61 protein-coding genes (1 of these 61 running past the window's edge) are annotated in these 57671 nt (G+C 41.0%); 37 read left to right on the top strand and 24 right to left on the bottom strand.

Translation table 11 applies throughout. From position 1 onward, the window contains the following. Both ACFFGV_RS00305 and ACFFGV_RS00300 read right to left on the bottom strand, forming a co-directional pair. On the bottom strand, positions 1–191 hold the start of the coding sequence (locus tag ACFFGV_RS00305) for a sodium:solute symporter family protein (RefSeq protein WP_377344509.1). The gene continues 1216 nt to the left of window position 1, outside the view; only the first 191 of its 1407 coding nucleotides appear in the window; the start codon lies at positions 189–191; its stop codon lies beyond the left edge, outside the window. A gap of 784 nt (positions 192–975) precedes the next feature. Then, positions 976–1326 carry a hypothetical protein gene (locus tag ACFFGV_RS00300; protein WP_377344508.1) on the bottom strand — a complete coding sequence of 117 codons (351 nt, stop codon included), beginning with the start codon at positions 1324–1326 and terminating at the stop codon, positions 976–978. Positions 1327–1440: 114 nt separating this feature from the next. On the opposite strand from ACFFGV_RS00300, the gene ACFFGV_RS00295 reads away from it, so the two are divergent. From ACFFGV_RS00295 to ACFFGV_RS00235, 13 genes are all read left to right on the top strand, one after another. Continuing rightward, entirely contained in the window at positions 1441–2721 is a 1281-nt protein-coding gene (locus ACFFGV_RS00295) for a YheC/YheD family protein (RefSeq protein WP_377344507.1), read from the top strand. Between the two features lie 54 nt (positions 2722–2775). Further along, positions 2776–2931, top strand: coding sequence for a hypothetical protein (locus tag ACFFGV_RS00290; protein ID WP_377344506.1), 156 nt, complete (start codon positions 2776–2778; stop codon positions 2929–2931). Between the two features lie 158 nt (positions 2932–3089). Next, positions 3090–3458, top strand: coding sequence for a CidA/LrgA family protein (locus tag ACFFGV_RS00285; RefSeq protein ID WP_377344505.1), 369 nt, complete (start codon positions 3090–3092; stop codon positions 3456–3458). Next, positions 3451–4140, top strand: a complete 690-nt coding sequence (locus ACFFGV_RS00280) for an LrgB family protein (protein ID WP_377344504.1) — start codon at positions 3451–3453, stop codon at positions 4138–4140. The genes ACFFGV_RS00285 and ACFFGV_RS00280 overlap by 8 nt, the downstream gene beginning before the upstream one ends. 459 nt (positions 4141–4599) lie before the next feature. Continuing rightward, complete coding sequence (locus tag ACFFGV_RS00275) at positions 4600–5235, top strand: response regulator (RefSeq protein ID WP_377344503.1); 636 nt, start codon at positions 4600–4602, stop codon at positions 5233–5235. A gap of 238 nt (positions 5236–5473) precedes the next feature. Continuing rightward, positions 5474–6259 carry a hypothetical protein gene (locus ACFFGV_RS00270; RefSeq protein WP_377344502.1) on the top strand — a complete coding sequence of 262 codons (786 nt, stop codon included), beginning with the start codon at positions 5474–5476 and terminating at the stop codon, positions 6257–6259. Further along, positions 6252–6815: a signal peptidase I SipW gene (gene sipW, locus ACFFGV_RS00265; RefSeq protein WP_377344501.1), complete on the top strand. Its 564-nt coding sequence runs from the start codon at positions 6252–6254 to the stop codon at positions 6813–6815. The genes ACFFGV_RS00270 and sipW overlap by 8 nt, the downstream gene beginning before the upstream one ends. Before the next feature lie 60 nt (positions 6816–6875). Continuing rightward, positions 6876–7469: a TasA family protein gene (locus ACFFGV_RS00260; protein WP_377344500.1), complete on the top strand. Its 594-nt coding sequence runs from the start codon at positions 6876–6878 to the stop codon at positions 7467–7469. Positions 7470–7500: 31 nt separating this feature from the next. After that, positions 7501–9165: a M4 family metallopeptidase gene (locus ACFFGV_RS00255; protein ID WP_377344499.1), complete on the top strand. Its 1665-nt coding sequence runs from the start codon at positions 7501–7503 to the stop codon at positions 9163–9165. 208 nt (positions 9166–9373) lie between these two features. Continuing rightward, a complete protein-coding gene (gene hpaB, locus ACFFGV_RS00250; RefSeq protein WP_377344498.1) occupies positions 9374–10801 on the top strand; it encodes a 4-hydroxyphenylacetate 3-monooxygenase, oxygenase component in 1428 nt (475 codons plus the stop codon). A 120-nt stretch (positions 10802–10921) separates the two neighbouring features. Continuing rightward, positions 10922–11284, top strand: a complete 363-nt coding sequence (locus ACFFGV_RS00245; protein WP_377344497.1) for a GntR family transcriptional regulator — start codon at positions 10922–10924, stop codon at positions 11282–11284. Beyond that, the gene (locus ACFFGV_RS00240; RefSeq protein WP_377344496.1) at positions 11285–12160 is read left to right on the top strand and encodes an ABC transporter ATP-binding protein; all 876 of its coding nucleotides are present in this window, start codon (positions 11285–11287) and stop codon (positions 12158–12160) included. It abuts the gene before it with no gap. Then, positions 12153–12857, top strand: a complete 705-nt coding sequence (locus ACFFGV_RS00235) for a hypothetical protein (protein ID WP_377344495.1) — start codon at positions 12153–12155, stop codon at positions 12855–12857. Before ACFFGV_RS00240 ends, ACFFGV_RS00235 begins: the two co-directional genes overlap by 8 nt. Positions 12858–13045: 188 nt before the next feature. On the opposite strand, the gene ACFFGV_RS00230 is transcribed toward ACFFGV_RS00235, so the two are convergent. After that, positions 13046–14248: a cytochrome P450 family protein gene (locus tag ACFFGV_RS00230; RefSeq protein WP_377344494.1), complete on the bottom strand. Its 1203-nt coding sequence runs from the start codon at positions 14246–14248 to the stop codon at positions 13046–13048. Positions 14249–14489: 241 nt separating this feature from the next. Here ACFFGV_RS00230 and ACFFGV_RS00225 point away from each other — a divergent pair, with 241 nt between their 5' ends. The 4 genes from ACFFGV_RS00225 to msrA are packed head-to-tail and all read left to right on the top strand — an operon-like array spanning position 14490 to position 17901. Continuing rightward, entirely contained in the window at positions 14490–15029 is a 540-nt protein-coding gene (locus tag ACFFGV_RS00225) for a DM13 domain-containing protein (protein ID WP_377344493.1), read from the top strand. A 16-nt stretch (positions 15030–15045) separates the two neighbouring features. Further along, a complete protein-coding gene (locus ACFFGV_RS00220; protein ID WP_377344492.1) occupies positions 15046–15747 on the top strand; it encodes a response regulator transcription factor in 702 nt (233 codons plus the stop codon). Continuing rightward, entirely contained in the window at positions 15737–16786 is a 1050-nt protein-coding gene (locus ACFFGV_RS00215) for a sensor histidine kinase (RefSeq protein WP_377344491.1), read from the top strand. The genes ACFFGV_RS00220 and ACFFGV_RS00215 overlap by 11 nt, the downstream gene beginning before the upstream one ends. Next, positions 16783–17901, top strand: coding sequence for a peptide-methionine (S)-S-oxide reductase MsrA (gene msrA / locus ACFFGV_RS00210; protein WP_377344490.1), 1119 nt, complete (start codon positions 16783–16785; stop codon positions 17899–17901). The genes ACFFGV_RS00215 and msrA overlap by 4 nt, the downstream gene beginning before the upstream one ends. Positions 17902–17983: 82 nt before the next feature. Here the strand turns inward: msrA and ACFFGV_RS00205 are convergent, their stop codons facing one another. Next, a complete protein-coding gene (locus tag ACFFGV_RS00205) occupies positions 17984–18970 on the bottom strand; it encodes a coiled-coil domain-containing protein (protein ID WP_377344489.1) in 987 nt (328 codons plus the stop codon). An 84-nt stretch (positions 18971–19054) separates the two neighbouring features. After that, positions 19055–20248 carry a hypothetical protein gene (locus ACFFGV_RS00200; protein ID WP_377344488.1) on the bottom strand — a complete coding sequence of 398 codons (1194 nt, stop codon included), beginning with the start codon at positions 20246–20248 and terminating at the stop codon, positions 19055–19057. Positions 20249–20433: 185 nt separating this feature from the next. Between ACFFGV_RS00200 and ACFFGV_RS00195 the strand changes: the two genes are divergently transcribed. The 3 genes from ACFFGV_RS00195 to ACFFGV_RS00185 all read left to right on the top strand — a co-directional run bounded on the left by ACFFGV_RS00195 (position 20434) and on the right by ACFFGV_RS00185 (position 24605). Next, the gene (locus ACFFGV_RS00195; protein ID WP_377344487.1) at positions 20434–21603 is read left to right on the top strand and encodes a BMQ_0737 family morphogenetic spore coat protein; all 1170 of its coding nucleotides are present in this window, start codon (positions 20434–20436) and stop codon (positions 21601–21603) included. A 932-nt stretch (positions 21604–22535) separates the two neighbouring features. Continuing rightward, positions 22536–24089: a coiled-coil domain-containing protein gene (locus tag ACFFGV_RS00190; protein WP_377344486.1), complete on the top strand. Its 1554-nt coding sequence runs from the start codon at positions 22536–22538 to the stop codon at positions 24087–24089. A 120-nt stretch (positions 24090–24209) separates the two neighbouring features. Next, positions 24210–24605 (top strand): M67 family metallopeptidase, encoded by a 396-nt coding sequence (locus ACFFGV_RS00185; RefSeq protein WP_377344485.1) that lies wholly within the window; start codon positions 24210–24212, stop codon positions 24603–24605. A 129-nt stretch (positions 24606–24734) separates the two neighbouring features. Here the strand turns inward: ACFFGV_RS00185 and ACFFGV_RS00180 are convergent, their stop codons facing one another. From ACFFGV_RS00180 to ACFFGV_RS00140, 9 genes are all read right to left on the bottom strand, one after another. After that, positions 24735–25607: a glycosyltransferase family 2 protein gene (locus tag ACFFGV_RS00180; RefSeq protein ID WP_377344484.1), complete on the bottom strand. Its 873-nt coding sequence runs from the start codon at positions 25605–25607 to the stop codon at positions 24735–24737. A gap of 97 nt (positions 25608–25704) precedes the next feature. Further along, positions 25705–25848 carry a YwzD family small protein gene (locus ACFFGV_RS00175; protein WP_377344483.1) on the bottom strand — a complete coding sequence of 48 codons (144 nt, stop codon included), beginning with the start codon at positions 25846–25848 and terminating at the stop codon, positions 25705–25707. Positions 25849–27258: 1410 nt separating this feature from the next. Beyond that, positions 27259–27381 (bottom strand): YfhE family protein, encoded by a 123-nt coding sequence (locus ACFFGV_RS00170; RefSeq protein WP_377344482.1) that lies wholly within the window; start codon positions 27379–27381, stop codon positions 27259–27261. Between the two features lie 129 nt (positions 27382–27510). Beyond that, positions 27511–28059 carry a GNAT family N-acetyltransferase gene (locus ACFFGV_RS00165; RefSeq protein ID WP_377344481.1) on the bottom strand — a complete coding sequence of 183 codons (549 nt, stop codon included), beginning with the start codon at positions 28057–28059 and terminating at the stop codon, positions 27511–27513. A gap of 329 nt (positions 28060–28388) precedes the next feature. Further along, entirely contained in the window at positions 28389–29036 is a 648-nt protein-coding gene (locus ACFFGV_RS00160; RefSeq protein WP_377344480.1) for a class F sortase, read from the bottom strand. Between the two features lie 22 nt (positions 29037–29058). Continuing rightward, a complete protein-coding gene (locus ACFFGV_RS00155; protein ID WP_377344479.1) occupies positions 29059–29862 on the bottom strand; it encodes a DUF4397 domain-containing protein in 804 nt (267 codons plus the stop codon). Between the two features lie 250 nt (positions 29863–30112). Further along, positions 30113–31531 carry an MBL fold metallo-hydrolase gene (locus tag ACFFGV_RS00150; RefSeq protein WP_377344478.1) on the bottom strand — a complete coding sequence of 473 codons (1419 nt, stop codon included), beginning with the start codon at positions 31529–31531 and terminating at the stop codon, positions 30113–30115. Between the two features lie 143 nt (positions 31532–31674). Further along, positions 31675–32802, bottom strand: coding sequence for an amidohydrolase (locus tag ACFFGV_RS00145; RefSeq protein ID WP_377344477.1), 1128 nt, complete (start codon positions 32800–32802; stop codon positions 31675–31677). Between the two features lie 79 nt (positions 32803–32881). Next, positions 32882–33787, bottom strand: a complete 906-nt coding sequence (locus ACFFGV_RS00140; RefSeq protein ID WP_377344476.1) for a TIGR01777 family oxidoreductase — start codon at positions 33785–33787, stop codon at positions 32882–32884. A 121-nt stretch (positions 33788–33908) separates the two neighbouring features. Here ACFFGV_RS00140 and recX point away from each other — a divergent pair, with 121 nt between their 5' ends. Continuing rightward, positions 33909–34721 (top strand): recombination regulator RecX, encoded by an 813-nt coding sequence (recX, locus tag ACFFGV_RS00135; protein ID WP_377344475.1) that lies wholly within the window; start codon positions 33909–33911, stop codon positions 34719–34721. 124 nt (positions 34722–34845) lie between these two features. On the opposite strand, the gene ACFFGV_RS00130 is transcribed toward recX, so the two are convergent. Continuing rightward, positions 34846–35511, bottom strand: a complete 666-nt coding sequence (locus tag ACFFGV_RS00130; RefSeq protein WP_377344474.1) for an SDR family NAD(P)-dependent oxidoreductase — start codon at positions 35509–35511, stop codon at positions 34846–34848. 88 nt (positions 35512–35599) lie between these two features. On the opposite strand from ACFFGV_RS00130, the gene ACFFGV_RS00125 reads away from it, so the two are divergent. Further along, positions 35600–35947, top strand: a complete 348-nt coding sequence (locus ACFFGV_RS00125; protein ID WP_377344473.1) for a YfhH family protein — start codon at positions 35600–35602, stop codon at positions 35945–35947. Positions 35948–36044: 97 nt separating this feature from the next. On the opposite strand, the gene ACFFGV_RS00120 is transcribed toward ACFFGV_RS00125, so the two are convergent. After that, the gene (locus ACFFGV_RS00120; protein ID WP_377344472.1) at positions 36045–36842 is read right to left on the bottom strand and encodes an HAD family hydrolase; all 798 of its coding nucleotides are present in this window, start codon (positions 36840–36842) and stop codon (positions 36045–36047) included. Positions 36843–36982: 140 nt separating this feature from the next. Between ACFFGV_RS00120 and glcT the strand changes: the two genes are divergently transcribed. The 4 genes from glcT (at position 36983) to ACFFGV_RS00100 (ending at position 41072) form a co-directional block, all read left to right on the top strand. After that, a complete protein-coding gene (gene glcT, locus ACFFGV_RS00115; RefSeq protein ID WP_377344471.1) occupies positions 36983–37819 on the top strand; it encodes a glucose PTS transporter transcription antiterminator GlcT in 837 nt (278 codons plus the stop codon). Positions 37820–38031: 212 nt separating this feature from the next. Continuing rightward, positions 38032–40059, top strand: coding sequence for a glucose-specific PTS transporter subunit IIBC (gene ptsG, locus ACFFGV_RS00110; protein WP_377344470.1), 2028 nt, complete (start codon positions 38032–38034; stop codon positions 40057–40059). 18 nt (positions 40060–40077) lie between these two features. After that, on the top strand, positions 40078–40344 hold the full coding sequence (locus ACFFGV_RS00105; protein ID WP_377344469.1) for a phosphocarrier protein HPr: 267 nt from the start codon (positions 40078–40080) through the stop codon (positions 40342–40344). 134 nt (positions 40345–40478) lie between these two features. Beyond that, complete coding sequence (locus ACFFGV_RS00100) at positions 40479–41072, top strand: TetR/AcrR family transcriptional regulator (RefSeq protein ID WP_377344468.1); 594 nt, start codon at positions 40479–40481, stop codon at positions 41070–41072. Between the two features lie 73 nt (positions 41073–41145). Here the strand turns inward: ACFFGV_RS00100 and ACFFGV_RS00095 are convergent, their stop codons facing one another. Together ACFFGV_RS00095 and sspK are read right to left on the bottom strand one after the other, a co-directional pair. Then, on the bottom strand, positions 41146–41319 hold the full coding sequence (locus ACFFGV_RS00095; protein WP_377344467.1) for a YpzG family protein: 174 nt from the start codon (positions 41317–41319) through the stop codon (positions 41146–41148). 14 nt (positions 41320–41333) lie between these two features. Further along, positions 41334–41486 (bottom strand): small, acid-soluble spore protein K, encoded by a 153-nt coding sequence (gene sspK / locus ACFFGV_RS00090; RefSeq protein WP_377344466.1) that lies wholly within the window; start codon positions 41484–41486, stop codon positions 41334–41336. 128 nt (positions 41487–41614) lie between these two features. Here sspK and ACFFGV_RS00085 point away from each other — a divergent pair, with 128 nt between their 5' ends. Beyond that, positions 41615–41884, top strand: a complete 270-nt coding sequence (locus tag ACFFGV_RS00085) for a YfhJ family protein (protein WP_377344465.1) — start codon at positions 41615–41617, stop codon at positions 41882–41884. A 58-nt stretch (positions 41885–41942) separates the two neighbouring features. Here the strand turns inward: ACFFGV_RS00085 and ACFFGV_RS00080 are convergent, their stop codons facing one another. Then, on the bottom strand, positions 41943–42923 hold the full coding sequence (locus ACFFGV_RS00080) for a metal-dependent hydrolase (protein ID WP_377344464.1): 981 nt from the start codon (positions 42921–42923) through the stop codon (positions 41943–41945). 73 nt (positions 42924–42996) lie between these two features. Between ACFFGV_RS00080 and mutY the strand changes: the two genes are divergently transcribed. Continuing rightward, entirely contained in the window at positions 42997–44076 is a 1080-nt protein-coding gene (gene mutY / locus ACFFGV_RS00075; RefSeq protein WP_377344463.1) for an A/G-specific adenine glycosylase, read from the top strand. A 34-nt stretch (positions 44077–44110) separates the two neighbouring features. Here the strand turns inward: mutY and yfhS are convergent, their stop codons facing one another. Next, positions 44111–44335 (bottom strand): mother cell protein YfhS, encoded by a 225-nt coding sequence (gene yfhS, locus ACFFGV_RS00070; protein ID WP_377344462.1) that lies wholly within the window; start codon positions 44333–44335, stop codon positions 44111–44113. 185 nt (positions 44336–44520) lie between these two features. On the opposite strand from yfhS, the gene ACFFGV_RS00065 reads away from it, so the two are divergent. The 3 genes from ACFFGV_RS00065 to ACFFGV_RS00055 all read left to right on the top strand — a co-directional run bounded on the left by ACFFGV_RS00065 (position 44521) and on the right by ACFFGV_RS00055 (position 47418). Then, the gene (locus ACFFGV_RS00065) at positions 44521–44733 is read left to right on the top strand and encodes a gamma-type small acid-soluble spore protein (RefSeq protein ID WP_377344461.1); all 213 of its coding nucleotides are present in this window, start codon (positions 44521–44523) and stop codon (positions 44731–44733) included. Positions 44734–44955: 222 nt separating this feature from the next. Then, the gene (ntdP, locus tag ACFFGV_RS00060; RefSeq protein WP_377344460.1) at positions 44956–45486 is read left to right on the top strand and encodes a nucleoside tri-diphosphate phosphatase; all 531 of its coding nucleotides are present in this window, start codon (positions 44956–44958) and stop codon (positions 45484–45486) included. A gap of 165 nt (positions 45487–45651) precedes the next feature. After that, positions 45652–47418, top strand: coding sequence for an ABC transporter ATP-binding protein (locus ACFFGV_RS00055; RefSeq protein ID WP_377344458.1), 1767 nt, complete (start codon positions 45652–45654; stop codon positions 47416–47418). Positions 47419–47576: 158 nt separating this feature from the next. Here the strand turns inward: ACFFGV_RS00055 and ACFFGV_RS00050 are convergent, their stop codons facing one another. After that, positions 47577–48662: an FUSC family protein gene (locus ACFFGV_RS00050; RefSeq protein WP_377344456.1), complete on the bottom strand. Its 1086-nt coding sequence runs from the start codon at positions 48660–48662 to the stop codon at positions 47577–47579. A gap of 370 nt (positions 48663–49032) precedes the next feature. Beyond that, complete coding sequence (locus ACFFGV_RS00045; RefSeq protein WP_377344454.1) at positions 49033–50331, bottom strand: glutamate-1-semialdehyde 2,1-aminomutase; 1299 nt, start codon at positions 50329–50331, stop codon at positions 49033–49035. A 172-nt stretch (positions 50332–50503) separates the two neighbouring features. On the opposite strand from ACFFGV_RS00045, the gene ACFFGV_RS00040 reads away from it, so the two are divergent. Both ACFFGV_RS00040 and bcp read left to right on the top strand, forming a co-directional pair. Further along, the gene (locus tag ACFFGV_RS00040) at positions 50504–50902 is read left to right on the top strand and encodes a potassium channel family protein (RefSeq protein WP_377344452.1); all 399 of its coding nucleotides are present in this window, start codon (positions 50504–50506) and stop codon (positions 50900–50902) included. A gap of 62 nt (positions 50903–50964) precedes the next feature. After that, positions 50965–51435: a thioredoxin-dependent thiol peroxidase gene (bcp, locus tag ACFFGV_RS00035; RefSeq protein WP_377344451.1), complete on the top strand. Its 471-nt coding sequence runs from the start codon at positions 50965–50967 to the stop codon at positions 51433–51435. Positions 51436–51479: 44 nt separating this feature from the next. Here bcp and abc-f read toward each other — a convergent pair whose 3' ends face one another. Then, on the bottom strand, positions 51480–53060 hold the full coding sequence (gene abc-f / locus ACFFGV_RS00030) for a ribosomal protection-like ABC-F family protein (protein WP_377344450.1): 1581 nt from the start codon (positions 53058–53060) through the stop codon (positions 51480–51482). A 508-nt stretch (positions 53061–53568) separates the two neighbouring features. Between abc-f and ACFFGV_RS00025 the strand changes: the two genes are divergently transcribed. From ACFFGV_RS00025 to perR, 3 genes are all read left to right on the top strand, one after another. Further along, on the top strand, positions 53569–54519 hold the full coding sequence (locus tag ACFFGV_RS00025; protein ID WP_377344449.1) for a D-2-hydroxyacid dehydrogenase: 951 nt from the start codon (positions 53569–53571) through the stop codon (positions 54517–54519). 1 nt (position 54520) lies between these two features. Continuing rightward, a complete protein-coding gene (locus ACFFGV_RS00020; protein ID WP_377344448.1) occupies positions 54521–55078 on the top strand; it encodes a cob(I)yrinic acid a,c-diamide adenosyltransferase in 558 nt (185 codons plus the stop codon). A gap of 125 nt (positions 55079–55203) precedes the next feature. Continuing rightward, positions 55204–55650, top strand: coding sequence for a peroxide-responsive transcriptional repressor PerR (gene perR / locus ACFFGV_RS00015; protein WP_377344447.1), 447 nt, complete (start codon positions 55204–55206; stop codon positions 55648–55650). A gap of 158 nt (positions 55651–55808) precedes the next feature. Here the strand turns inward: perR and ACFFGV_RS00010 are convergent, their stop codons facing one another. Next, positions 55809–56165: a YgzB family protein gene (locus ACFFGV_RS00010; protein WP_377344446.1), complete on the bottom strand. Its 357-nt coding sequence runs from the start codon at positions 56163–56165 to the stop codon at positions 55809–55811. Positions 56166–56301: 136 nt separating this feature from the next. Between ACFFGV_RS00010 and ACFFGV_RS00005 the strand changes: the two genes are divergently transcribed. Next, positions 56302–57177 carry a nucleotidyltransferase-like protein gene (locus ACFFGV_RS00005; protein ID WP_377344445.1) on the top strand — a complete coding sequence of 292 codons (876 nt, stop codon included), beginning with the start codon at positions 56302–56304 and terminating at the stop codon, positions 57175–57177. The last annotated feature ends 494 nt before the right edge of the window (positions 57178–57671 follow it).

Here is a 57671-nt window from a genome sequence, read left to right as displayed (position 1 = left end):
GATATACTTCCACTACCTGTCCATGTAGCTAATAGGGTACCCATGAGAACAAAGGGTCCTAAGCTTTTTCCCGCCAGTACGAAATCTTCACTTCCTGATACTTTCTTGGACATAAAGATACCGATTCCTACCATAATGACGGCGTAAATTCCGATAAACCATAGTAATGTTGGATCTTGTTGCAGTTCCATAAGTGTATATCCTCTCCTGATTTCTTTGTTTGTAGATAAAGTATCTACGCGCGCTACTTATGTGAACTAAATGAATTGAATTTGTTGCTGTCTCATGATCCGGATTCATGAGAGCAAACGAAGCGTTAAATAGAGGAAACTGAATGGGAAACCATTCAGAGTGGTAACCTTGCTTATGTCTCCGCTTCACATAAGAACAATTGTATATAAAATTATCATAATTCACGTGAAATGAAAAACACGATGAAAACGTTGCAGTGAGGGCTTTTTCTAAGGGGAGAAACGGGTGTGGTTTTTATTTCCAGCTTTAGTGATGAGGATTAAATAAGGGGATAGCTATATTGTCGAATTACTACCAATATTCTAAAATCAGTAAGTTCTTTACTAAGCTAAACCAAAATAAATGAGTCGATAGCATTACTTATAAATAATAGGTGTTATGACATTTAACCTAATATAATGGTTTTTAATTCCTTCTTTTGAACTCTATGCTATGATAACAGGACGTAGATGTTATTTAATCCATATACAATCATTTATATGGATATCGGATGCTATGCTTACCTATAGCAAAAAAAGTCGTTACCTCTTGTTTTAATCCAAAAAAAAACAGGTACATCATCCCTTAAAACAATAAAGGGAACCCCTGTTAATAACATATCAACTAGTTATGCCCAACCTCTATCTCTAGAAAAGCCGTTTTATGATTATACTTAACTACCGATAACATCGTTGAAAGATGAGCACATAAGAGAACATGGAAATATCAATAGCTCTTTCTCTTTTATAAAGGACATCCTAAATTGTTTAACTCATCAAAAAAGAGTGCAGTTTCTTCAAATTCCCCACTATCAAAGGCGTCTTGAAACATGGATATTACCTGATTTTCTGTTAAGGGGTAATTGACATCTGGATGAGCAGCGTTTAATAATGCAGCTACAGAAGCTCTTGCCAATGCGTTAAGCATACCTCCACCAAGATTTAGTGCATCTTCTAAAGTGATATCTGGATTAAATGCATTCCTGTCAAATGTTGTATTAAAGCTATCATTTGGATCAAAACCAGTAGGAATCCATTCATCAAAATTTTGAGGTTGCCTCCAAAAACCTGGCGTGCATCCTTGTCGAAGTCCCATACATATCCCTCCTAATTATTCTATAATCCCTCGTGTTGGAGCAGCTGTTAAATTATTCTCAACCATCCTAGTGCTAATAGCATACTATGCAATACAATAGGGAGGGTTATTGCAATGGCTAAAATAGGTAGATGGAATAGGTACCAATTACTTGTTAATCATGCTGATATCAAACCTTATGTCTTACCAACAGTCCTTTTTAGTAAAGATGTCCTTCAATTGAAAGAACAAAAATGGTTTCGTGTAAGGCCATGCTTCGGGATAGGAGATTGTTGGGTTATTTTTAAAGAAAGTCCAAATGAATATAAAGTAATGGTTGATGAGGAACAAATTTTTGTGGAGAATGAGCTGGATTTTTATCAGAAAGTGAAAGAGAGAATGGAACGTTATCATGTACTTATTATGGAGGAATTGGTTTATAACCAATCGGAGTACACCGAAGTAATAGTAACGACTCATAAAGAGGGCTTACTAAATTGGGATGTTTGTAATATTAATCTAGTTAATGACAATCCTTCTATTAACATTTCCTATGAAGAGATAAAGAACATTGCGCAATGTACTTCTGAAGTGATGGGGGAGCATATACCCCTATGCTATACAACAGTAATAAAGTTCATTGTAACTGAAGAAGACATATGGTTGGATGATGTTATACCTCATTATACCAATAGTAAATGGAATCAATATCACATCTTACGTACTGTTCCACAACTAAACACTCACCTACCGAACACTCAAATAGTTACAAGCCTTCCTGAATGTGATTGGATAAAAGCTTCTCAAAACTTGATAATTAAACCGTGCTATGGACAAAATGGAATCGGCATCACTAAACTCACAATAAATCACAATACGAATACCTATCAATCTCACCATGAACTAGAAGTATTAAGCCATAGTCGTTTGCAAAATTGTGTATCTCATATAACAAATAATTACTTAGAAGATAAAGAATATGTGATACAACAATACATTTCATTAGCTACTGTTGAAGGAAGTATATTTGATACAAGAGTACTTTTAATGAGGAATTCTACCAGTAATAGATGGGAAGTGCTTTGTAAAGTAGCACGAGTAGCTGTTAAGTCTTATATTGTTACCAATGTAGCCAGGAAAGTTGCTTTATTGCAAGAAATACTTCCACAATCATCTGTTTATCATTCTTCTTATGACATTGAAAACCAGATAGACCGATTAAGCATATCCGTTGCTAACCGGTTTGGTGAATATTATAGAGATAGTAGTAGATTAGGAATAGATATAGCCATTGATCAACAGGCCAAAGTATGGATACTAGAAGTGAACGTAGTGCCTGATTTATCAATGTATAAGAAATTGGAAAATACATCAATGTATGATGATGTGATTAGCAAACTCAAAGAGATAAAATGATAGAAGTTATTTACTATCCTTTGTTAAAGATAAGAAAGAAGGTGATGTAGTAATATGGGGTTTGTATTATTTGTTATTTTTACAGTTATGTTTATTAGTATCTTCTTTCGGGTGCGCCGTATAGAGGAGATGCTAGAGCAACAGCAGAACGATATTACTGTTATGAAGGAAACCGTAAAGCGTTTTCATGATGAGAAAAGAGAAGAATAAAGATAGTACACCTCTATTTCTGGGTTGCACTGCCTATCTTATTTTTTATATACTTTTTTTGTTTGTAGAGGAAACAATACTGTCCAATACAAACAAGACAAGGTACAATAAACAAATTAGATGTGGCATTGTACGCGCCGGGAGATAGGGGGCTTTTTATGAGAATCTTTGCTTTAATGGTGAATCTAGTTATATTGACCATATTTTATTATATAGGTGTCTGGATACAGGATTATTTCCAATTATTTATACCAGGCAGCATTATCGGCATGTTATTATTATTTCTTTTTCTTTCTACAAAGCTGTTTAAGGTGTATTGGATTGAAGCAGGGGCGAGCTTACTTATTCGCCATCTCCCCCTCTTATTTATTCCCGTTACAGTAGGGATTATCAATTATTTGCATATCTTTAGCGGTCAAGGGATACTGCTCGTTTTTATCGGCTTAGTAAGCACGTTTATGGCAATGGTTGCCGCAGGTATGACGAGTAAGCTGCAGGTGAAGCGGGGGGATAGAGAGTATGAATAACCTATGGATAGGGAGTATAGGACTTATTAGTACTTTGCTGCTCTATTATGGAACGAAAAAGCTTCATCAGCGCTTTCCGTCTCCATTTCTCTTACCGGTATTGACCTCCACCATTGTAATCGGCGCTTTTTTGCTATTATGGGATATTCCATATGAGGTTTATATGACAGGAGGGAAGGTAGTAGACTGGCTGCTTGGGCCGGCTGTCGTTGCGTTAGCTTATCCATTGTACCGACAGTGGGAAGTGTTGAAGCGATATTGGATGAACATCCTTTCCAGTGTAACCGTTGGTGCGATTATAGGCGTGACAAGTGGGATACTGTTCTCTAATTGGCTGAACGTAGAGGAATATCTTATCTATTCTCTTATTCCGAAGAACTCTACTACTCCTGTGGCAATGTCTGTCGCTGATTCAATTGGTGGTATTCCTTCCATGGCGGCGGTGTTTGTTATGATTGCCGGAATCGGAGGTGCGGTGTTTGGTCCTATTGTATTGAAATGGGCTACCATTGATCATTTTCTTGGAAGAGGAATCGGCTTCGGAAGCGCCTCCCATGCCATTGGTACATCAAAGGCTATGGAAAATAGTGAAGAAGAGGGAACAGTTAGTACAGTTGCCATGATTCTTTCCGCTATTATCATTTCCATTATCAGTCCGCTGTTTGTATATTTGCTGTTATAGCACTTTTGACGGAATTAGTTGTACGTACTAACGAACAGAGACTTTTCTACTGAGCAAAAAGGGATGCTCCGCTTTTAATATAGGTAGTAGGTATTAGCTATTTTCACGAAAGCTGTCCCACGTTGTCAGGGGCCACAGGAAGGCGAGTATTTTTCAAATCATACCTTTCACCAATAAAGATTGCAGGGCAACTATTGATAGCTCTAATCCAATATAGTAAACATGTAAAAAGCCTCACTGACGTATGTGAGGCTTTTTGAGTATGCTTTATCAATCTTAATGACCATTCTTTTCAGCCTATGGTCGTCTTCTGTATATGGTGGTAAAATATGTATAATTCAATATATAGAACACACAACAGAATCATATACTAGCATGTAAAACAATTGCTTCTCTTATTCTAGTAGAGAAGAAGGTCCCCTGTTCCAAAAAAACGTAACTTAATTCAGGAGGTAGCCTATGATAAATGTTATTGTAGTGGATGATCATACTGTGTTGAGAGAAGGAATTTGTAAAGTCATTGAATTGGAAAAGACCATTCGTGTCGTAGAAGAAGCCAATTCAGGCAGAGAACTGAGGCAACAGCTCGCCAAACAGCCACCTGATGTCATTTTACTAGATATTCACCTGCCAGAGGAAAATGGCATAGAGTTGACGTTATACATAAAGGAGCATTACCCACAGTGTAAGGTGTTAGTACTAACCATGGCAGATGAAGAGCATTATATGAAGGCAGCTCTTGATGCCGGGGCGGATGGATATATGCTAAAGGAAACCTCCAGTGAGGAGCTCATCAGAGGGATTCTTAATGTGTGCAAAGGGGACTGCATTATATCGCCATCAATGACGAAAAAGCTATTATTACCATATCGCCAAAAGCAGCCGGAGGCTTCCCGCTCTCTTACAAACAGAGAAAGAGAAGTATTAAAGGAGTTAGCTAAAGGGCTTACCAACAAGGAAATAGCTAATATTTTATATATTAGTGATCAGACGGTGAAGATCCATATCAGCAATATCTATAAAAAGCTAAAGGTGAAAAGCAGGTCACAAGCGATTGTCTATGCTGTAGAGAAGAATTTGGTGTCTATTATTTAGTGCCTCTTCTCATGTACCGAACATAGCTCATAATGAAATGTTTATTTCAGACAACCCGTTATCTATTAAGATAGCGGGTTGTTTTGATGTGGTCTGCACTATAACCCATCTTTACTAGAGGGTACTACTAGATTTGTGGTATAAAAATATACCGATTCGGTAATATAAAGAAAATTGAAAATATTAAATAATATAACTAGAGACATACATACACCTCTACATAGAAACGGGGGATTAGGTGAACAGGTTACTATTCCGACTCTTATGTATCGTAGCTAGTATATGTATATCGTTTGGATTGCTAGCACAATTTGAAACTCCCACAACAGCAAAGTTTCTTTCAAAGGAGAAGGAAAATGCAGCTTTAACTCTAGCACCTGTCTTTCCAGATACAGTGGAGCAGCTGGAGGGTAGAACAACATCATCCTTAGATAGGTTACGTGCTATCGTAAACGAGGCGAATCAGTTAAAGGTAACATCCTCGATTAAGGAGCTGGAGCGTACCATTCAGAAGGGGAAAACGTTACTAAACTCAGCAAAGAAAGAACAGAAGCTCATTAAAGCACATTATGAGGAAATGACCTCTTATCATCATACGAAGCAGGAATTCCCCTATGTGAGCAAAGGGATAAGGACTATCACCTCCCTGTACAACAAGTCCAACAACCTACAAACGGATTCTATTCAACGTAAGATTGAAGAGCTAGAACGTAAAAAAGAGCAGCTTGTCGCCAAAGCGCAGGTTAAGAAAGAGAAGCAGCAGACAAGTGAAAGAGAGACACCCAAACAGAAGAAAGAGAACCTAACGGAAGAGACTGGGAAAGCTTCTACTATAAAAGAGCAAGAACAGGCGGAAGAGGATGCCGGTGTACCAAAAGAGGGTGAAGGCACTAAGCAGCAACCTGAAGAAACAAAAGCTCAGTCACAACAAACCAAGGAACCATCAGTCTCTGAGCAGGACGATACAAACGAGAAGGAAACGCTTAATAATCAGCCATCAAAGGAGAGTGAGAACAATGAATAGTGTGTGGAAATGGGGAAAGCGTATTATATCCTTTATTGGATTAGCTTTCATTCTACTCATGGCCGTGTTTGTCATTACGATGAAAGCCAGCAATGGAGAGCCTTCCATATTCGGGTATCAATTAAAATCAGTGCTGTCAGGGTCGATGGAGCCAGTATTTGAAACGGGGTCAATAATATCTATTAAGCTAAGAGAAGAGGGTGCCTCTTTTGATAAAGGGGATATCATCACTTTTTATGATAGAGATAAAGTTGTCGTAACACACCGTATAACCGAGGTAAAAAAAGCAAGAGATCAATTAGTCTATACCACTCAAGGGGACAGTAATGATGGAGCGGACAAGGATCCTGTTTTAGCTAAGCAGATCATAGGAGAGTACACCGGTTTTACCGTTCCATACGCTGGCTATGCGTTGAACTTTGCCAGCTCGAAGACAGGTTCTGCTGCATTATTGTTCATACCCGGAGCGTTCTTGTTCCTATATGCTGTGGTGACCTTTACCCAAGCAGTTCGTTCGTTTAAAAAAGAACACGCAGCACCTACGACAGGGGAATGACTTCGAACGTGGTTTTCCACCTCGAAGATTAGATAAATAATTATATAGGAGGATGATGAAATGGATTTCTTAAAGAAGATTAGTGTTGGAGTGGTGACAGCTTCCTTAGGATTATCACTAATGGGAGGAGGGACATACGCGTATTTCAGTGATTCGGAAACAACGAATAACACATTTGGCATGGGAGAGCTGGACCTTTCCGTTGATCCGACAGCGATTGTAGAGGTAGATAATCTAAAGCCAGGAGATTCCGTCATGCGTGAGTTTATGCTGACTAACGATGGAACTCTAGATATTAAGTCTATTAACCTACTAACAGATTACACTGTAACGGATAAGGACGGCGACAATGCTAGTGAGGATCTTGGTGAGCATATTCGCGTTAACTTCCTGTGGAATTGGGATAAAGAGAGCGAACCAGTCTTTGAAACAACATTAAGTGAATTGAAATCAATGGACCCAGATGTAGTGAAGAAGGATGTATTTGATCCTCTTTGGGAGAAGCATGGCGGTCTTGATGTAGGGACAGAGAACACGCTGTGGGTAGAGTTTGAGTTTGTTGACAACGATGAGGATCAGAACATATTCCAGGGTGACGATTTAACATTAGAATGGGAATTCCAGGCAGAGCAAACAGATGGGGAAGAAAAGTAAATTAAAAATCTAATTTTTGGAGGGTGATTTTTTGAAGAAGCGTACATTTTCGTCTGCACTTGCTTTAGCGGTTATGGTTGGAAGCTTTGGGCTTGGCACGTCAGCTCAAGCGGAAGAGTCTAATGTGTTAATGAATAAGAAATATGACACGCCATCGTATATGATTGAAAAATGGGAGATGCCAAAGATTCCTTCCATTTCAAAGTCTAAAACCACGAAGGAAGATATAGCCTTTGCTTATTTACAATATAAACAAGACTTGTTAAAGCTGAAAGGAAATATGAAAGACAACTTTAAAGTAATTGATAAGCAGCAGGATAAGGAAAATGGCACGTATCATATTCGTATGGTGGAGCAATACAAAGGCATTCCTGTATATGGTTCTACGCAAACGATAACGATGAACGAAAAGGATGAAGTCAAGGCCTTCTTTGGCCAGGTTGTTCCTCATCTGGAGCAGAAGTCCATCCCAACCAAGGCGGATATTTCTAAGGACGAAGCGAAAGATATAGCAGTGGCTTCGATAGAAGAGAAAATCGGTGAAGTAAAAGCATTTGATGCCAAGCCTTCCAGTGAACTATACATTTATGAGCATAATAATAGTTTTCATTTAAGCTATCTAGTGAAAGCCTCTACCTCCCAGCCAGAACCAGGCTATTGGCATTACTTCGTAGATGCTAAGAGCGGAGATATTATTGATAGCTTTAACGCAATCGATCATGTAAATGGTTTTGGTAAAGGTGTGCTTGGCAACAAAGAAACCTTTGAAATCACGCAGGGAGATGATGGCGGATATTTCTTGTATGATGGCACACGCGGAGAAGGGGTACATACCTTCGATGCGGAAAATATGGATCCATTCCTTTTCAACCTATTCTCCCAATGGCTTGGCTATACGGGAGAAGAGGTAACAAGTGGACATAAATTCTTTAACGACCCGGCTGCTGTAGATGCTCATGTGAATGCAGCTGAGGTGTATGACTATTATAAAGAAACGTTTAATCGAGACTCGTTTGATGGGAATGGAGCAAAGCTCATCTCTTCTGTTCACGTAGGTGAGAATTGGAACAATGCAGCGTGGAACGGTGTGCAAATGATGTATGGGGATGGAGACGGTCAAACGTTCATTCCACTATCCGGTGCTCTAGATGTCATTGGTCATGAGCTGACGCACGCTGTCACTGATCGTACAGCGGATTTAGTGTATCAGGATGAGCCTGGTGCTTTGAATGAATCTCTTTCCGATATTTTAGGTGCGATGGTGGATAGAGATGACTGGTGGATGGGAGAGGATGTCTATACTCCTGGCCAGGAAGGAGACGGACTTCGCTCCCTGAAGGACCCATCTCAAGTACCTCATCCATTTGAAGAAGGTAAAGGCTACCCTGACCATTACAGTGAACTTTACACTGGGACATTAGATAATGGAGGCGTACACATCAACTCAAGCATTAATAATAAGGCGGCCTACCTGTTATCTGAAGGAGGTACTCATTATGAGGTAGAGGTAGAGGGAGTTGGCAGAGAGGCGACGGAACAAATTTATTACCGAGCATTGACGAAATATTTAACCGATACGTCCAACTTCAGCATGATGCGCCAGGCTGCTGTACAATCAGCAGAGGATTTATATGGTGCTTCCTCCCAAGAGGTTCAATCGGTCCATCAAGCATATGACGCTATAGGCGTAGAATAATAGAGGAAATAAAGGGTGCCCTCACTCCCCAGGGCATCCTTTTTCTTTATTCTAGAGAGAAACGAATCTGATAAGAATATTACCAAGCCTAAGGCTCTGGTCAGAAGCCCCTTTATCTGGAAAAAATGTCTCCCTTTTCACACTCCGCCATGAACCTAATAAAATATGATATCGATAGCTTTCGCACAACAACATCAGGAGTGATGGTATGCCAGTGATATCAGGAGATGAGTATAAAAAGAGAATAGACCGTATGCATGCAGAGATTTGGCTGGATGGCAGCCCTATCCAAGGGAGAATATCCGAACACCCTGCTTTTCGAGGAGCAATTAAAAGCCAGGGAGAATTATATGATTTACAGCTAAAGCATAAGGATGTCATGACATACACGTCTGATAAGACAGGTAATGCAGTGGGAGCTTCCTTTTTAATCCCAAGAACGAAGGAAGATCTTGAGAAAAGAAGGCAGATGGTTCAGGTTTGGGCCCGGCACACAGGGGGATTAATGGGAAGAAGTCCAGACTATATGAATACAGCCATTACAGCCTATGCTGCATCGAGTACTGTTATCAAAGGGGAAATGAACAGCTACCCTGAACGTCTAACTGCTTTTTATGAAATGGCAAGAGAGCGAGACTTATCCTTTACCCATGCTTTTGTAAGCCCTCAATACAATCGATCCTCGTTAGCGATATTGGAAGATGATTGTACCAATGCGAGAATCATTGACACAACTGAAGAAGGCATTATTATGCACGGAGCTAAGCTGCTGGCGACTCAAGGTGGCATGACGGATGAATTATTTGTATTATCTGCACCAGGAAAAATCAGCCATGAAGAAGCCTATGCGTTCTCCATCCCATCTAACACAAAGGGGCTAAAATTTATCGCAAGGCAATCACTCGTTGGCGATGACTCCGCTTTTAATTCCCCATTGTCCTCTCGGTTTGAAGAGATGGATTCGGTTGTAGTATTTGATCATGTCCTTGTTCCGTGGGAGAGAGTGTTTATCCACGAAAATATTAAAGCTGTGGACGATCTTTATAATAAGGGCAAATTTGTACCGTTAACCCTGCATCAGATATGCTCCCGCCAAGCTGTCAAAACAGAGCTATTATTAGGAATTGCCCAATCTATGGTCGAATCCATTGAAATCGGCGAATATCAGCACGTTCAGAGTAAAGTATCCGAAATTATTACCGGTCTGGAGACACAGAAGGCCCTGCTACTAAGCGCTGAAGCAACTGGAAAAGTGGATGAGGATGGGGTTTTCCTGCCGAATCGTCAGCTTCTGTACGTCGCTATACATCAATTTCAAAATCTTTATCCACGGTACACGGAAATTGTGCAATTGCTTGGTGCCAGTGGTATGATTACCATCCCTACCGTTAAAGACTTCAACTCCTCCATCGCTCCTGAATTAGACACGTACCTCCAATCAAAAAAGCATACAGGACGGGAGAAAGTAGCATTGTATCGTCTCGCCTGGGATTTGACTATGAGCTCGTTTGGAACGAGACAGACGTTATATGAAAGATTCTTCTTCGGAGATCCAATCCGGGTGTCCCAAATTATGTATCAACAATATGATAAGTCGGATGCTACCGCATTTGTTCAATCATTTTTAGAAAAATAAGGCAGCCTGTACAGTAATGTACTGGCTGTTTTTTGTTATTTTTTCCAAAAAGGGTTTGACTTTCGGGTAGGTTAGTTATATGGTTAGTTACATAAGTAATGAACCAAAGAAGGTGGAAGTATGGAGCAGGATTTGTCCGTTGACAAACCAATTTTTCAACAGATTGCTGAAAAAATCTCAGCTGGTATATTGGATGAATCTATGGCAGAGGGGGATCGTATCCCCTCTACTAATGAAATTGCTAAATTTTATCAAATTAATCCAGCTACAGCAGCAAAGGGTATCAATTTATTAGTGGATGAGGGAGTCGTATATAAGAAGCGGGGGATTGGCATGTTCGTAGCCGATGGGGCAAGACAGATCGTTTTAAACAAGAGAAGAGAGGATTTTTATCAGGACTATATTATTCCATTAAAAGGGGAAGCAGATAAACTAGGCATATCCAACGAAGACATACATCAGCTTCTAGAGGAGGAACGGTAAATGAACATACAAAGTAAAGCACTATCTAAAAAATTCGGTTCTTTTTATGCGCTGCACGATGTAAATCTATCGTTGGAGGAGGATAAAATATACGGTTTGCTTGGGAAGAATGGTGCTGGTAAGACTACACTTATGCACCTCATGGCTGGTCATCTTCTTCCTACTAGCGGCGATATTTTATTAAATGGTAGTTCCCCCTTTAATAATAGGGCGATAACAAAGGACGTTTGCCTTATTAATGAAAGCAGTAATTTTAAACGGCGGTTGAAGGTGAAAGACATATTATACATTGCCTCTCAATTTTACCCGAATTGGTCAGCGGATACAGCCGAACGGTTATTGAAACAATTCAATCTGAAGCCTAAGCTGAATACGAAGGGGCTTTCTAAAGGGATGGAATCAGCCCTTGGTATTATAATTGGGCTGTCCAGCCGAGCAAAGGTAACTATTCTGGATGAACCATATATTGGATTAGACGCGTCTGCACGCTACACATTTTATGACATACTGCTGGAGGAATATGAAGCATATCCCCGAACCATCATTCTCTCCACCCACTTAATTGATGAGGTAAGCAACCTATTTGAAGAGGTAATGATTCTAAAGGAAGGCAGCCTGCTGCTTCATGAGCCAGCTGATGAATTAATAGAAAAGAGTCTGCACATCAGTGGGAAGAAAGAGGTCGTTGATGCTTTCTGTGAAGGGAAGCACATCCTAGGTGTCAAGGAGATGATGGGCAGGAAGACTGCTAATCTATTTGATGAGAATCTTTCTATTGAAGAGGCTGTTTCAATGGGGTTAGAAGCAGAGCGTATGACCATTCAAGATATAACGGTTCATTTATCAGGATCAGAGGAGGAGCTATCCCATGCTTAGAGATATGAAAGCACTCATCCACTATTTTATTGCCGACTATCGTTTTTCCTTTATTGTCTTTTTTTCCATAATGTCTGCTTCGCTAGCAGGCTTTACTATAGTTAGTATATTCATGGAAGGAACGGATATCATCGTATTTACAGGTCCGATTGTACTCATTTTTGCAGCTATTTCTGGATTTTATATGACGAAAGAAACATTCCCCTTTTGTATAAGGCTTGGAATTACCAGGGGCAGATATGTAGCTGGAGCAGGTATATTCATTTTGTTGCTGTCGCTTGCGTTATCAACGGTTCATTTCGTCCTTAATCGTATTTTCTCAGCTATACTAGAAGTGAGTAACTATACGAGTATTACTCATTACACGATGCTAAATCTCTTACATTTAGAAAATACGGTGCTAAATGAAATTGGATTATTAGCTGCATTTAGTTTTCTAGTTCTTTCTGTTAGCTTTCTACTAGGATCAATCTTCTATCGATATGGCATGGTAGGAGGATTCATCACTTTATCAGTTCTGTTCATTATTCTTGCTGCTCCTGCGACAAGACAGCCGCTTATAGATATGTTTCTAATTGTGCAGGAATCCGCAATTGAATTTCGCTATTGGGCGCTGCTGCTATTCCCATTACTAGCCTTCCTTCCAAACTGGACCCTGCTCCGAAAAGCCACCACCATAGCGGCCAGAGCGAGGTAATATGGAACATACAAGGAAAGAAGCCTCTTTTGGGAATTGTCCCGAAGGAGACTTCTTTTTATTTGGCTCTGTTCATGTCTCATTAGGTGTGTACAACCTCTTATGCGGCAGGATTCGGGATATGTAGGAAAAAGGTGTAACCAATCCTCTCTCCTGCGGAACCCACCCAGTTCTCCTTACGAGCTACCCTAGGTTAATTCAACCTCAAGCTTTTCCAGTCCGCGAAGGAGAAAGATTTCCTTCCATTTAGGCTGAGCGGATGGGGCGAGGTGGATATATGGAAAGGCTGTGAATAGAGTTTGTAAGGCGATTTTCCCTTCCAATCTAGCGAGCGGTGCCCCTAGGCAGAAATGGATACCTAAGCCAAAGGCAAGGTGCTGATTGTCCTTTCTAGTGATATCGAACGTATCCGCCGCTTCAAACTTCGCTTCATCTCGATTTGCAGAGCTTAAGGAGGCTACCACAAAATCCCCCCGTTTTATTTCTTTACCGCGAAAGCTCATATCCTCTCCAGCCCAGCGTGCAGTAGAGAAATCAACAGGACTGTAAAAGCGAAGACCTTCTTCTATAGCAGACTCTATGAACGAGTGATCTTCCTTCAATTGCTTCAGCTGATCTGGATGCTGAAATAAAGCATACATCGTATTAGCAATTAAATTTACAGTTGTTTCATGACCTGCAATGATAAGCAGCACGACCATGGAGTACAGCTCCTGGGTATGGAGCTTTTCCCCTTCCTCCTCTGCCTGAAGCAGCTTAGAAATGAGGTCGTCTTGTGGATTATTTCTCCTTTCTTCGAATAATTTAGTTAAGTACGTAGAGAAGGCTTGAACATCTTCTATAAAGCTTTCCTCAAATTCATCAGCTGCAGCGACGATAGTATTCGACCATTGTCTGAAGGAATTCCTGTCCTCTGCCGGTACTCCTAGCAGCTCACTAATGACGATAATTGGTAATGGAAAAGCAAAATCATCAATTAAATCAAGAGGACCATCTTTATGTCTCATTTCTTCTATTAATGTGTCTGCTACGGTTTGTATTCTTGGCTCCATTGCCCGAATGGATTTTGGATTGAAAAAAGGCTGGACTAGCCTACGGAGTCTTGTATGATCAGGTGGGTCTACATCTAACATCATGTGCTGGAAGATATTTATTTCCATATCGTTAGGGTTCTTTTCTCGTTCGGCTGGTGAGAATAACTTGGATTGATCCTTTATAAAGCTTTGGCTTTTTAAAAGCTCCTTTACATCATCGTAGCGTGTGATGAGCCAGGAAGTATGGTTATATTGTTTGGACATCGGAAAGATTGGGTCTTGGTGACGGATCGATTGATAAAAAGAGTAAGCCCCTCTTTTAAAATTGGAATGATACACCGTTTCTATAGGTTCCATCAAATTTCCCCCTGTCAGTTCATTACATCCAGTATAACGAAAGCTCATGTAAGCGCTCAATTGGGAGCTTCCCAAAATTGGTAATATCTATCTAATGACCTATTCAGCGGTGAATCTTATCCGGTTATCTCGTACAATGGAAGTATAAAAGAATTTATAGAAATTTTATCTTTTCCTTACGATTTAATAATTACTTTCTTTTAAGGTGTAGGTATAGTCCTTAGAGGAGGGGAAGCTCTATATGAAGAAAGTGATGTATTTTGGCTCCGGAATAGCATTAATTGGCGTTTTATTAGTAGGCTGGTGGCTTGTGTCTCCACTATTTTTGGATAAAACAGTGGAAGAGGATTTTCCAGCTTCAGCTGACAATTCTTCTGAGAATGAACAAAATGATACGATGAAAGAGGAAACAGATGAAGAGGAACAAACAGCAGAGGAGAAAACAGAACAAGCTAAACCCTCCGCTCACCTAACAGGTTCCTTTCAAGGAGCAGATCAGCAGCATAATGCAGAAGGAAAAGCCGAATTCTATAAAGATGAGCAAATTATTCGATTTACACAATTCCAAGCTACGAATGGACCTGATTTATATGTCTATCATGTAAAAGCTGACCAGGATCCAGCACAAGGTACCTCGCTTGGAAAGCTGAAAGGAAATAAAGGAAGCCAAAACTATGAAATTCCAGAAGGATTGAATGTGAAAGATGGAGACCAAATAGTCATTTGGTGTAAAGCATTCAGCGTAAGTTTTGGTCTAGCGGAATTAACCAAAGGCGAATAAGGAATGTGGTGAGTCATTGCATTATACAATTTTACTAGCCGAAGATGATGAGAATATTGTAGATGTGTGCCGTCGGTATCTCGAGAGGGAAGGGTATGAGGTGCTCATAGCCAGAGATGGCATGGAAGCGATGGACACTTGGAAAAAGAAGAAACCAGATGCTGTTATTTTAGACATAATGATGCCGTATAAAAGCGGATTAGATATTGCTGAAGAAATAAGGTTTGACGATGATATCCCTGTTATGCTCTTAACGGCTCTAGGTCAGGAAAAAGACCGATTGTTTGGTCTATCTATCGGTGTAGATGATTACATTACGAAACCATTCAGTCCAAGGGAGCTTGTTTTACGTTTAAAGAATGTATTACGAAGGTATGACCGTCCTGCTAAGCAGAAAAGTAAACACGTTTCCTTTGCAGACGTTACGATTGATTATAGCAGACGCCTTGTTACGAAGGGTGGGAAGCCGGTTGAGATGACAGCCAAGGAATTTGATTTGCTTTGGTTTTTTATCGAGCATGAAGCCCAGGTTTTCTCTCGTTCTCAATTATTAGAGAAAATTTGGGGCTATGAATATGAAGGCGATACGAATACAGTTAATGTACACATTCGTAAGCTGAGGGAGAAAATTGAAGAGGAACCGGCCCATCCTCAGTTTATCCATACGGTGTGGGGAATTGGCTATAAATTTGAAGGAAGGGATTCGTATGAAGCTTAGGACAATCCTGTTAGCTTCCAACCTATTATCCATATCCATTATTATAGCCTTCCTGTTAATTAGTTATATTCGAATGTATCTTCCCACAGACGTAGTTATCCTGCTATCAAGCATTACAGTGGGAGCGGGAATTATCTCGGTTTTATCTCATATGATGGTAACTCACCCGCTATTAAAAGGCTTCCAACAGCTCACTGAAAAATCTAAACGTATATCGGAAGGGCAGTTTGATACTAAGCTTGAAGAAAAAGGCCCGAAGGAAATTAAGGATGTAGCGGCTCATTTTAATCATATGGGAGATAATCTGGATGAAATGTTTCGAAAGGTGAAGCAATCAGAAGCGTTTAAACAGGAGCTAATCGCTAATATCTCTCATGATTTAAAGACGCCAATTGCTTCCATACAGTCGTATGTGGAAGCGTTACAGGATGGAATTATTAAAGATGAGCAAACAAGAGAGGTATATTTGCAAACCATTCAAAATGAAACAAATAGACTTTCCTTACTCATCCGGGAGTTATTAGATTTATCTCAGCTGGAACAAAACCAGATGAATGTAGCAATGGAGGTTGTTCACATTGATCAATTGATATTGGAGACATTGCAGGAATTTGAGATAATCATCCGCGAAAAGGACATTACGATGGATGTGGATATTCCAGAGCACCCTCTCGTTTTGTATGGTATTCCTAATCAACTAAAGCGAGTACTCAGTAATCTAGTGGATAACGCTATTCGTTATACGGGAGAGAAGGGCCGCATTCAGCTTCAGGCAGAACAAGAGGGAACACAAACAATCTTTCGTGTTTCAGATAATGGACCTGGAATTTCAGAGAAGCATCATCAAGACATTTTTGAACGATTTTACCGTGTTGAAAAATCTAGGAACAAGCAGTATGGCGGCTCCGGATTGGGGCTTGCCATTAGTAAAGAAATAATTGAACACCATGGGGGAGAGATTAATGTAGAGAGTGCCATAGGAAAAGGAACGACGTTTTGGTTTACTATCCCCCATGAGAAAAAGGAGGAGCATGCATGAGAAGAAAAAAGACAATAATTGGTGTACTAGCTGTCCTTCTAATTGCTGCTGTGTTTGGCCCAATGGCATATAACTATTTATTTCATCGATCTACAGGGAGTACGGAAGTGAAGGCTGAGGAATATGAAGGAGTAGCTACGTTTGCAGGAGGCTGTTTCTGGTGCATGGAGCCACCATTCGAAAAATTGGAAGGTGTAAGTGACGTTATATCGGGCTATACGGGAGGAGAGATAGAAAATCCATCCTATAATGATGTTTCCTCTGGAACGACTGGACATATAGAAGCAGTACAGGTTCATTATGACCCAGATCAGGTTAGCTATGAAAGATTGCTGGATATCTTCTGGCGACAAATCGATCCAACTGATGCAGAAGGCCAATTCGTTGACCGAGGAGAGCAATATACGACCGGCATTTTCTATCACAATCAGGAACAAAAGCAAGCAGCGGAGCAGTCCTTACAGGAATTAAAGGAATCTGACCGGTTTGAGGAAGATATTGTGACCCCGATTACAGAGGCGAGCATCTTCTATAAGGCAGAGGAATATCATCAGAACTATTACGAGAAAAACCCAGTCCGCTATAAAATTTATAGAAAAAACTCTGGCCGTGACGCATTTTTAGACGATGTATGGGGGAACGATAGAGAAGTAACTGTGCCGACTACACAAACAAACAATGCCACCACGTATTCAGAGGAAGAGTTACAAGAGAAGCTTACAGATATACAATATGAAGTAACGCAAGAAGATGGAACTGAAGAGCCCTTTAACAACAAATATTGGGACAACAAGGAAGAAGGAATATATGTAGATATCGTATCTGGAGAGCCTCTCTTCAGTTCAAAGGATAAATACAAATCAGGAACTGGCTGGCCTAGTTTTACAAAACCACTGGAGGAAGCAAATATTGTGACCAAACCAGACCGAGGATTATTTGGTACCCGTACAGAGGTACGAAGTAAAAAGGCTGATTCTCATCTCGGACATGTATTTGAAGACGGCCCAGAACCAACCGGACTGCGATATTGCATGAATTCAGCAGCTATGGATTTTATCCCAAAGGATGAGTTGAAAGAGAAAGGGTATGGTGAATACCTCTCCTTGTTTGAATAATAATGACTGATAAAAAGAGGGTGTAACAGGAACAGAAGCTCCTGTCACACCCTTTAGTTTGATTGCTTTCCTTTATAAAAAACTATTCCACTTCCATTAGCTCCTTTAGCTCTTCAATATCCTTAGTAAAACCATCGATTTGTTCCTCTAAAAAGGTAATTACAGCTTCGCTTTGGGCAAGGTTTTCTCCATAGGTGTTAACATTTTCAATTAAATGATAGATTTCTGCCTCTAGCAATTCAACATGATTAGACTCTATTGGCGCTTGTTGGACAGTTGTATCATTACGATAACCAGTTACTTGGCTGGTAAGCTGCTGAATTTTTTCAGATGTGCTCTGTTGGGTGGTATGAATCGCTGTAAGCTCCTGCTCATATTGTTCAGCTTCCGCTTGAAGTCTGTTGTTCTCCCGCTGAAGCGTTTCATACTCTAATGAGAAATCCTCTAACTCCGAAAGCCTTTCTTGCTGTGTTTGGAAGTCGGTCAAGAGTTCTTGGTAGGCTGCTTGTTTTTCCTGGAGCTCTTGGGTAAGTTTTAGTCGCTCTGCGGATTCCTGCTGTTCATTTTTATTATACACTTCAAGCTCCTGAAGCAGGTGACTGTATGCATCCTCAAGCTCTGCGTAGTAAGCATCATTCTCTTCTTTTTCAGCTAAATCCTGTACGTTGTTAAAATCATACCCTTCCAGCTGTATATGCATTTGCTCAACAAACTGAGCTGCTTCTTCCTTTTCCTTCTGTGTGTTCGCTAATTGTTCCTTCAATGTATTAATGGTGCTGTTTAGACTTTCTTGAGTTGCTATATATTGCTGCTCTTTGTTGTGAAAATCAGCCTGTTGTTCCTGCAGTTCCATTAACAATCGTTGCTCTCTGTTAGCAGATTGCTCTAACTGCTGTTGCAGGGCTTCCTTTTCTTCGGTCATTCTCGTAAGCTCTTCGAAATATCCATCCCTATCGTAGTACATCACCATTTCTTTGTATTTCTCCAGCTCTGACTTTAAATGAATTACTTTCTGTTGAATTTTTGCTTTGTCGGGAACATAGATTTCTGAAGCCTGGTTTTGACTCATCTGAATCCCTCCTGAAATACTCGTTGTGGGCGTTTACCTATAGCTATCTATATGTAGCTCTATGCTAATCGTGCTGAGAATTTCTTAAGCGTACGCGATTACGATATCGTTATTACTAGCGAAGGATGCCTCGTTTTGCTTAAAGTAGACGACGCTTTGTACAATCATTTGTTCCTTGGAATTCTCTTTTTCCTTTAATGTAAGCTGGAAGCTTGGAAGGACTGCTTCCTCACCGGGCTTTATGGTAGATTCATCAATCGTTGTAATCCAATACTCTCCTCGTTCCTGGGCTTTCTCAAACCAATTCTCCTCCACGTATCTCCACCCTTTAATACCATCATCTGTCTGTACCCCGTAAATGTCCGCCATAGCAGGAGGAAGTATTTGGCCCCCAAGGCTTATCTGTTCAATCGGATGGGCTTTTAAACAAATGACAGGATTACGAAGCGGAACAGTCCCTGTATTCTTAATTACAAGGTCTCCGGTTATCATATATTGCTTTAATTCTCTTGAAGGATACAGTACATAATCAAAGAACACCTCTGCCATTGTAACGGCCTTTTCTTGCTGGCGTTTGATAGGCTTCTTAGAAGCGGATGGATTAGGTCTTTCTTTACTGGCAGATGACCGAGAAGGTTTTTGATCTAAAAACGGGAGCAGAGGTTCCTTGGTAAAGTAGGCAATGTCTATCCCAAGTGATGTGGCAAAGTAGTGGAGAATCCCTGATGCTAACGTAATAGCGAGCTCTTCTGTATATTGCTTGAGAGTAGTCTGGCTATCCTGATGAGGCATTTCACACTGCACTATGAGTGAAGGTGGTGTAGTCGAACTGGAGGATTGTTTAATAAAGCTATGCGTGAGCTGGAAAAGATTAAACTGTTCTTTTAGATGCTGAATGAATTGCATCATCTGAGTACTACCGTTGTGCATGATAAATAAATTTGGTCGCTTCATATAGGTGGTTTGCTTGATTGGCTCCAATGTAATGTGAAAATTAGCTGGAGTAAGGCTGGAACGATTATGGTCTATGACAAGACCGGCTTCGCGTACATATTGTTTTATAGAAGAGGCAACAGCCTTCCCAAATGCATCTTCAGTCTCGTCAAAATCTAATTGGACCTTATAACTGTCGAGAGGAGGTTCTATGTGAATACGTTTTTCTCCGCTATGCCAATCCAAGCGATACCCTTTTTCCATACAAAATAATCTAAATAAAATAAGGGAAGATTCGTTCAACTTACCGATAAAGGTGTCTTGATAATGAACAGAAATAGTCACGTTAGTGCCTCCTAATTTGCGTAAAGGATCTATGTCTATTCATATGAAAAACACAGGCTGAAAATGAAGTGTAAATGAAATAGGCTTTTTATTTTACAAAAATTGGGCTGTTTTATTGTACCAATTGGGAGCCCTCTCCATAGGATATAGTGTAATTTTAAACACGATAGAAAGGAAGGATATACGTGAAAAAGCGTAAATCAATAAGGGGGTCCCAGACTCCAACACCAACACCACCACCAATCGATCCAAACGATTTAGCACCAGAATGTATTCTTGTTGACAAAGTGTATGATTGGGTATTCTTTGCCAACGACTACGAGAATAAGAACTTTATTCCAGATGAAGCATGTCGTCTGGCGGTAAGTGAAGCACTAGCTGCAGGAGAAACAGTAACGACGGAATGTACACCTTCAGACCCAGAAGACGTCAATGTAACGGCAACTATTATTGAGAACGGAAACCCAGGTCTAGTTCGTTTAGTATGGACCGTGCCAGTGGAGGTTACTATTCTCATTAACGGTAATGTTGCATGTACTTTCACAGTAACAACTCAGTTCACTGACGAAATCATGCTTTGTGTACCAGTAGGTATAACTGCGGATAACATCAATGCAAAAGCGACTCAGGTTATCTGTAGAACAGATGGCGTGTTAATGGGTCCAGACCCATTCGGTCCAATGATTCCTGTAAGAGTCGTACTTTGTAAAGACGTACAAGTGGAATTCCCAGTAAAGCTTGAAGTTCTAGCTAAATTCTGCTTCCCGCGCCCAAACAACATCAAAAAGCCAAGAGACATTATCAAATGTGATCTAAGCGTGTTCGAATTCCCAGAGCAGTGCCCGGATATCTTCCCACCTGCTAACTGTGAATGTCAAGCAACTGCTTTAGCACGTAATGCTGACACAACTGCAATGGTAGGCGGCGGTATAATGCTACCTGGTACATCTGACCTTGAGGCAGAAGTATGTCAAGAGTGCTCTATTGGAGACACATTCTTCACCTACTCATTCATGGAGGATCCAGACCTTCCAGGACCAACTCCGACAGGAACAGTAGGACCGACTCCATCACCATTCGATTTCCGATTTACATTCGAGCCATCTTCTGTTAACACAGTACGTTGTGATGAAGCCACTGAAACACTTACTGCGTTTGGTGAAGGTACTCAAATCTTCAACAATGGCACTGAGCTTGTAGGCTATCAGCTAATCATCGATAATACAAACTCAACATTCCAAATCATTCTTCGAAACACTGCTGGAGAAATTGTATTTGATAGTGGACTTGTAACAGCTCTTACTCGTTTTGAAGAGTGTGACACTTTCCAAGATCTACTAGATGACGATATGTAATGCTAAAAGAGGGAGATTATCTTCCTCTTTTTTTACATAAGGTTTTGGTATTGCTTGTTGTTTAATTTCTGTAAAGCGCCCATATGGAAGACTTGAAGTCGAGATAAGGGTGGTCCCTTGCTGAAAGGCGAGTTGAGTGGTCGGAAATAGCCCCGCTTTCCTGCGGCCCCACACGACTTGGGGTCGTTCACCGTTGCTAAAGGATGTAGCGCTTTTAGGTGAACTTCCTTACTTGCGGCTGAGCCTCCTCGGACAGCAAAAGACGCTGTCTCAGCACATCCGTATTTCCGCGGGAGTCTACGCTATTTTCGACCACTCAACGCCAAAGGAAATGCTCCATCTTTATATAGTGTTAAACAATATGCTGAAAAAACTATTTCTTGAACCAAGCCAAGTGATGAAAGATAACACGTAACCATTGATAGGAAACAATTTCTTTTTGTATAAATACGGTAATATTCCTCTTATACAATAAGTTGATTGCGAAAACGGTGGGTCCGTTCTCCTATTACGGCAAAGGTATGGCCTGGAAAATGGGAGACTCCCGCTGAAAAATGGATGAGCCAAGACCCCACAGAAAAATGGTGGAGTTTACTCCATCATTTTTCGAGGAGGCTTGGCCATTCATCAGCAGGAAAGCGAGCGTTTTCCAGGCCATACCTTTCCCTGATAAACGGATAGGACCCATCCCTGAAAACCATCTCGAAAGCAAGTCTTCCACTATCTCCCCATTAAATGGATTGTCCTATCATAATAGACCCTTACATAAATGCATTATTTCTATCTATATGCGAGCGAAGATTTCGGGAGCAACAGTCTCTTGTGAAGAGTAGATATAAATATAATGACTAAATCCTATGTAATCATCACACTATGGGCTATTCCCGCATATATATAGAAGGAGAAGCTATGTAGAAAGGGGGGAGAGAAGCATGGGGAGGAAGCGGGAAGCGAATGCTCCACAGAGGAAAGAAGAACTCTCTCTCTTTCAACGCGTAGTTCAACAGGAAGAAACTCTGGCAGAATATAAAAGAATGCTGGACCAGGTGAAATCAAAATTTGATGATTATCAAATAGATTGGTACACATACAATCAGCAAGTGAAAATACTCCCAATCAAATGGAAGCAGTATGCCGAGAGACAGCATGTAAATGAACTCGAACAGCGTATATTGAGCGCGATGGGCACTTATAAAGAAAAGGAAGCATCTCTTGAGGGAAAACTAAAGCAGAAAGAGCGTACTATTGTCCAGCTACAGCAAACATTAGAACGGAACCAGCGACAGTACAGCGTACTGCAGCATCAAAAGCAACGGGCCATTCATCGTTTAGAAAAACAGCTGAACCAGAAAGAAAAGCAATTCACATTCTTGCAACAATCCATACGCAAAGCAGAAATAGCTTATGAGCAATTATACAATGCATATAACCAAAAGAGCATCCCTGTTCCAAACGTAAAAGCAAAGATATTATTGGTTCCCCCATTCCATCGTTCCCGCAAAGTATTGAAAGGTCTTGATGCATGGTGGGAGCGCAGTCAATCATTTATAGAGGAGAGCAGACGCTTTCAACAGTGGCTAGTAGAACAAAATATTATGCTTATGAAGCATAGGACGTCACCTTCGCTACTGCCGGACATAGATTGTGTAGAGAAGGACGTTCGCAGCCTAGCGGAATTGAAAGAACAGATAGATGTATTAAAGAACAGTCAAACCGGGAGGGAAACGTACATGTGGAACATCTGGAAGAGTGAACAGCAGGAAGAATACCAAAAGAAGATAGATCGAATCGAGGAAACCATTCAGAGCTTAGAAAAACATCTCATGGAGTATAAAGAAACAATGGAGGAGTGGAATCAATCAAAGACCACTGCTTCATTAGCAGAGCAGGAGAATTTCCAAAAGCATGTCGAAGAGTTATCGGAAATGCTGAATGTATATCAGCAAAAGGAAGAGCAATACCATCAGGAAATGGAAGAAATGACAGAGCAATTAAAAGCACTCCAACAAACAGAAGATACCTTAGAGGATACGGAAAAGCATTATCAGGAGCAACTCCAGCAATATCAATTAGAGCTGAAGAATAGCCAGGAGACCAATGAGCAATTACAAGAGGAATTAGCTGCTAAGGAAGAGCAATCCGAAGCATTCCAGGAAAAAATAACAGAATTAGAGCAAGAGCTTAGGATGCATCAAGCTAAAGAGGGGAGAGCAGAAGGGGAGCTACAGCGTCTGCAAAACCATATCAAGCGGTATGAAGCTACTAAGAAAGAGGATAACCGCAAGATAGATTCATTGAAGCAAAAAATTGGGGAGCTAAAGCAAAAAAAGAACGATAAAGATTTCTATGGTTCTTCTAAGGGGCGAGAATTGAATTTCGAGGAATTAAAAACATTACAATACCCTAAAAGTCCAACTTCCCAGCAGACTACAGTATTTAACCCTTATCGCTACTCTCATGGCGGCAAAGGAGATAATAAAAAGTGACAGGTAAAGAATTGAATAGGATGTATCGTGCGAAGCAAAGAAAGCAAAGATCATTGAGGAAGAAACGAGAGAAAACGCCCAGATCAGCTTAAGCATCATAAAAGGACCATCTCCTCAAAAGTGATACTCATCGAGTCAGAGGTGGTTAGACAAATGACCTCTCATTGTATGAAGGATCGACCGTTTGAAGCATGTGGTCTCTTATCAGGAAAAGGGGGAAGATGTGAAACTATCTGGCCTATGATAAATGTTGAGAAAAGTCCTTATTCCTTTGCTATTTCTGACGAAGCGATTGAAAAGGCTATGGCTCAAATGAAGGAGAGGGGAGAAGCATTAACGGGTATTTACCATTCCCATCCTACCGCGCTGCCGTATCCTTCTAAAGAAGATCAACGTCACAATGGCTACCCTACGGTTGCTTACTTTATTGTCTCCCTTCAGGGAAGAGAACCAGTAGTTCGTTGCTTTCAAGTCACTCCTTCGAAGGTCCAGCCAATTAAAATAATACAAACGTAAGAGGGTAGAAGATTCCTACCCCCTTACGTTTTTTTATTCATGTTCATGCTTGTTGTATTTCTATATGGTGCTCTTAAATGTAAGACTTGGATTATTGGTTTGTTGCTGAATGGTGAGGTGAAGTAGAGCCTAGAATTGCAGGTTGAATTTACGGAAATACCAATTATCGTCAAACACGCGTCTCTCCAAGTATTCCAGACGCTGTCTTCCTAAATTACGTAACACATCTGCCTCTATCGATTTTGCCATATCTGATGGTATCATCTTTCTGCATTTGTTAATTCGAAGGGTGTTGAAGTGGGAGTAAGCCATTCGTAGTAAATTGTAGGAGATATGCTCGGGCTGTACGGTGTATGGATGATGCTGGCGGAATAGGTGTGCAATGGTTACGGTTGGGAGCACGTGGCAGCGATAACCGAATAACCATAGCTTAATAGACAGCTCAACATCCTCATGCCCCCAGCGACGAAACCCTTTCTCGAAACCACCTACTTCATAGAACACCTCCCGATGAAGTAAAAAGCAAGCGCCCGGGACAATGGCAACCTCCTTCAATCCAGAGGTTTTGGAGTACCAGCCTATTTGCATGTTTGGCTGCAGGAATTGCCCATAGCCTACCGAATGTGGATGCTCCATAGAGGAAATAGCTGGGCAGATCACATCTGTTTTCTCCATCAGCACTGGCTGAGCTAATCGATCCAGCCACCAATCCTCAAAGGTAAGATGTGCATCACAAAATACAAAATATTCTCCCGCAGCTGCCTCAGCCCCTACATTCCGTGCAGCAGAAGAGCCGACTCCTTCCGTTCGTATTACTTTTACATTAGAAGCGGAGGGGTAGGCAGCAAGAAAAGCACAGCAATCATCATCTGACTGGTCATCAACAATAATAACCTCAAAGGTTGTATTCGTCTTAACTCGGAATAAGGAGTCGAGCGTTTTTTTAACGTTTTCACCTTCGTTCTTCACAGGAAAGATAATCGAATAGTCAGGGTGAGTCACTCTGTGTCACTCCTTCATGAATAAGTTACAAAACAAAAAGCCACCCCTTTAGCTCTTCATCCAAGCTATAGATGGCCCGAAATCCAGAAAAAAGATACTAGTTTGCTTCTTTATTGTCCTGTACCATCGGCTTTAACCGGTTAATCAATTCATTTATCATCTTCTCACTAGTCATGTTTTCTTCTTCTGTACTTCTGTTATACGCATCACGCATAATTTCAAGCATCTTCTCCTGATCCATCGCTTCCATCCTTTCCATGCCTCATCAATGGAAACAAATCAAAAGGCGGATAGGCGCTTGTGTACTCTATCCTATGAAACAAATGCATGAAAGGTAACTTGTTTCGCTGCTTTCTTTCGTTATGTATAGATGGGTGGGTAAAAGAAAAAGGAGCAAAGGCAGGGATTGGATACCTTTGCTCCAGGTAAAGGAAGGATATAAATTTGGAAAGGACAAGACGGAGAGATTATCAAACGGGGAGAAATCCCTTTCCAGTGTGTGGCGATCGATACGAATACCGATCGTACTATACTATATGTAATTAACTCTATTACGTGTGGACAAGAGTATAGGGCTAAAGAGGATTTTTAATAGAATAGATGAGGACGAATGTCTGTATGAAGCTAATGCATCTGCTTGTCGAAGAGTTGAATCATCTAGTTTATCTCCATCATTCCCTTTGGTTACTCTTGTTCAGAAACTACATGCTTTTACCGTACTGTACGTCGTCGCTCTCCTCGTATAATGAGAGTGTGAATTCCTTTACTTATAGAAAGTCCAAGGTAGGTGGAAGCAAAGGATATAGGGAAAAAGAAATAAAACCCAGCAAAAAGCATAGGGTACAGGAAAGAATATATAATCAAAAATCCTGCATTAATGAAAAATACCATTCGTTTTCGAATTTTGGGATAGTAAAGTCTGACTAGCATTCCCAAGAGAATGGAGAAAGAGAAAAGTACAATTATATGTAATATGGGGCTTATGTCAACCATTATAGTCCTCCTTTGTATTTCCAATCATTCAACGCCAGAGGAAGGGATCAATCTTTATATAGTTACATCAATGGAACAGCCTAACACCAGCATTGGTCTTTAACAGAGCCTTATCATAAAATAATATCGGCAAACTGCATTCCCAATGCAGCCTCCACGATATATGCTCGAAGTAATGTTTACTTTGGAAAATAATAACCTAATCGTATCATACGTTTACCCACTTTAACGAACTTCTTTTCACTTAGTAAATTTTATCAAACCATTTTACTTTCTCGACCTTTACAACTAATATCTCTAAACAACTATCATAGACTAAAAGATTGATAAATGTACAATCTTATGATGCAGTTATGAAATAAAAAAAAGCGACTGCAAAAGCAGTCGCGCGGCTGGATTATTTTCTTTCACAGCACGAAAAGGGGAGGAATCGGTGCCCATCTGAGATGGGAGAAAGAAAATAATCTCTTGTTAACAGTGATATCCACAATAGAAATGGTTTATACATTGGTTTTATTAAGTTTATTCACATTATCCACAATTATTCACAAACTTATCCACAACAAACTGTACACATGGTCACACATTCGTATTAAAGGAAAATAGATGGTTATGCACATTGTGCACAACGTTGTGGATAAATATCTTCAACAGGTGGTTATTTCTTAGAGGAGTGCTCCGCTATTCGATTGGCTCTTTTAAATTCTTGCATGTACATGACTTCTTGGGCCTTTGTGAAGCTTCGTTTGCTTTCCTTTGCTGCTTTCGCTTTTGATTTCATATGTGTAGCCTCCTTCATGACTTGGTATTAAAAGTATAGTCAATTGGGACAGGAGCTATACAAAAAGGGGACTGTTCCTCATGGACTCTGTTTAACGAGTTCCATCAGGGACAATCCCCTTTGGTTATTTCAAGCTTCTTGAGCTTGTTCGTCTTCCTCTGTACGGTAGTAATGAAATAAATACTGATCCTTTGTTACGGCGTATAGATGAAATACATCCTGTTCTTTATTAATCCATTCCAGAACTTCTGGATAAATCTCATCGCTTAGTTGGCAAAAAGGCATCTTCTCAGCAGCTTTTTGAGAACGGATATTTGTTCTTCGAATTTTCATGAAGACAACATGAATATCGTATTGAAAAAAGAGCTCCTCAAAGAAAGCCTCTTTTGCTAATTGATTGTATCCTTTGCCATGATAGTCTTTTCCAAGCCACGTTGCTAAAAAGCCATAATTGTCTTGCACATCAAATAAATTAATGGTTCCGATAGGCTGGTTCCATTCATCAAGAATAGTACGAGATATTAATTCTCCTTGTTCTTCCGCTTCCATCGTTTGCTTAGTTAAGAAGTAATGCTCATCACTGGAATGAGCCTTGTGACGGACATAAGGAAAGACGTCTGGGTGAACCATTAACTCAAATAGCTGCGGCGATTCATGTAAATCACGTTTTTTTAACATAAAAAAATCCCTCCTGATTTGCAAGAGGGCAGAATTTCCCCAGGAAGTTAGCAGGTAACTCCACCCTCGAATTTTTATATGTTGCTCACAAAAATCCGGGGTGGGAATCGAACCCACTAGAACCAGCTTTACTGGTGGCTCACCATTTGCCTTCCCTAGGAAAATAGGTATTATATATATGATTTCGCATCATAACTTCATACTCTTATCATACTCGATGAGATATGAAATGGGAATGGTTTTTTCGTGGATTTCTAAATAATTTATCAATAATTTTTCTGTAGCATAAAAGCAAGCTGAAGCCCTGAGGCTTCAGCTTTGTGAGTGGGTTAGTTGGGTAATAGTGATGTGTACACAACGAGCCGTTCCTCATGGTCTTGAATAGAGTGGTCAAAGGTACCAGTGCATGTTAATAAATTTAAGTTTTGCTCTTCGCTCGGTCCGAAAATCTGGCGTAATGGTGCGTTGTTTTTGTCATAGGCAACTACCTTGTCTACTTCAAATGTTACCTGTTTACCGTTTTCATCGGTAACGTAAATCTTGTCACCAGCCTTGAGCTCTTTTAAATCAAAGAATACTGCTGGACCTTCTTTATCATCTACATGACCTGCTAGTATAGCATTACCTGTATTCCCTGGCTTGGTGCCTGGTTCAAACCAGCCCACCTCATCACCATTTGAAGGAACTTCCATATCGTTTTCTTCGTTTAACCCTTGTGGAGTAATGTTAGCATCAACATTAATTGCGGGAATCTTTACCTTTGCTGGAGTAATCCCCTTAGGTTTTACTGTCTGTTCTGGTGGTTTTTGTGCATTTGCATCCGGCTGCTGCTTGGAAGCAGCGTCAACCTGTTTTTCAGATAGTGTGGTGGGTGTTTCCTTTTGAGATAAAATTTTGCCTCCTGTACCTTCCTCTGCTTGAGTAGATACAAGGGGGGTACTCTGACATGCGGAAAGGATAAGAACGCTGCATGCCACAATACACAGCCGTATTATACCCTTACTGTTCTTGAGCACGGCGGCGATAAAGGATCATTGCTCCTGCACCTAGTAGTGCAACACTAGCTGCAATTGGAAGTACAGAAGAAGAATCTTGTGCAGTACCACCCATACCTGTTTGTGGCATAGAATCAGGCATCAACGTGTAATCCTTTAGAACGAGTACCTCTAAATTATCTGCTGTGTTGACAGCGAATACGCTATAGACTGTATTTTTTTCAAGCGTTGTACCAGAAAGGTCTAACACTTGGGTACCATCTTCTGTACGAATTTCTAAGTCATAGGTGCTCGGTTCTAGTTCTTTGTAATCTGTCACCATCGGGAAAGATGCACCAGAGAAAAGGTCTTTACCGTCCATTAGACCAACATTAACAGTAGGAGCGTCTGGAGAAAGGTGACCAACGCGTACCTTCGTCATGCCTTCTGTTACACTCATAGAATCCTGTACAACTTTTAATTCGAGATTGTCCAGTTTGTTAATAGCTGCAACAGTGTAAGCCATCCCTGCTTCAACTGTAAGAGATTGAGAGATTACCGGATCTTGCTCTCCTTTAGTACCTGCCGCGTAAATCTCTACATTATGTTCACCTGAGCCAAGTTTTAAGTAGTCAGTAGAAGCTTTGAATTCTGCTCCTTCCACTACCGCATTACCATCAACATACACATCAACTGCTGGAGCATCTGGGGAAGCATGCAATACTCGGACCATTGCTTTGTCTTCTGCGTGATGATCTGCGGATACTGTACCTGCTGTTGCGCCTAGAGCTAGAATTACTGTTAGAACCATGGAGAAAAATTTTCTCACAATTGAACACTCCCTTTAATTGTTTTGTACAAAAGTTAAACATAACCTGTACATGTTAGTTATATAACCTTATTATTTTGAATTCAAACATTTATATGCTGAAATATTTACTCTTTTTTTGGGTAGTACTCTAAAGTGTTGATATATCAAGGTTTTGTTAGGGGGAGACTTTGTTGATGGTAGAAAAATCCATTAGCATATAAAAAAACAGTCACCCTTGTGAAAAGGATGACTGTCATAGGTTTCTCTTTTATTTCGTTTGTGGAAGTTCTTGCTTGCTCCAGGAACCAAAGCCGCCTTGCATGTTAATAACATCCTTAATGCCATTAGCCTGTAGAATGCTTGTAGCCATAGCGGAGCGTCCGCCTGATTGACATTGAAGAACGACCGGCTTATCTGTTGGAACTTCATTAATACGTTCCTCTAAATAACCGAGCATAATATGCTTCGCTTGTGGAATGTGTCCGCTATCCCATTCACCTTGGTTACGAACATCTAGAAGATTTACTTCCTTATTTGCAATGTTATCAGCGATCTCGGTCGGTGTAGTCACCTTATAGGATTCCATCTCCATACCTTGAGCGCTAAGTGTTGAAATGACATCAAGAGGCATATAACCCTTAACATAATCAACACCGATAGAACGTAAGGCTTTAGTCAAGCTAGTGATTGCCTCGTCACTTGCGATAAGGTAGACGGGTTTATCATAATCAACTAACCAGCCTGCCCAATTGGCAAAGGATTGGTTACCAGGAATATTATACGTGCCAGGAATGTGTGCTTCTGCAAATTGGGCTGGGAAGCGGGTGTCAATTACTTGCATACCTTCTTCCAGTTTACTCTCAAGCTCTTCTTTAGACGGTTCCATTTTGACTGGTTCCCCAAGCTCAGATAGTAGTGCCGGGCCTTCCTTATTTACTTTCTTCATGACAGCAAAATATTTAGGAGGCTCTGGCTGTTCAGCGATTAAATCCTCTACGAATGCTTCTTCATTAGTGTGACGAAGCGCCCAGTTTGTCGCTTTTTCATAACCAACAGTACTGGAAGGAATGGCACCTAGTGCTTTACCGCAAGCACTGCCTGCTCCATGACCAGGCCATACCTGCATATGCTCTGGCAGTTCTTTGATCGTTTGAAGAGAAGCGAACATTTGTCGTGCACCCACTTCAGAGGTGTTTTCCATGCCGGCAGCTTTTTCTAGCAGGTCTGGACGACCAACATCGCCTACGAAAACAAAATCGCCAGTAAAGATGCCCATTGGGGTGTCTTGGTCTCTATCAAATAGCTTAAAGGAGATGGATTCAGGCGTATGACCAGGCGTGTGCATCACTTCTATTGTCACATTACCAACCTTGAATTGATCTCCATCGTGAACAAGCTTGTGGTTTATCTGATCTAGGAATTGATAGCTCCAGTCTTCGCCGCCTTCTCCGGAAAGAACTGCAGTAGCCCCAGTTTGGCTGGCTAATTCCTTAGCGCCTGAAACGAAATCAGCGTGAATGTGTGTTTCCGCTACATAACGAATGGTCAATCCTTCTTTTTGTGCTGTATCTAAATATGCTTGAATATCTCTAGAAGGGTCAACTACTAATGCTTCACCAGTTGCCTGACAGCCTACCATATAAGAAGCTTGCGCCAGTCTTTCATCATAAAAATATTTTAGTAACATGTGTTATCCCTCACTTATTCATAATAATAATAATGGTTTATCATTCCCCTTTAACTACGAGGGGGATGTGACTACATGCTTACTATAACAAATATACCCCAGTGGGTAAAGTGAGGTGATTGGAAGTAAGATATGGAATTATATTATTTCTTTAATTTGTTCACAATATTGCCATCAATCATTGTCCAAGTAGGCTTGGTGTGAAAGTGGAAGGGATGGTGGCTCCATAACACTAAATCGGCATCTTTTCCTTGTTCAATACTTCCAATCCGATCCGCCACCCCTAAATTTCTAGCAGGTAATATCGTAATACCTTCTAATGCTTTCTCTATAGATAGTCCTTCCCTTGAGGCTAAGGCAGCACATACATTTAAGTATTGTATTGGAGTGTATGGATGGTCTGTCGTAATAGATACGTCGATGCCGTGATCCGTCAGTATATGATACGTTTCCCATGTCTTATTTTTCACTTCAATTTTAGATTTCCGAGTAAGGGTAGGTCCGACAGATACTTGTAAGTCTCTACCGGTAAGCTGATCCGCAACTAGATGACCTTCCGTACAATGCTCAATACGAAGATCTAATTGGAATTCGTCTGCGAACCTAACGGCACTTAGAATATCATCAGAGCGGTGAGCATGAATGCGTACTGGAATTTTCCCTTCCAAAGCCTTCATAATAGGTGCAGTACGAGGGTCTTCCGGATGATCGCACCACTGAGCCCGAATAAAGGTTTCACGAAGCATACCCATGATACCCATACGAGTAATGGAGTCATTTCGAGATTGGGAGTGTATCCGTTTTGGATTTTCCCCTAAGGCAATTTTTAACCCAGCCGTTTCCTTCATTAACATCTCTGTTACGCTTTTACCGGCAGTTTTAATAACGGCCGTCGTACCGCCAATAACGTTTTGGCTACCTGGCATAATGTGAACGGCAGTAATACCGTGTTGTCTAGCATCAAGAAAGCCTACGTCTAGTGGATGGAGGCTGTCAAAAGCCCGGATGTGAGGGGTGAGAGCCTCTATCGTTTCGTTGGCATCATTTCCAGCCCAGCCTGTCCCTTCATCGTATAAACCAAGGTGGGTATGTACATCAATAAAGCCTGGAAAAAGCATTTGCCTTTGCCCATCGATAATAGACGCCTCTGAAGTAATAGAAACTTTCTTGCCAAATTGCTTAATTTTTCCTTCTATAATACTTACCTCACCATTCTCAATAGGTGGGGAGGTAATGGGATGTATTGTGACATTGGTAATAACCGTTTGCATAATGGTAAATAGGTCCTTTCTATAAAAAGCCAGAAAGATACCCTTCCTGGCCTTGTTGTTCTTATTTATGTTGGGATATTTATTTTAGTAAAATATTACGCAAAGCTGGTTCTAGTTCAGGGTAGTGAAAGCGATATCCCAAATCTAGTGGTTTTTGTGGATATACATATTGTCCTTGTAACAGCAGCATACTCATCTCCCCGAGGACAATCTTAAGAGCAGGAGAAGGAGCGGGCAGCCAGTGAGGCTTATCTAACACTTTGGCAATGGTTTTTCCAAGATCCTTATTACGTTTTGGGTTAGGAGCAGTGGCATTGAGTGGGCCGCTGGCTTCTTTGTTTTTGAGGGAGAAGTCAATAAGACCAATAATGTCCTCCACATGAATCCAAGACATCCATTGCTCCCCATTTCCAACAGGGCCTCCAGCCATCATTTTATATGGAATGACCATTTTCGGCAGGGCACCCTCTTCACCGAGGATAACTCCAAAGCGTAAGTACACGGTCCTAACACCATATTCCGTGGCTTTCTCAGCGGTAGATTCCCATTTCCTTACGACCTCGGCAAGAAAATCGTCTCCAGGTGTTGTAGTCTTTTCCGTAAAGGACTCTGTTCTAGACGTTCCGTAATAGCCAACAGCTGATGCATTGACTAAAACATCTGGTGTATGCTCCATCTCTTTAATAAGGTCAAGAACGGATTCGGTCGCCTCGACCCTGCTGTTGAGGATCTGAGCTTTCTTTTCAGAGGTCCACCGACCACTGTTTAAGTTTTCTCCAGCGAGATTGACGATAGCATCAAGTGCTGGCAGCTGCAAAGAGGGCTTAAATTCTTCCTTGAGCCATCCAACATACGTTACTTTGTCTGTATTATAGTGCTTATCTGGATTTCTTGTTAACACATAGACTTCATTTCCCTCGGAAACGAGCTGTCTCGTTAAGCGCGTTCCGACAAAACCTGTGCCACCCGTAATGGCAATCCTCATCGGAAAACCTCCTACATGATATGGTAATTTTAGTTTATATTAGTTCGTCCTAAAAAGCGATATTCTATCGTTAACCGTTTCTATTTTTTCCATGCTACAATAGAAGGTGAGGTGAATGGACGTGGCTAAATTAACCCGTATTACAACCCAAAAACGGAACAAGAATAGATACAATGTTTTCCTTGATCGCGGCGATGGGGAAGCATATGCTTTTAGCGTAGACGAAGAGCTTCTCATTCAATATATGCTCCATAAGGGTATGGAATTAGACGAAGAAACGATTAAGACGCTTGTAGAGAAAGACGACTTTCATAAAGCGTATTCCCTTGCAGTGAACTATTTAAGCTACCGTATGCGTTCAGACAAGGAAATGCGTACCTATTTATCGGACAAGGAAGTAGATGAAGAGAAGATAGAATATGTTGTGGGACGTCTTAAGGAAGAAGGATATTTGAACGATGAGGAGTTTGCTAAAGCCCTTGTGCGAACAAGAGTATTAACCTCTAGTAAAGGACCAATGCTTGTTAAGAAAGAGCTGTATGAAAAAGGAATAACGGAAAATGGGATTCTTGATGCTCTCGAGCATTATACATTCGAGGATCAAATAGAAAAAACGACGAAATTTGTTCAAAAAAGGCTAAAGCAGGATGGCAAGAAGTCCTTTAAAGAACAAATACAAAAAATGAAGCAGACGCTTATGCAGAAAGGGTACACGAATGATGCTATACAAGAGGCCATTTCGAGTATAGCAGATGAAAAAGATGAAGATGCAGAGTGGGAAGCAGTGGTTGTTCAAGGAGAGAAGGCATTACGGAAGTATGCCTCTAAAGCAGAAGGATACGAACTACGGCATAAGGTAAAAGGGGCTCTTTATCGAAAAGGTTTCCCATTTGAATACATTGATCGATTTATAGAGGAGTATGTGGAGCATTAAGTGCAATAGAGTTTAATAGGCTCATAGACAATCGCTTTGTAGCTTCGAACCTATTGAAGAATCCTTCTATATAAACATCACTTGTAGGCAAGGGGAGAAGGACGGCGGATCGCCGTCCTTCTTCTTATTTTTCAATATGAATTTCGGCTCTGCCATCATCCTGTGCTTTAATTTCCTCGGCTACTATCGAAGGGTTCTTCAAACGCGAAGGATCGCTGACGTGATCGCTGTTTTCCCAGAATGGTGTATTCATCCCCCCCATATAGACTGCTGTAAAGGAAACCTTCGAGTCATCATACTCCTTTTGAAGACTTTCGGTAAACCCTCTTTGAGCAAATTTACTCGCACAATAGACAGATTCATTTACCTTACCTCGTAAACCAGCGGTGGAGATAATGTTGAGGATTCTGCCACCTTGCTTTTCAACAAGAGGGATTACAGCCTGCGTCATATAAATGGTGCCCTTGATATTCGTATTGAGGATTTGCGTCACGTCAGGACTGTCCATTTCCGTAACAGGTCCGAATATCCCAATACCTGCATTATTGATAAATACATCTAGCTGCTTCAACTGCTCTATACTTTCATTAACAGAAATCGGTTCTGTAATGTCGCAAATAACTACTTCAGCACTTCCACCTTTTTCTTCAATTTCCCTTTGTACTAACATCAGCCTATCTTCTGTTCTCCCGATTAGATAGACGTAATAACCGTCCTTTGCATATGTTTTGGCTAGCTCTGCACCAAGCCCAGTACCTGCTCCTGTTATTCCTGCATATTTCATGTTCATCGAACCCCTTCCTTATTGTCTGCTGCAGTTTTCGATATTTCTATTGTGTACAAAGCTTGTTAAAATGTAAATCAAAGGAGTGTTGCCAGTGGAAAAAAGATATAGTGACATGACAGTAGAAGAGCTACGAGAAATGATAGCAGAGTTAACTGAAAAGGCTCGGAAGGCAGAACAAATGGGAATCGTTAATGAATACGCTGTATATATGCGTAAAATACAAATGGCTAAATCATATATGTTAAATACGAAGGATTTCAAAGCAGGAGAAGTGTATGAGATAGAAGGGGACCCTGGTATTTTATTCGAAATAACTTACATGAACGGTATTTTTGCCTGGGGAACAAGAATTCAACACGGCGAATACTTAGAGGTACAGGGTGACGAAGCGTACGAAGCCTTACCTATTTCTATGTTAGGTAAGAAGATAAAAGGGTAGAAAAGGCAAGCAGCGTCTAATAATGCTGCTTGCTTTTTCTTTAAGCTTTATATGGAACAATTCAACAGTTGCATTGGTCTTTAAGAGAGACTTTTCCTTATAATAATCCTTTGCTGCGCAAGTCTGTAATGGCTTCTGCTACGTTTGGAACCACATGTTCTGTTCGTGCTTTTACCTGATCAGGTGCTTGGGCCATAGCATAGCTGTGCTTTGTTAGCTCAAACATGGAAACATCATTAAAAGAGTCCCCAAAGCAAGCCATTTCGTCCGGCTCAATTTTAAGAATGGACATAAGCTGCTCCACTGCTGCTCCTTTGCATATATTTTTAGGCATAAGGTCAAGACAGGAAGGATCGGAAATAAAGCTGTCCAAGTGATCTGCAAATCTCTCATCCAGTATCTGTTGTAAGGATTGTAAATCTTCTGTTTTTCCGTGTACAGATATTTTAGATGGGTGTATACTTTTGCCGAGCTGTTCTTTTAATGCTGGTTCGATTAGTAACGTGTGAAAGATGCGCTTCTGCATTTCTCTAGTAGCCCAATTCTCTTCCAGCACATAAGTATCAGTTTCTGTCGATACACTCGTTAATGTCTTTTCACTGATAGTAGCAGCAAAGATATCCTGGATGTGTTCATGAGGGAACGTATTGGCATGAATAAATTTACCATCTTTATCATATACAAACGCACCATTTTGACTTACGCGGTGCCCATTACCAGTTTGGTGAAGAATATCTAATACAGACTGAATCTCATGGTCCATTCGGCCAGTGGCAATGGCAAAGCCAATACCTTGGCGGGTAGCTTGTTGAATAGCGTCGATATCTTCCTGTTGAATGTTGTTTTCGTGATTTAGTAATGTACCGTCCAGATCGGACACGAGCAATTTTATCATAGGTACCACCTTTTATTGGAAATGATGTAATAGTCTTGCGCTTACACATAAATATATTTTATAATTTGCAAGCGTTTTATTACAATAAAGATACACTAAGAAATAAGTAAAGGGAATATTCTGGATAATGGAGTGAGGAGATGGGCAATCACATTATCGTCGAACGCGTTTTAAATAACAACGTGTTAGTAGCGGTTCAAGAAAATCAAGAAGAGGTTATTCTGATTGGTAAGGGAATCGGATTTGGTAAGAAGAAGGGATATGAGGTGGATTTGGATTCCGTAGAGAAATTGTATCGGTTAGAGGATGCATCCGCCCAAGAAAAATATAAGCAGCTGCTTCCCCAAATAAATGAAGAGTTTGTAGGCTTCATGAATGATGTGATGGATCATATAGAGGAACGGATGAACAATAAGCTTAATGAACATATTCATATAGCCCTAACAGACCACATCGCGTTTGCTATTAAACGACTAAATGATGGACTTGATTTCAAGAATCCATTTCTAATAGAGATTCAGTCTCTTTATCCGAAAGAGTATGAAGTAGCTAAAGAAGTTGTTTCAATGATTCACGAAACTTTAGGATTTGCTATGCCAGACGGAGAGGTTGGATTTATTGCAATTCATATTCATAGCGCCATTACAGACAAGAAGGTAGCAGAAATCAATAAGGATTCACAATTAATCCAGCATTTAACCTCATTAGTCGAAAGTCAGCTATCTATTGATTTAGATAAGCAAAGTGTGGATTATCACCGGCTCGTCCAGCACTTGAGGAGAGCGATAGAAAGAGCCCATAAAGGAGAAGCACTTGGGGAAAGAAATAAATTAGACAACCTATTGAAATTGGAATATCCGGTATGCTATAATTTAGCTTGGAAGTTGATTAAAGTGATGCAACGCACACTTCAAAAACCAGTAGATGACGCAGAAGCCGTATATCTAACTATTCATTTACAACGTCTACTATCTTAAATTTAAATAATTAGCACTTATTTCTTTACGTGTTACTGACTAGATCAGGCATGAGTGAAGAAAGATAAGCAAGTACTTGGAATTAGTCTATCTATTTCCACAAGTACCTTGTTATTCTTTTTTCGCTCATGTCTTTTTTTTGGTCAAAATGAAAGCGGTTTTTGGAGACGGTTGCACCAATAACTTCGAATAATGAAAGGGAGGAACATATTATGTTTAAACAAGCTTTTGGTACATTGCAAAAAGTAGGTAAAGCCTTAATGCTTCCCGTAGCATTACTTCCTGCAGCTGGTATCCTGCTTGCTTTTGGTACGACCTTCCAAGAAGAGTCCTTCTTAGAAAGAGTGCCTGCATTTAAAGCAGAATGGATTCAGACGATAGCAGAAGTGATGGCGAGTTCTGGTGACATCGTATTTGCTAACCTGGCGTTATTGTTCGCTGTAGGTGTTGCCATCGGTTTATCAAACGGGGATGGCGTTGCTGGTCTTGCCGCCATCATTGGATATTTCATAATGAATGTAACGATGGGAGTATTGAAATCCGTAACTCCTGAAATGGCTGCAGAAAGTCCGGCGTATGCAGAGGTCCTCGGTGTGCCGACCTTACAAACCGGGGTGTTTGGAGGTATTATCGTCGGGATACTCGCATCCATACTATATAAACGATTCTTTAACATAGAATTACCGCAGTACCTTGGGTTCTTTGCAGGTAAACGGTTCGTTCCAATCGTTACCGCATTTAGTGCTCTTATTCTTGGGGTCTTGATGATCGTTGCATGGCCTCCTGTACAGAACGTTTTAAATGGCTTTTCTCATTTCATGCTAGAGCAGAATAGAACATTAGCGGCATTTATCTTTGGTGTTATTGAACGAGCATTGATTCCGTTTGGATTACACCACATTTTCTATTCTCCATTCTGGTTTGAATTTGGCTCTTATACAACAGAAGCTGGAAACATTGTTCGTGGAGATCAGCAAATATTCTTCGCTCAGCTGAAGGATGGAGTTGAATTTACTGCAGGTACCTTTATGACAGGTAAATTTCCATTCATGATGTTCGGTCTTCCGGCAGCAGCACTAGCTATTTATCACACAGCTCGTCCAGAACGTAAGAAGGTAGTTGCTGGTATTATGGGTTCTGCAGCATTAACATCCTTCCTAACAGGGATTACAGAGCCTTTAGAATTCTCATTCTTATTCGTAGCACCATTATTATTTGCCGTACACACGATTTTTGCAGGATTATCCTTCATGGTAATGCACATCCTAGATGTTAAGATCGGGATGACATTCTCTGGTGGTCTAATTGACTTCTTGCTCTTCGGTGTATTGCAAAATCGTACCCCTTGGTGGCTGGTCATTATTGTAGGACTCTGTTTTTCTGTTATTTACTACTTTGGCTTCCGTTTCGCCATTCAGAAATTCAACCTGGCTACCCCAGGTCGTGAAGATGATGTAACGGATCCTGAGGATGATGCAGAAGTAGGCGATCGCCCTTACGAAATTCTAGAAGCACTAGGCGGTCAAGAAAATATTACGTATCTAGATGCGTGTATTACTCGTCTAAGAGTTTCTGTTGACGACAAAGGAAAAGTGGATAAAGAAAGATTGAAGAAACAAGGCGCTTCTGGCGTAATGGAGGTTGGAAACAACATTCAAGCTATTTATGGTCCTTCCTCTGATTCTATTCGTGGTCAGATTCAAGATATTATTGATGGCAAGGTACCCCGCAAACCAGACGCACCCCAAGAATCAGATTCTGAGGCCCCTGCGAAAACAGCAGCGGATGAACTAGAATTTGTAAGCCCGCTGGAAGGTGAAATATTATCTATTTCAGACGTGCCAGATGAAGTATTCTCTGGTAAAATGATGGGGGATGGCTTTGCAATCCAACCGTCCGATGGAGAAATTGTATCTCCTGTAAACGGAAAAGTACTAAATGTATTTCCTACAAAGCACGCGCTTGGTCTAGTTGCCGAAGACGGCACGGAGATTCTAATTCACTTTGGAATTGATACCGTAAGCCTGAAGGGTGAAGGGTTTGAAGCGTTTGTTGCAGAAGGCGATGAAGTGAAGCAAGGTCAAACACTGATGAAGGTCGATATAGACTCCGTTAAAGAGAAGGTACCTTCTATTGTAACTCCAATCGTATTTACGAATCTGGTGGAGGGACAAGAAGTGCACGTTCAATCAAGCGGTACTGTATCCCGTGGTCAGTCCGATATAATAACCATTAAATAGTGGATAGGAGAGATTTACATGGCACAACAATCAGTTAAAATCACAGCAAACGACGGTGTACACGCTCGTCCAGCTACCGTACTTGTTCAAGAAGCAGGCAAATACAAATCTGATATAACTTTAGAGTATAACGGTAAATCCGTTAACCTAAAATCCATCATGGGCATCATGTCCCTTGGAATTCCTTCAGGAGCTGACGTTACATTCGCAGCAGAGGGAAGCGATGAAGATGAAGCTCTTAAAGCAATCATTGACGTTGTGAAAAACCAAGAGCTAGGTGAGTAATACGTGTGAAGGGCAGTACCTCTTGTAGGTGCTGCCTTTTTTTGACGATAAGAACGTTTCTATATATGATAAGTATTAGATGTGTATGTGCGACGTCGATACATAAGTATGGAAGAGGCGAGGAGTGGAACGTATTGGATGAAGAACAGCGAAAGCAAACAGTATTCAGCGCTGCAGCAGAATTATTTATGACCCAAGGAGTGGAGAATACAACGATAGAACATATTGCTAACAAAGCGGATGTAGCTACAACGTTCATAGCAGAGACGTATCCTTCTAAAGAAGATATGCTAGTAGATGTGCTGGCAGCCTCCTTTAATTTTGATGATTCTGATGTGGTGAATACCATTACTAGTCATTATGCGACTCATACGGTAGCGGAGAAGGTGTACTTCTATGTAGAAAAGCGCTTGGAAGGATTAGAGCAGTTTCCAAAAGGAGTACTGCTTGAAATGTTTAGTATTATGTTTAACCTTGCGCAAGAAAAGCCTTCTTATCTTCAGCAGTTTGTAGAATTGGATTTCTTCTTCGTGGATGACTTTATTTCCTTTCTGAATGTTTTAAAGGAAAAAGGAGAAGTATCAAGTGACTATCCGTCTAATCAAGCTGCAGAAACGTTATATAGTGTCTTAGCTTTCGAATTCGTTCTGTATTTATTTGAGGCAGAGCACAGCCAGCAGGATCTTTTGTCAGGGATAAATAGGAAGATACAGTTTTTATTTCCATAGAGTAAAGGTAACTGTCTCTCAAGACTATCCAAATGCAAAGAGGATACCACAGCACTGTGTGGTATCCTGCCTGTTAAGCGCGTGATTTCACGCGGTTTTGAGTGACAATATCTCGTTGGGTTTGCTGGGTTTCCCCATTCACTTGATGGGCAGCATGCTTCGGGTTAGCCCGAGGAGATTGAAAGACATCGCTATAGGCATTTTTATAAAAGGGCTTGTCTACGCGTTTTTCCGTTTTCTGATCCATAATACGTCTACCTCCTAGATATCATTGCGTTTTGATGAATGACGCATTCTTTCTTGAGGACGGGTGTTTATGGTACCATTAGCACGCTTTGATGCGTACTCAGCTTTTGCCTGTGGCTCGCCATTAGGCTTCTTTTCTGGAAAGTTAACGGTTTTGTTTCTTGCCATGATGTGCCCTCCTGTCACAGGATGCATTGTTAAAACCACCATTTGGTGTAAGCATAGTATGTGCACTAGAGACTTTCCTATGTGATACAATAAGGAACAGATTGTTGGAAGTAATAGAGGTGAATGACATGGAAGATATTTTCGAGCGTTTAGCTCATCAATTATGTGATAAAAACAGCCAGCTTACAATGAGGCAGGCGAGAATTTGGGTAGAATATTTATGGGAAGACTTTGAAGCTACTCGTGCGAAGGCAGGACGAGAATATGAAGGGAAGGATACGACAGAACGAATCGTATCCCAATGGATTAACAGCTATGGACCAAAGCTCCACGAGTTTATTTCCAATAACCCGCGATATCAGAACTTATTTGAAGAGGAACAAGATTATTTACACTAGTTCAATCAGAAAAAAATCCTGGCTCAACAGCCAGGATTTCCTTTTTTGATTATTTCTTTCAGGTCGGTAAAGGGTCCAGCTTTTTTTGCAGCTTTTCCTCTGAGAAGATCCATCCAGTATAAGAGGACAAAATGTTTAAGTCATCATCCAATGTCACTACAGCAACGAAAGGATAGCGACCCTTGGAGCGATAACGTAAGTCAATGAGCCGGACTTCTGTATAATGGTCATATTCATCAATTTCCCATCGATAGACAGGGGAGAAGGATAGAAAAGCGTCCATATTATCATCCTGTATCGCTCTGTTCATTACAGGCATATCCGGTAGTGGCTTACGAGCAAACTCATCGACAATAACAATATGTCCATTGACGGAACGCCCGACATAGTATTTATCTTTCGTCGTTATTGCCAAGCGCCACACATTGTGGCGAATCGTTGGGGACGTTACTACCTCTTCTACGTGACTGTAATAATCATGTATTTTTCTCACCATTTCCCGCTTGTCAAAGTATCGCTTAACATAATACAGTGATATGACGAAGTAGAGAATTAAAAACGTATATCCAGGGTCTGCGCCTATATACCACGCAACAATGCCAATAATGTGTAATAGGAAAATATATGGATCGAACGTATTAATAAATCCATAAGCAACCCAGCGCTTGGAAAATGGGCGATATGCCTGAGTGCCGTACGCATTAAATATATCGACAAACACATGTAAAATAACCGCTAGAAATGTCCAAAGCCATAAATGGAAAAAATTAATGCCAGGAGCAAAGGCGTAAATGACACCTGGAATAGCAATCCCCCATAGCAGCACAGCCGGAAGGGAATGAGTTATTCCACGGTGGTTACGTATATATACTGCGTTGTTTCTTAATTTTAAGACCGTATCTAAGTCTGGAGCTTGCGAACCGATAATCGTTCCTGCTAGAACTGCATTGAACAAAGTAGGATCATTTTGAACTACGGGGTCTAATGTAGCCAAACCACCAAGCGCAATGCCCATAGCGATATGGGTACCTGTATCCATTTATTCGGTTTCCTCCTTTGAGGGACGTTTGTCGAATCTAACTAACTTAATTGTAACAGAAGGGTGAAACGTTGTGAAAAATAAACAAGCTGCTAATATACTTGAAGGATTTCATACTGCTGCCTTCCAAAAAGACTTAATCCATTGGTTTAAAGCAGAGCAAAGAATACTACCTTGGCGAAAAGATCAGGATCCTTATAAGGTATGGGTTTCTGAGATAATGTTGCAACAAACCAAGGTCGATACCGTTATCCCTTACTTTAACCATTTCATGGAGCAATTCCCAACCCCGCAGGCGCTTGCTGATGCTGAGGAACAAAAGGTGTTAAAGGCTTGGGAGGGACTCGGATATTATTCTCGAGCTAGAAACCTTCACTCCGCCGTAAAAGAAGTAGTCGAGCACTATGATGGTATTGTACCGGATAATGAAAAGGAATTAGGTGCCTTGAAAGGGGTTGGACCATATACAAGAGGAGCTATCCTTAGTATAGCCTATGATACGCCCTCACCTGCCGTCGATGGAAATGTCATGCGAGTTCTATCAAGGGTATTAATGATAGAAGAAGATATCGGAAAGCCTGCTGCACGAAAAATATTTGAAGCGGTCATTAGAGAACTTATTTCCAAGGAGGACCCATCTTCCTTTAATCAAGGGCTGATGGAGCTTGGTGCCCTAGTATGTACACCAAAGAGTCCTTCCTGCTTATTATGTCCTGTTCAAGAGCATTGCCGAGCCTTTGAGGAGGGAAAAGAACAGGAACTACCGATAAAAACTTCCAACAAGAAGCAGAAGACGATTCCTTATGTGGCCCTGCTTATCCGAAATGAAGATGGTGAAGTACTCATACAAAAACGCCCTGATAAAGGATTGCTCGCTAATCTATGGGAATTCCCTATGATACCACTTCAAGAAGTAAACAGAGAGCAAGTAACGGAATGGATTAAAGCCCAATATGGGATAGAAATCGAACTGCGCGCTTCCCTTGATCATATTAAGCATACATTTTCTCATATTATTTGGGATATGGAAGTGCAAGAAGCATGTACATCAAGCGACGCTTGTATAAACGATGCAGCCTATTTTGTAACAAAAGAAGCGCTAGATGATTACCCATTCCCTGTTTCTCATCAAAAAATTCTTAAACATATGTAAAAAGCTGGTCCTTTTACAGAGGGACCAGCTCCTTTTAATCATAAGTTGGTTTCGTGCCGGATGTCCATGTTGCTTCTTTATGCTCCAGTCCGCCCCTGCGTTTAATTTCCTCATTGATTTCTCTCAAAATGGTTGTACCTTCACTATTAAGATAAGGAAGAATTTGACTTAAAGCATGCTGAAAATAAGCTAATTCATCCGTTTTCCAATCGTCCTTCTGTGTCATTGTAAGTTCTGTCATATCTCTACCAACATACAAAGAGACCGCCTCCTCTACATGCCAATCATTCGCGTTTACGACGCTCCTTGTAGCTTGTGCTATCTTCCCTTTTTCTATACAAAATAGATGGGTAATTATGGTTAATTATGAATAGTATGCTAATTAATTTTTACGGATAAGCTTTTGGATTTTGCACATTCTAATGGTTGCGGAGGTGATTAATGATGGCTAAAAAACAACAAATGAACCAAAAGCAAGCTAACCAAACAGCTTCTGGAACTAACGTTGACCACGTGAAGCAGCAGAATCAACAATCTTCTCAAGGTCAAGGTCAGTACGGAGCTGAATTTGCACAAGGTCAGCAACCACAAAAAACTGACGTGCAGCACGTGAAACAGCAGAACCAACAATCTGCTCAAAAGAAAAACCAACAGTAACAATTAACGGATAGTCGTAACCCCCGAAAACAATACGACTTCCTGGAAAAGCACTCCTATTCTGGAGTGCTTTTTCTAATGTAATATAGCCATCAATTTATATTAAACGCTTCCTCTTATTTTTATTATTTCCATTTCTCGCCGTTAATCGTTATAATTGTAAGAAGAACCAAACAAGCTATAGTAATATGGTTGTGTGTGAAGGAGAAAAGGAGAATTTCTATGTCAGTCCCGAAGCCAGGTCAACATATTCAAATTCATAGCTATAAACATAATGGCCACTTGCATCGAGTCTGGGATAGTACAACTATTTTGAAAGCAACTCAAAATGTTGTGATAGGGGCAAATGATAAAACGTTAGTAACAGAAAGCGATGGGCGGACTTGGATAACGAGGGAGCCGGCTATTTGTTATTTTCATTCTAAATATTGGTTTAACATAATCGGTATGCTGCGCAATGATGGGGTGTATTACTATTGTAATATCAGCTCCCCTTTTGTATATGATCATGAAGCATTGAAATACATTGATTACGATTTAGACGTAAAGGTGTTTCCAGACATGACATATATATTGCTGGATGAGGACGAGTATGAACAGCACCAGCTAGAAATGAATTATCCCCATGTGTTAGACCAAATATTAAAGAACAATGTACATCATTTGTTAAGGTGGATTCGACAAAGAAAAGGGCCTTTTTCGCCTGAATTTATTGATCAATGGTATGAACGTTACTTAACGTATTTAACGTAAGAGCCTGTTGACTTATCCAACAGGCTTTTTCATGTTCTCAAATAAGAGGTGTGAGCGTATCCCTTTATGAATTATACTTTTAGGGTAATATGTAAAAGGGATAAAACACATTCACGTATGGTATAACTTACACGCACAACTCGAGAAGTCAGAGAGGTGACAGCTATGGGAAGCATCAAAAGGTATATTCAATTCGTCAAGCCATATAAATGGAAAATTGTCATAACGATTGCAATTGGCATTTTGAAATTTGGAATTCCATTATTAATTCCGCTATTATCGAAATATGTAATCGACGATATCATTAATGGGGATATGAGCCAGGATGCGAAGGTAGAAGAGCTATTATGGATCATGGGCGGAGCCCTATTCGTATTTCTCATCATTCGACCGCCGGTAGAATACGCAAGGCAGTACCTGGCACAGTGGACAGGGAATACTATTTTGTATGACGTACGAGGCAAGCTTTTTGACCATATTCAACGACTAAGTCTTCGGTTTTATTCCAAGACCAAGACAGGCGAAATTATTTCAAGAGTCATTCATGACGTCGAGCAAACAAAGAATTTTGTTATCACAGGTTTAATGAACATTTGGCTTGATATGATCACAATCGTAATAGCAATTATTATTATGCTGACATTAAATGTCTCTTTAACAATCGTATCCATTGCTCTATTTCCGCTCTATGGATTTGCTATTAAATATTTCTACAAACGCTTGAGAGATTTAACAAAGGACCGATCCCAAGCGCTGGCTGAAGTACAAGGACACTTACACGAACGAGTACAAGGTATGCCGGTCATTCGAAGCTTTGCGCTGGAAGACTATGAGCAGAATCAATTTAATGATCAGAATGCCAATTTCCTTGATAAAGCTTTGAAGCATACAAGCTGGAACGCAAAAACATTTAGTGTGACTTCAACTATTACAGATCTGGCACCAATACTTGTAATTACCTTCGCGGGGTATCAAGTTATTAACGGAAACGTAGAAGTAGGTACGATGGTTGCGTTTATCGGCTATATGGATAGAGTTTATGCACCGCTGCGTCGACTTGTAAACTCCTCCACCGTCTTAACTCAGTCAATCGCTTCCATGGATCGCGTATTCGAATTTATGGATGAAGAATACGATATAAAGGATAAAGAAAATGCCAAAAAGCTGGAGCGAGTGGACGGAGCCATTTCGTTTGATAACATATCCTTTCGATATGATGAGGATGAAAATCTCGTCCTGAAAAACCTCTCTCTTGAGGTGAAAAAAGGGGAAACCATCGCACTCGTTGGGATGAGTGGCGGCGGTAAATCGACCCTCGTCAGCCTCATACCACGATTTTACGATGTGGAACAAGGCAGTATTCGAATTGATGGAACCGATATTCGCGATGTGCAGGCTCAGTCCCTCCGAGATAAAATCGGCATGGTGCTGCAGGACAATATCCTCTTCAGCGAATCCGTTCGCATGAATATCAAAATGGGTAATCCGTACGCGACAGATGAAGAAGTAGTAGAAGCGGCCAAAGCAGCTAACGCCCATGACTTTATCATGGAGCTGCCGCACGGGTATGATACTCTTGTAGGCGAACGCGGCGTAAAGCTATCCGGTGGACAGAAGCAACGAGTAGCCATCGCCCGCGTATTCCTGAAAAACCCACCACTACTCATTCTAGACGAGGCTACATCTGCCCTTGACTTAGAAAGTGAGCACCTCATCCAAGAAGCACTAGAAAAGCTGGCAAATAACCGCACCACCTTTATCGTGGCACACCGCCTTTCCACCATCACCCACGCCAATCGCATCGTCTTAATTGAAGATGGCGTAATTAAAGAAGCGGGCAGCCACTCCGAGCTCATGAAAAAACAAGGCGGCTACTATAACCTTTACCAAGTCCAGCAGCTAGACGGAGAAAAAGAATATTTGGGAACATGATATGAAAGGAGACGTCCATCGGGGCGTCTTTTTTATTGAAGGAGGAGCAGGGAGGGGTTTGAGGTAAGATGATGGAAAAGCGACTGGTCAGGCCAGCTTTGATTCACTCACTTCTCATAAAAAAAGCCCGCTCATTGTTAAGAGCGGGCGATTTATATTTAGTGTACGGTTGGTTTCTCTGGCTTCTGTACTTTAATTTTTTCAGAGGTGTGATAGTGTTCATAGCTGGATAATAACTTTTCAATTCGCTGCAGGCTTTGATGATAATCCATAAGCTTGGTAGCGAGAGGTAAAAACATGAGCTTTTCCTCTTCGCTGTCCTTTTCCTCATAAATTTCGATTAAATATTCTACAAGCTTAGGAATATTGGGCATGCTGGAATCATCTACTGAGTCTTCTTGGCGCACACGGATTCGGCCCATTACCGAGAGGATTAGTTTTTCGTGTGCATGAATGACTTTATCCAGTTCGTTAACCAGCGTGTTTCGAAATTCTGTGCTGACTTTATCCATTTCATTTTCTAATTCGTAGAAGGTTCGCAGTACTTCGGCTGATTTTTGCGTAGTGGAAATGAGGTGCCGAAATACGACTAGCTTTCTGGCTTTCTGAAAGCGTTTCTTCTTTATATACGTTCGTTCCTCTTTGTAGAGGCTGTATATTCTGTCTATGTTTAACAGTTGATTATCTAATCTGCTTATTTCTTCTCGTAATGCTGGCCTGTCTGACAAGTGTCTCGTTGTAATCCGCAGCCATTGCAAAATATCAGTAGTGGTTCGGTCAATAAGTCCGAATAGCTTCGTTTCATACTTGGGCGGCAGGAAGATGAGATTGACGAGAAAAGATGCGAGTACTCCAAGCATTAGCGAGGTGAAGCGTAATCCTACAAATTCGAGGAACGCCATATCTGTTGTTTCCATAATCGCAATTACCGCAACTAATGCGAGCAATACGGTGTTTTCCTTCATGCCGAATTTTACACAAATACCGATAACAATAATAATCGTAAAGCCCATAATAAAAGGGTCGTTACCAAGTGTCAGTACAAAAATGGCTGCACTGATGGCTCCAATAATATTTGCTTCGATCTGCTCAATAATGGTTTGATAGGATCGATAGATGGATGGTTGAATAGAGAAAAGCGCCGCAATACCAGCAAATATTGTACTAGAACCGATAAGCGATGCGACATATATAGCGATGGCGACGGCTAGTCCTGTTTTCAACATCCTTGCCCCTAGTTTCATTGAAAAACCTTCCTTTACAAAATACCTATATGAACATTATGTATTATACTCCAAGTTCATCCAAGAAAACATGAAAAGTTATGGACGATATCCGACAGAAATCCAAAAAAAATACTGATGCTAAAAGTAGCATCAGCGAACGTGATCCTCGAAAGGATAGCTTTTCTACCCTTACATGACGCAGGAGTAGAAAGGCTTATGAAAAGGGGTAAGAAATGAAAGTAGCACAAAAAATATGCTAATATTCAGATTATTTATAATATTAGCATGAATAATGACGTTTGACAACTACTTTTGGAATATTCTTTTGATATCTATAGAATAAAGGGTAAAAAAAACCGCCCATTCCCAATGGACGGTTTCACTAGCACTAAGCTTCTTTGGCCATAATGCTGAATACCTTTTCAACGGCTTGAAGTGTTGCTGTAATATCTTCCTCCGTGTGGGCGATGGTTAGGAACCATGCCTCAAACTTAGATGGTGCGAGATTGATGCCCTCTTGGAGCATTAGATGGAAGAAACGAGAGAACATTTCTCCATCCGTTGCATCAGCCTGGTCATAGTTCTCTACCTCCCCATCCGTGAAGTACACTGTTAGGGCACCTTTTAGACGATTGATTTGTACAGGTAGTCCATAGGTGCTAGCATGCTTGTTTATTCCATCTTCCAGCATTGCGCCGAGGCTATCGAGATAATCGTAGGTTCCATCCTGCTGTAGAACTTCTAAGCACGCAATACCAGCAGAAATAGAGGCTGGGTTACCTGACATGGTTCCTGCTTGATAGGCTGGTCCGAGTGGGGCGACTTGTTCCATAATATCCACTCTGCCACCATAGGCGCCGATTGGCAGGCCGCCGCCAATAATCTTGCCCATTGCTGTCATGTCTGGCTGAACGCCAACGATTTCCTGGGCACTGCCGTAAGTAAAGCGGAATGCTGTAATGACTTCATCGTAAATAACGAGAGAGCCTGCATCATGGGCAATGTCGTTAACAGCTTGCAGAAAGCCTGGTTTAGGTTCTACAATTCCAAAGTTCCCTACGATGGGCTCTACTAATACAGCAGCTACATCTTCGCCATGGATGCGGATTGCTTGTCGGAATGCTTCCACATCATTAAACGGTACAGTAATGACTTCTTCAGCAATGGAAGTAGGAATACCAGCTGAGTCTGGGGTCCCGAGTGTAGCTGGACCAGAGCCTGCGGCTACAAGAACAAGGTCCGAGTGCCCATGGTAGCAGCCGGAGAATTTAATAACCTTGGTACGATCTGTGTATGCTCTGGCAACACGGATAGTAGTCATAACTGCCTCTGTACCGGAATTGACAAAGCGAACCTTTTCTAATGAAGGAATAGCCTCCTTCAGCATTTTTGCAAATTTATTTTCCAGCTTAGTTGGGGTGCCGTACAGTACTCCATTATAGGCAGCAGCAGAAATAGCCTCTGCAATATGGGGGTGAGCGTGTCCCGTTATGATAGGACCGTATGCGCCTAGATAATCTATGTATCTATTACCGTCCACATCCCAGAAATGGGCGCCCTTTGCGTGTTCCATAAATACAGGAGTACCTCCGCCTACCCCTTTATAGGCACGAGAAGGAGAGTTCACTCCGCCAACAATATGATCTTCAGCTTCTTTATATAATGCAATAGATGTATCAAACTTCATCGATAATCCTCCAATATATGTAGTCGTTCTTTCGTGAAAGGTACAGCGTTATTCTAACATATTAGCCTATTATATTCTGTATGGAGAGCTAGGCAAGATTTGGAATAGCAACCTATTATCATAAAAGAGTTCCTTCCTTTGTACACTGTAATAAGGACAAGGGGGGCTTTTGATGGCAGCGTGGTGGATCGTTCCTCTAGTATTAATTGTTTTAATTGGGAGTGTTGTTCAATTATTGCATTTTCATAAAGAGCGAGAATCCCATTTTTCCATAGATAGATTTTACTCCTTAATGCTCGTCTATATCATTGTCATGATTGGATTTGGGCTTATCTATTTTTCCCTGGCTTCGGAGGGGAGAATTATTTTGGAGGATGCCATGCTTCAGCAGGAGTCTGTTGTGGACCGTCTCGCCCATGCCATTTATTTCAGCGGGGTAACGTTAATGACAGTTGGGTATGGGGATATAACCCCCATCGGGATAGGGCGTGTTTTTGCTTTAATGGAAGCTCTCATTGGCTGTGTGCTCCCGGCAGCCTATTTCGCACCACTTATCTATCGAAAGGAATAACAGTTGTAAGTTGGCGCTTCTTTAGTTACCCTTTACTATATACCAAATAGGAGGGATACATAATGAGTGTTGAACTTGGAAAGCAAGCGCCTGATTTCGAATTAAAGGCTAGTAATGGAGAAACGGTAAAGCTGTCCGATTTTCGTGGAAAGCATGTGGTACTTTATTTTTATCCTAAAGATATGACACCAGGCTGTACAACGGAGGCTTGCGATTTCCGTGACCATCACGAGAGCTTTACAGATGTGGATGCCGTTATTCTAGGAGTAAGTCCAGATCCAGTGGACCGCCACAAAAAATTCATCGACAAGCACGAGCTGCCATTCTTACTGTTGGCAGATGAGGACCATGCGGCTGCAGAAGCGTATGACGTATGGAAACTAAAAAAGAATTTCGGTAAAGAATATATGGGAATTGAGCGGTCCACCTTTCTCATTAATAAAGAGGGCGAGTTAGTAGAGGAGTGGCGCAAGGTGAAAGTGAAGGGCCATGTGGAAGCCGCTTTGGAATATATTAAAGAAAATTTATCCTAATACACAAACACCCTTCCTCCTTGATTGGAGGAAGGGTGTTTTACTTAGGAGAGCGAACGTAACGTAGCAAGAGTTTCGGCATATTGTTTTTCTAAATCTTCTATATTCTCTTTAGGCTCTGGCGCGCTTAGCCGGCCAATTAGTTCCGTTAATTTGTTCTCCAGTCTCATTTTATCCTCCGTGAGAGGGGATACTGCTTTATCTCTATCCATATACTCCTGGTATGAGGAAAGGGAGCCAGCATAGCTTGTTACTTGCTGCTTCTCCAGCATCCACAGGTGATTTGCTGTTTTGGAAACAAATCGACGATCATGGGATACAAAAAGAATAGTGCCTGGATAAGCAACAACAAGGGATTCTAAAGCAGCGATAGCTTCGACATCGAGGTGATTGGTCGGCTCATCGAGTACTAATACGTTATAATCTCCGGTTAGCAATCTAGCGAGAGCTGCTTTTACCCTCTCTCCGCCACTTAATACACCAATGGGCTTATGAACCTCTTCCTCTTTAAAGTGAAGCCTCCCTAAAATGATTCGTATCTCATGCTGAGGCAGCGTGCTATTAGCTTGAGTGAACTGAAGAATGGATTCCTCCGCAGGTAATGCCTCCAATGTTTGCTCAAAATGTCCAATGGTTGCCTGTGCGGACCAATTATCTTGTCGCTCATTCAAAAGCTGGTGTAGTAAAGTAGATTTGCCACTTCCATTCTTACCTAGAAGGGCTGTTTTTGAGCCAGTCTTTAGCTTAAGAGAAGGAATTAGGTACAGGGGACTTCCCTCTAATGTCTTTGATATTTCTTTGGCAAAGAGCACGTGCTTTCGATGGATGGGGGAACTGTTTCGAGCCCCCATTGTTACCTTATCCCACTCAAATGGCTTTTCTACTTTATCTAAACGGTCAATGCGCTCCTGAATTACTTTCGTCACACGCTCCACTTTTTGTTTTTTACCAGAAGCCTTTCCTTTATGAAGCTGCCATTCGGAGCTTCCCATCCGAGCGGGCGGTTTGTTCATACCTTTTGCTTGCTGTTCTTTTTGACGCATTCGCTCTGTTAGTCGTTTCTTCTCTTTAGTATATGCTTCAAACGCTTCATGCTGCTGTCTTACTTGCAGTGCTTTTGCCTCTTGGTAGTAGGAATAATTTCCGTTGTACACATGAACATCCCCTTCATCCAGCTCCCAAATCGTAGAACAGACCGTATCGAGTAACGCTCGATCGTGTGAAACAATGACAAATGCTGCTTTTTGCTGCAGCAATTTTTGTTCCAGTAACTCAATCTGGTGCCAATCAAGGTTGTTAGTCGGTTCGTCTAATAACAGGAGGTCAGCTGGCTCCTGAAATATGTGCTGGAGCTTGCGTAACGTTTTCTCTCCGCCACTCTGTTTATTCCATTCAGCGGATTGAATGTCATCCAGCTGGCTAAAGTAGTGGACACTTCCATTCCACTGTACAGCAGGCGTTTCCTCAGTCTTTCCAAGTAAATAGTGAAGCAGCAACGACTTACCTATTCCGTTTTTTCCGACCAGGCCAATACGATTGCCGGAGTGAATGGATAATTCCTTAATAGATAATACATTCCGTTCTCCAATACTGTAGTCTATATTATGGGCATGCAAGATTCTCATAAAAAAACCTCCCTGTTCGTTCCAGAGAGGGAGGTGCTGTCCATAGACATACGAATTCCTTTTATTTGCCGTACACGAAAGGAACCTTATGCGCTATACACAATGGTCTAAAAAAGAAGACATACCTATCCTATCTGGAACGAGTTGTTCGTAGTTCACGTACATATGAAACTCGCCTCTTTATCATAGGATTAGTACTTCATTGTGTATAAGGTCATTCCCTTCCGTTTAAATTATTTTCTATTATATTCCTTTATTGAAAAGGAAGCAATGGAAATCAGAAAAATATAATTATTTTAGGTAATCATCCAAACAACTTTACGGGGATTGCGTATAGTAATGTAAGGTATCAAACCAAACCTCCCCTTAATTTTATATAGATTGGTTTACACGAGGCATTTGTCTCGTGTCTTTTTTTGTTAGAACATAGCCGATATAAGTGCTCAGGCTTTTGGAAGCGATGGAAAAACGGTATGATGGTAGAAAAGAATGCTGTAGGAGGACGTATATGTATATCGTAACAAGCTGTAAAATAAGAAGAGATCTGCGAGAGCATCTGGTTACGTCTTATCCGGATATCACCTTCCAATTCTGTGAGAGTATGGAGGAGGCAAAGCCATATCTTCCGAAAGCAGAGATTCTATTTACATACGGAGAAGATGTAGAGACCACTCACGTCGAACAAGCGAAGAAGTTACAATGGATTATGGTTCTGTCAGCAGGGGTAGACAAGCTGCCGTTTGAAGCTATAGAACAAGAAGGCATTACCGTAACAAATGTAAAAGGGATTCACAGCATCCCAATGAGTGAATATGCCATTTCCATGCTGCTGCAGGTGAATCGAAACGAAAAAACGCTAATAGAAAATGAAAAGCTGCGCAAATGGGAGAAATTTTTGCCTATAACCGAAATCCACGGTAAAACAATGGTCGTGGTAGGAGCGGGAGCAATTGGCCAGGAGGTAGCTAGACTTGCTAAAGCCTTTCGTATGAAGACGGTTGGGATTTCAAATAGCGGTAGGGATAAAGAGCACTTTGATGAAGTATATCAAAAGGACCAGTTAGATTATATCCTCCCTGAAGCGGACTTCGTGGTAGCTGTTTTACCAAGTACACCAGAGACAAAAGGGTTCTTTACTAGAAGCCACTTTGAACACATGAAGGATTCTGCCATCTTCCTGAATATGGGGAGAGGAGATGCTGTGGGGGATGACCTTATGCTGGATGTGATGGAGGATGAGCTTATAGAACACGCCATTCTAGATGTGTTTGAGCAGGAGCCGTTGCCAGAAGCGCATCCGTTTTGGGGGATGCCGAATGTTACTGTCACCCCACACTTGTCCGGCCTATCTCCTGAGTATCAACCAAGGGCATTAGAAGTGTTTGAGCGAAACCTCCCTGTCTATCGTAATGGTGGAGAAGATTTTGTAAACAGGATAGATCCTGGAAAGGGGTATTAACATGAAAATCTATACAAAAGGCGGCGATAAAGGGACCACCTCTTTAATCTATGGGGACCGTGTACCTAAGCATGATATTCGAGTAGAAGCGTATGGCACTTGTGATGAAGCGAATTCGATGATTGGTATAGCAGTTAGTCATTTACCTTCTGACACTAATAAGGAGTTAGAGCAATTTAAGCAAACGATGCATAACATCCAAACTATTCTATTTCATGTTGGAGCTGAATTAGCTACACCAAAAGGGAAGGAAGTAAAATGGGAGGTAAAGCAGGAGCATATTGAACAGCTGGAGCAGCAAATAGACCGCTGGGAGGAACAGCTTGAACCACTCCGGAACTTCATATTGCCATCAGGTCACCCAGCATCGGCTGCGTTACATGCTGCCAGAACCATTGTAAGAAGAGCAGAAAGGTCTGCTGTGGTCATTAAAGATGAATTGAACAACCCGCTGGTCCTCAGCTACCTAAACCGATTGTCTGACTTCCTGTTTGTGGCAGCAAGGTTCATCAACAAGTGTACAAATGGAGAAGAACTGCCGCTACGTGCTGATATATAAGCGGGAACATACAACAGCGGCAACGTCTCAACGTTGACAAACGCTTATGGGAGAGGTTACACTATTTATAAGAATTTTAATCTAATAATGTTGTTTATTAATAACCTTTTTCGAAAGCGAGGTGCATGGCGGTGTCAGATCATAGACTTAATGAGGCTTTGGACACGTTAAAAGGTTCTGGCGTCCGGATTACACCCCAACGTCATGCGGTGCTTGAACATCTCATCAATGCAATGAATCATCCGACAGCAGATGATATATATAAGGCGCTAGAGGATCGATTCCCGAATATGAGTGTAGCTACAGTGTATAATAATCTACGCTTATTCAAGGATATCGGCCTTGTTCGCGAATTAACGTATGGAGATGCCTCAAGCCGGTTCGATTACAACACGAGCGAACACTATCATGCTATTTGTAATGAATGCGGTAAGATTGTAGATTTCCATTATCCGATACTGGATGAAGTAGAATCATTAGCTGAACAGGTGACAGGCTTTGATGTAAGTCACCACCGTATGGAAGTGTACGGAATTTGTGAAAACTGTAAACAGAAGCAATCTGCTCACTAAGACTGAAAGTTTTCTATAGAAAGCTTTCAGTTTTTCTATGCCGTAGGTCCTTGATGAAAGAGGTCTGATAAGGCAGATTCTCCTTGTTATGGACAAAAAAAGGCCCTGTTTAGGAATCATTACCAATAAACAGGGTCTTTTTGCAGTTGAATTTTTGCTCACTTTTGATATTTTTTAGAGTTGTAGCGTTCATCGAATTCTTTTCCTTCTAGATCTTTATCAATGGTAAGAGGCTCATTACAATGCATACAAGCGTCCACGCGACCTAGCATTTTCGTAGGTTTCCCACAATTTGGACAGACGACTTGTATCGTCTTTGTCGACAGCATACCAATCCAGAAGTAAATGACCGTACTCAAAGCCACTGAAAGCAAGCCTAGAATCATAAAGATGCTCATCAGCCACATTGTGCTCTTAAAGAGTAAGCCTACGTACATGATCGCAAATCCGATAAATATTAAACTTAACGCAAATGTGCGGATTTTATTAATCTTGTTTGAGTATTTTAGTGCCAATCCAGTCCCCCCAATCACATCTTACAATGGTAGTATAGCATATATTATAGGGGACAAATCAGCATGGAAAAAAGGAATTTATGTGAACGCGTCGAAAGTAAACACTATCTTAATCTTTATGTTGGGGGAAATTGCTATGGAAGACGTGTTACGTCCGATCTACCAGGAGCGAGCTAGTCAGAAGAACACGCTAGGAATACTGCTGCTCGAAAAAAAGAAGCCGGTAAGTCCGTTAACCGATAACTTCGACGTGATATTACTTATTATCGTACGAGAAGCAGATCAGCCGTGGTTTGTAAAACACTATGATTTTCATGGAAAGAATGCTGCTATGCATGTAATTGATGAAAGACAGCTAATAGACTGGGTAGATACAAGCTCGTACCGAAGAGCTATTGAGTGGTTAATCGAAGGGAAAATCGTTTTTGACCGAAATGAGTATGTCAGTCACCTTAAGGAGAACTTACGAAACTTCCCTCAAGAAAAACGAGACCTTAAAAAAGCCATAGAATTTGCCAAGCTTATAAGAAGCTACGGAGAATGCAAGGATTTATATGAGAATGAACAATACATGGATGCCTTCAGCCGCATGGTCAATTGTCTTCATTACCTAGCTCGTCTATCCGTTATAGAAAAAGGATTCCATCCAGAAGTAACAGTATGGAATCAAGTGAAGCATATTGAACCAGAAGTGTATAAGCTTCATCAGGAGTTAAGCAGCAGTAATGAGACGCTAGATAAACGAGTCCAGCTTATGCTGCTTGCGGCAGAGTTCGCTGTCAATTCCCGTACACTAAATTGCTCCCAGCATTTAATAGAAATTATGAAAGAGAAGCAAGAAGCCTGGACTTATGGCGAGCTTATGATTCATCCTCACATAAAGCCCTATTCCTTAGACCTTGGAGCCTTACTAGAACATCTTGTCGACAGAGAAGTAATCGATGTCGTAAAGGTAGAGACCAAAGGGAAGGATATTTATCATCGCAAATATCAATTAAAGCACATGGATTAATAAAGAAGGCTCCTTACCGTTTACAAGGCGGGAACAGGAGCCTTTTTTACATTCTCCGTATACGGCTCTCTACAGAAATATAAAAAAGTTAAAGAAAACTATTGCGTAAAGAAGCTGCTGCATGGTAAATTATTAATTGTCGCTTTGAGAGGCGGACAAAACACAGCATCATTACGCTCACATCAATTCAAAAAAGTGTTGACGAAAGAGTGGTACAGTGATAAAGTGGTAAACGTTGCGCTAATAAAGCAGACAACAACACAAACATTTCAAAAGCAAAATCAACAATTAAGAAAAATTTAATAAGTTGTTGACGAAGCCATAACGAAATGGTATGATAATAAAGTCGCTATTTTGAGCGGCCAAGCAAAAAGCTGAAACGCTTTTGATCTTTGAAAACTGAACAAAACAACTTGTAAACAACCTGTTAATTTTTTAACATTAGCCAGTAATCATGTTCACATGATGTTAGGCGAACTCTTATGGAGAGTTTG

The organism is Pontibacillus salicampi (genome assembly GCF_042434395.1).
Taxonomy (GTDB): Bacteria; Bacillota; Bacilli; order Bacillales; family BH030062; genus Pontibacillus; species Pontibacillus salicampi.
This window is presented reverse-complemented; position numbering and strand designations above follow the sequence as displayed.

Bases quoted from the DNA above. Each gene is read 5' to 3' on its own strand.
- ACFFGV_RS00105 (WP_377344469.1), top strand. From the start codon at position 40,078: ATGGCACAACAATCAGTTAAAATCACAGCAAACGACGGTGTACACGCT.
- ACFFGV_RS00245 (WP_377344497.1), top strand. From the start codon at position 10,922: ATGGAGCAGGATTTGTCCGTTGACAAACCAATTTTTCAACAGATTGCT.
- ACFFGV_RS00055 (WP_377344458.1), top strand. From the start codon at position 45,652: ATGGGAAGCATCAAAAGGTATATTCAATTCGTCAAGCCATATAAATGG.
- ACFFGV_RS00150 (WP_377344478.1), bottom strand. From the start codon at position 31,531: ATGTTACTAAAATATTTTTATGATGAAAGACTGGCGCAAGCTTCTTAT.
- ACFFGV_RS00215 (WP_377344491.1), top strand. From the start codon at position 15,737: ATGAAGCTTAGGACAATCCTGTTAGCTTCCAACCTATTATCCATATCC.
- ACFFGV_RS00235 (WP_377344495.1), top strand. From the start codon at position 12,153: ATGCTTAGAGATATGAAAGCACTCATCCACTATTTTATTGCCGACTAT.
- ACFFGV_RS00095 (WP_377344467.1), bottom strand. From the start codon at position 41,319: ATGGATCAGAAAACGGAAAAACGCGTAGACAAGCCCTTTTATAAAAAT.
- ACFFGV_RS00145 (WP_377344477.1), bottom strand. From the start codon at position 32,802: ATGCAAACGGTTATTACCAATGTCACAATACATCCCATTACCTCCCCA.
- ACFFGV_RS00005 (WP_377344445.1), top strand. From the start codon at position 56,302: ATGGAAGACGTGTTACGTCCGATCTACCAGGAGCGAGCTAGTCAGAAG.
- ACFFGV_RS00290 (WP_377344506.1), top strand. From the start codon at position 2,776: ATGGGGTTTGTATTATTTGTTATTTTTACAGTTATGTTTATTAGTATC.
- ACFFGV_RS00295 (WP_377344507.1), top strand. From the start codon at position 1,441: ATGGCTAAAATAGGTAGATGGAATAGGTACCAATTACTTGTTAATCAT.
- glcT (WP_377344471.1), top strand. From the start codon at position 36,983: ATGGGCAATCACATTATCGTCGAACGCGTTTTAAATAACAACGTGTTA.
- ACFFGV_RS00225 (WP_377344493.1), top strand. From the start codon at position 14,490: ATGAAGAAAGTGATGTATTTTGGCTCCGGAATAGCATTAATTGGCGTT.
- sipW (WP_377344501.1), top strand. From the start codon at position 6,252: ATGAATAGTGTGTGGAAATGGGGAAAGCGTATTATATCCTTTATTGGA.
- ACFFGV_RS00240 (WP_377344496.1), top strand. From the start codon at position 11,285: ATGAACATACAAAGTAAAGCACTATCTAAAAAATTCGGTTCTTTTTAT.
- ACFFGV_RS00080 (WP_377344464.1), bottom strand. From the start codon at position 42,923: ATGGATACAGGTACCCATATCGCTATGGGCATTGCGCTTGGTGGTTTG.
- abc-f (WP_377344450.1), bottom strand. From the start codon at position 53,060: ATGAGAATCTTGCATGCCCATAATATAGACTACAGTATTGGAGAACGG.
- ACFFGV_RS00280 (WP_377344504.1), top strand. From the start codon at position 3,451: ATGAATAACCTATGGATAGGGAGTATAGGACTTATTAGTACTTTGCTG.
- bcp (WP_377344451.1), top strand. From the start codon at position 50,965: ATGAGTGTTGAACTTGGAAAGCAAGCGCCTGATTTCGAATTAAAGGCT.
- ACFFGV_RS00065 (WP_377344461.1), top strand. From the start codon at position 44,521: ATGGCTAAAAAACAACAAATGAACCAAAAGCAAGCTAACCAAACAGCT.
- ACFFGV_RS00020 (WP_377344448.1), top strand. From the start codon at position 54,521: ATGAAAATCTATACAAAAGGCGGCGATAAAGGGACCACCTCTTTAATC.
- ACFFGV_RS00300 (WP_377344508.1), bottom strand. From the start codon at position 1,326: ATGGGACTTCGACAAGGATGCACGCCAGGTTTTTGGAGGCAACCTCAA.
- ACFFGV_RS00120 (WP_377344472.1), bottom strand. From the start codon at position 36,842: ATGATAAAATTGCTCGTGTCCGATCTGGACGGTACATTACTAAATCAC.
- ACFFGV_RS00190 (WP_377344486.1), top strand. From the start codon at position 22,536: ATGGGGAGGAAGCGGGAAGCGAATGCTCCACAGAGGAAAGAAGAACTC.
- ACFFGV_RS00050 (WP_377344456.1), bottom strand. From the start codon at position 48,662: ATGAAACTAGGGGCAAGGATGTTGAAAACAGGACTAGCCGTCGCCATC.
- ACFFGV_RS00130 (WP_377344474.1), bottom strand. From the start codon at position 35,511: ATGAACATGAAATATGCAGGAATAACAGGAGCAGGTACTGGGCTTGGT.
- ACFFGV_RS00205 (WP_377344489.1), bottom strand. From the start codon at position 18,970: ATGAGTCAAAACCAGGCTTCAGAAATCTATGTTCCCGACAAAGCAAAA.
- ACFFGV_RS00085 (WP_377344465.1), top strand. From the start codon at position 41,615: ATGGAAGATATTTTCGAGCGTTTAGCTCATCAATTATGTGATAAAAAC.
- ACFFGV_RS00165 (WP_377344481.1), bottom strand. From the start codon at position 28,059: ATGTTAAAAAAACGTGATTTACATGAATCGCCGCAGCTATTTGAGTTA.
- ACFFGV_RS00045 (WP_377344454.1), bottom strand. From the start codon at position 50,331: ATGAAGTTTGATACATCTATTGCATTATATAAAGAAGCTGAAGATCAT.
- ACFFGV_RS00230 (WP_377344494.1), bottom strand. From the start codon at position 14,248: ATGGAACCTATAGAAACGGTGTATCATTCCAATTTTAAAAGAGGGGCT.
- ACFFGV_RS00025 (WP_377344449.1), top strand. From the start codon at position 53,569: ATGTATATCGTAACAAGCTGTAAAATAAGAAGAGATCTGCGAGAGCAT.
- msrA (WP_377344490.1), top strand. From the start codon at position 16,783: ATGAGAAGAAAAAAGACAATAATTGGTGTACTAGCTGTCCTTCTAATT.
- ptsG (WP_377344470.1), top strand. From the start codon at position 38,032: ATGTTTAAACAAGCTTTTGGTACATTGCAAAAAGTAGGTAAAGCCTTA.
- ACFFGV_RS00175 (WP_377344483.1), bottom strand. From the start codon at position 25,848: ATGGATCAGGAGAAGATGCTTGAAATTATGCGTGATGCGTATAACAGA.
- hpaB (WP_377344498.1), top strand. From the start codon at position 9,374: ATGCCAGTGATATCAGGAGATGAGTATAAAAAGAGAATAGACCGTATG.
- sspK (WP_377344466.1), bottom strand. From the start codon at position 41,486: ATGGCAAGAAACAAAACCGTTAACTTTCCAGAAAAGAAGCCTAATGGC.
- ACFFGV_RS00285 (WP_377344505.1), top strand. From the start codon at position 3,090: ATGAGAATCTTTGCTTTAATGGTGAATCTAGTTATATTGACCATATTT.
- ntdP (WP_377344460.1), top strand. From the start codon at position 44,956: ATGTCAGTCCCGAAGCCAGGTCAACATATTCAAATTCATAGCTATAAA.
- ACFFGV_RS00170 (WP_377344482.1), bottom strand. From the start codon at position 27,381: ATGAAATCAAAAGCGAAAGCAGCAAAGGAAAGCAAACGAAGCTTCACA.
- ACFFGV_RS00140 (WP_377344476.1), bottom strand. From the start codon at position 33,787: ATGAGGATTGCCATTACGGGTGGCACAGGTTTTGTCGGAACGCGCTTA.
- perR (WP_377344447.1), top strand. From the start codon at position 55,204: ATGGCGGTGTCAGATCATAGACTTAATGAGGCTTTGGACACGTTAAAA.
- ACFFGV_RS00040 (WP_377344452.1), top strand. From the start codon at position 50,504: ATGGCAGCGTGGTGGATCGTTCCTCTAGTATTAATTGTTTTAATTGGG.
- ACFFGV_RS00275 (WP_377344503.1), top strand. From the start codon at position 4,600: ATGATAAATGTTATTGTAGTGGATGATCATACTGTGTTGAGAGAAGGA.
- ACFFGV_RS00260 (WP_377344500.1), top strand. From the start codon at position 6,876: ATGGATTTCTTAAAGAAGATTAGTGTTGGAGTGGTGACAGCTTCCTTA.